This window comes from Kribbella sp. NBC_00889 (assembly GCF_045207705.1).
In the GTDB taxonomy this organism is placed as follows: domain Bacteria; phylum Actinomycetota; class Actinomycetes; order Propionibacteriales; family Kribbellaceae; genus Kribbella.
In genome coordinates this window covers 171,174-224,994 of record NZ_CP108783.1, presented here as the reverse complement: position 1 = coordinate 224,994, position 53,821 = coordinate 171,174, and the positions used below count along the sequence as shown (strand labels likewise).

Sequence of the window (53,821 nt, the reverse complement as noted above, 5' to 3'; positions counted from 1 at the left end):
GATTCTCCGCGACCACCCGGCGAGTGCAGGAGAGCTGGCCGAGGCTCTCCCGATCGCTCGCCCGGGCGTGTCCCGGCATCTCCGCGTGCTGCGGGAAGCCGGGCTGGTCGACGTACGCCAGGACGCGCAGCGCCGGATCTACACACTCCGCCCGGAGGCGCTCGTCGAGGTCGACGAGTGGCTGGGAGAGTACCGCCGGCTCTGGGAGAACCGGCTCGACGCTCTTCATACCGAGATCGCACGAGGAAAGAAGGCACGACGATGACCACGATCGCGACGATGCGAACGCTCGACGAGACCCTCGGAGCAGTCCGGGTCGAGGACCTTTACGACACGGACATCGGCGACCTCTGGCAGGCGTGTACGGCGCCCGAGCGGCTGGCCCGCTGGATCGCCCGGGTCGACGGCGACATGTGGGTCGGCGGCACGATCCAGGCCGTCTTCACGAGCAGCTGGACCGGTCCGGCGCGCGTCGAGGTGTGCGATGCGCCCCACCACCTGCTGCTGACGACGGAGCCGGGTACGGACGACGAGGGGCAGATCGAGGCGTGGCTGACCGAGGAGGGCTCCAAGACCCGGCTGGTGGTCGAGGAGCGCGGCCTGCCGATGATGCATCTCCCGTTCCACGCCTCTGGTTGGCGGGTCCACCTCGAGGATCTCGGTCGGTCGCTGGAGGTCGACGGCCCGGTCCATCCGGAGGGCTGGAGCTCCGATGCCGGAGCGCGCGGCTGGAAGGAACGCTGGGAAGAGCTCACGCCGACATACCAGCAGATGGAGATCCGTTGATGTCGGACCTGATCAGGCTCAGCCTGACGACGGTCAATGCGCCCGACGCAATCGCGCTCGCGCGGTTCTACGCCGAGATCACCGGCGGGGTCGCGAAGGGTGACGAGTACTGGGCGCTCGTAGAAGGGCCGAACGGTGACATCGGGTTCCAGCAGATCGACGACTACCGGCCACCCACCTGGCCGGATAGCGAGGTGGGGATGCAGATGCACCTCGAGTTCTTCGTCGACGACCTGGAGGCGACCGGAGCGCGTGTGCTGGCGGCCGGCGCTACCCGATTCGAGCATCAGCCCAACGCAGACCACTGCTTCGTGTACGCCGACCCGGCCGGGCATCCGTTCTGCCTGTCCATGTGGGGGGCCCCGAGAGTCGGCGACTGACTCAGCTCGTTCGGGCATCAGTTGTTCAGGCGCGACCGCTCGGCGAGTTCTTGGCGCGCTCAAACCCAAGCGACTGGAGCGTCGCGGAGGTGATCGTCGCAGCCGAACAGTGAGTGCAGCAAACACACTCAGCTCGGCACGACCGTGCGGATCGCGGCTGAGCGGACGGGGTCCAGATCCGCCGGAGCGGATCAGTCCGACAAACCACAGGTAGCGATGGACCCGTTCGGTCGCCAGATCGACGAGGCGGTCTAGTTCATCGAGCATGGCAATTTCGTCGTTGCTTGTGAGGTGCTGCCGGAGGTACGCGATCTCCTTGGGCAGTTGCTGCTGCAGCTGGAAACGGTTGAACATGGTGTCGCCAATTGGATCCACCGCGGCGAGCAGAGGTGTGTCGCGGAGGTTGAGGACGCGAGCGCGGGATCTTCCACGGAACGGATCCCTCGGCGATGCGTTCGCCGCGCTCGGGCATCTCCTTGCACACCCAGATGCTGACTGGGATGGGCGGAGTCCGACATCGCGCAAACACCGCTGACCAGCGACGCCAAGCGGATCGCGGCTACTTGTGCTTATGTTTGGTGATCGCTGGGCTCAGTCGAAGACCATACGACCGGCGCTGACCTTGACTGCCTCTCCATCGAAGTACCATCGCGAGAGGGCATCATCCTCACCCAGCCAGATCATCTCTCCGCAGGCTCCACAAAGGGCGCCAGCGCGGTCCACAGGTGCAGGTCATCTCCTACGTTCTCGCCGACAAACTCGACGCCATACAGCTCACCGTCCGGCTCCAACATCGGCTCGAAGCGGAACGCCCGCAGGATGTCGCCCAGGGTCTGTGATGCCTCGATTCTGGCGGGCAGCGTGAAGGCCCAGTGGCGGCGCTTGACGCGTTGCTCGTCGCGAGACCATCCAGTCTTCAGGGCGTCACGACGGTCGAGGTCACGAATCGCCGCCAGTGCGGCGTCCGCACTCGACGCGGGAATGACGACCTCGCCCTTGATGAGGCTGACGGAGTAGCCCATATGCCTATCTTGCCTGGAGACCTACCCCTCGCGGGCACGAGAGTGCACCTCATCGCGGCAGATGCGTACGTTCCCCGGCCGCGACTCCGTGTTGGCAGGGTGGTTCGTGGTCGGTCACCCAAGAGGCGTCCAGGGAAAGCCGCTCTGCATCTCGATCACACCACTGGGAGGAGTCTCACTGGGTGCTCGCTTCGATCGCGCCGGCGATCTCCGGCACCATCTCCTGGTAAGCCACACGTGTCAGGTGCATGCCGTCGGCATCGAACGCTGCGGGGCCCAGCCTGTCGGCCACCCCACGCACGTCCAGTGCGATCCCTCCGCGCGCCAAGACAAGCTCGGCCAGCACCCCGGCGTAGACCCGGATCAGAGCGTTGACCTCGGCGGTGTCGAAGGGCTCCGGAGCACGGGCCAGGCCCGGTGGCACGAGGGCGATCCAGCGGCCACCGCGTTCCAGCTCACGCGACACGTTCTCGCGGAAGAGCGCCGGGGAGCTGGCGAATGCGGGATGGTTGTCGCTGCTGCCGATTGATAGCACGATCGCGTCGTACTCCGACAACGTCCGGTCGCCGATCTGGTCCCGAAGAGATCCGGACCAGGCGCCGCCGACGGCCCGGCACTCGACGGAGGCGCCAAACGCTAGCGGTACGAGATCCGGGAGCCCGTGATAAAGCCGAGCGAGGTTGCTGTCGCCGAGAAGCAGAACCGTCACGCGGTCATCCTGCCCCAGTGCGCCGACAAACACCGGCGGACAGCCTCGGCCATGTCGAATGTGCCAGCCGACGCGCGAGCACAGTCGTCGGCATGACCGCGCCTTCCGTCTGCGGCATGAGCGGTCGTTTCGTTCGGCGCGGGACTGGGACGGCGCTCACGCGTCAGACGGTGGAGCATTCACCCTTCTGTCGTGGTCCCACCACTGCTCTGAGATCACAGCCCCGCTCTCGTCGTAGGTGCGACTCACGCCGTGGCGGAGGTTGGCGCGCCAGGAGTCCTCGGCTCGGAGCCGTCCTGAGGCATCCCAGTCCCGAGCCGGTCCATGCTGTAAACCGTCGACATAAGAGAGTTCGCTACGGGTGCCGTTCTCCATGACGTCGAAGGCGATGCCCGTGAACGGTCGACCCCGATAGTGCATGACCAAGTCTGGCCCGAACTCCAGCTCAGCGTCGGAAACCCGCGCCGTACTGCCTCCCGCTCGAACGCGAGCATGCTCGGGCTGGAGTCGAAACCACGGCTCGCGGAGGTCATCAGATCTCACGCCCGACAGGGTGTCACGCACGCACGCTCATCGGCATGACCGCGCGTCCCTGGCAGCGGCATGTCTGTGCGTTCGTTGCGTCAGGCCCGGCGAAGGTGGGTGGTGTCGTTGAGTTCGACAAGGGTGCGGTTGTGGAAGTAGTCGTCCTCGCGGAGGTGGGTGATGCTGCCCGTCTCGACGCGGAAGCTGGCGTAAGCAAGCGCATCCGAGGGGATCCGGAGCCAGTGCGCGATCACAGGACTGGCTGAACCGCCGTGCGTCACGACGATAAGGTTCAGCATTTGATGGATTCTGGCATGGGCTGGCATCAAGCAACTCGCTCGTCGGCACGACCTCCTTCACTCGCGGCGGCATGAGAGTGCGTTGGCGCCTAGTGTGTCGCCATGGTCGCCCAGATTCCGATCTCAGTCGCTGTACTTGTGCGCGACGGTCTTGTGCTCCTTGTGCATCGCCATCCGTCGCGTCGGTGGTATCCCGACTGCTGGAGCTTCTCCGCCGGCGGGCATGTCGAGGCGGGCGAGTTGCCTCACCAAGCCGTCATTCGAGAATGCCTCGAAGAACTCGGTGTCCACATCCACGACCCCCTGCCCATTCCTATGACGGTCAGCGACCCCACCCTCGACGTGCACGCGTTCCTCGTCACGCGCTGGGAAGGGGAACCTGTCAACGCCGCACCCGAGGAGCACGACGATCTTCGCTGGTTCCAGCCCAGCGATCTCGCAGACCTGAAGATGGCCCACCCGGAGAGCCTGTCGAGCATCCTGAGGGCCGCCCGGGTCGCAACCGATCAGCCGGGCTGAACTGTCCGCTCATCAGCATGAGCGTGCGGATTGCAGCTGAGTGCGCGTTCGCGATGCGCCGACCAGTGTTGTGAGCGAAGTGCGCGTTGTGGGTGCTATCGAGGCGGCTCGACCTCGATCACGACGTTGCCGATCTTTTGCCCCGTCTCGACGTACCGGTAGGCCTCGACGATCTGGTCCAAGTGGTAGCGCCTGTCGATGACCGGTCTGAAGGTTCCCGACTCGATCAGTTCCTTCAGGTGCCTCACGATCGCTTGGCTGTCCCTCGGAATCGGGAACCTGACTTTCTTGCCAGGAAGCAGCGGGGTGACGAGCGCGAGGACCGGGTTCTGGCAGAGCGGACCGAGATCGGAGGACAGATACGACCCGTGTCGTTTCAACAGTCGCCGGCAGCGACCGAAGGTGCTCTTGCCGACCGCGTCGAGCACCACGTCGTACTGCTGGTTGTCCTTGGTGAAGTCCTCCGTCGTGTAGTCGATGACTCGGTCGGCTCCAAGGCCCCTGACCAATTCGAGGTGGGCGGTGTCGCAGACGGCGGTCACCTGGGCTCCAAGCCCTTTGATGATCTGAACCGCCGCCGAGCCGATGGCTCCGGTTGCGCCGTTGACCAGGACGGCCTGGCCGTGGCGGATCTTGGTCTTCCTGATGGCCGCGAGGGCGTAGTGCGCAGCTTCGGTGCCCGGGGCAACCTCGACGAAGGTGAGGTTCGCTGGGATGCTGGCGATCGAACCGTTCACGGGAACGGTCACGAGCTCGGCATGGCAGCCGAATCGACCCTCGCTGTAGCCGAAGACGCGCTTACCGACCTCGAATGCGGTGACACCAGCTCCGACGGCCTCGACCACTCCGGCGAACTCGGTTCCCATGATCGTCACTCGTGGTCTTCTGAGTCCCGTGAAGAACCTGGCGATGAACGGCTTCGCCGCCCGATAGCCGCAGTCGGTTCGGTTCACCGTCGTCGCGTGGACCCTCACAAGCACCTCGTTCGCCTGAGGGACCGGATCGTCCACCTCCTCGATCCGAACGACATCGGGCGGGCCGTACCTGGTGTGAACCGCTGCCCTCATGAATCAAGGCTAACGAGTGGCACCGCCGATGGATCCGGACGCCGACTGGCCGCTCCCAGGCCGCGCGGAAACGGCCGGCCCTGGCTGTGAGATCTCCAATCCCCCAGTGCCCCGGAGCGATCTCGGTCGCGTCAACCACACACACGCTCACCAACTGCGGCATGTGCGGACGCACCTGTTAGGTCTTGTTCCGCGCCCAGCGAGGCTTCGCGAGCGCCTCGGGTCGATAGCGGACCACCTTGTAGCCTTCGCCCGTGCCCAGGAGCCACGCGCCGGCAGACGGATCGGGCGGGAACTGGTTGTCCAGCAAGGCGATAAAGCCATCGGCTACCTCAAGGATCCGTGCGAGCTCCAGGGTTCCGTTGGCGGCCCAGCCTCCGGCGACCGGATCGCCATCAAGAATGATCCACTGCCGCATCTGTTCGGTCGACAGATCTCCGAAGGATTCGGCTTTGGCGCGTGCTGTAACTGCTATCGCGCGCAGGGCGGACCGCTGCTCGTCGGACAGCTCACCCGCGTCGGCACCGAAGTCGGTGACCACCGCCGCGACGCGCCACTGCTGGGCTATCCCGCGCAGTGCGGGGTCGTGCAGGGCCGGCGTACGGTTGGCGATCTCTTCGACGAGATAGCCCATCCACGCGCCAAACGCGTCTGCAGTGGCCCAAAACCCTCGCGCGCCGACCTGGATGGTCGTGGTCATACTCACCAGCGCATGATCACAGACCCGAGCAGGACCGGCTACCTCACTCCGCGGTCCTGCTGGATGACATCCGGGCGGCTCCGCAGTCGCGCGCCCACTGGCCTGGTCGAGCGATCACACGCGTACCACGAGGTGCACATACCTCGGCATGACCGCCCACCCCTGACTGCGGCTTGTCCGGGCGTGGAGCCGTTCTGCTTAAGCTGGACGGGATCCTCGCATGCCGGAAGAAAGCCATGGCCCACGAGGTTGTGCGTGGCATGACTTCACTTGTCGACCGCGCCGTCGCGGCCCTGCGTGCCAACCACGACACCCTCGCCGCACTGGTGCCGACCTTGACCGAGCAAGAGTTGAGGGACCGCAGTGGGGCGGCGGAGTGGACCGTCGCGCAGGCGCTCTCGCACCTCGGCAGCGGTGCCGAGATCTCCCGCAAGCCGATCGCCACCGCCGCAGGCGAGCAGGTCGAGACCGAGGACAACCAGGCGATCTGGGCCAGATGGAACGCCGCGTCTCCAGCCGACCAAGCGGCCGGGTTCGTCAAACACGACGCGGCGTACCTCGACACCGTCGAGGCGCTCAGCGCCGAGCAGCGCGATCGCCAGATCGACCTGGGCATCCTGCCCCAGCCGGTGCCGCTGGTGGTCGCGCTCGGCATGCGGCTCAACGAGGTCGCCAACCACGCCTGGGACGTGCGCGTCGGCGTCGACCCGTCGGCGACCGTGGATCCGGACTCGGCCGAGCTACTCGTCGAGCTCTTCGGCGGGCCGCTGGCCTTCCTTCTGGGCTTTGCCGGCAAGGCCGATCAGGTCGAGCGGGAGGTCCGCCTGGCGATCCCGGGCGGCGGCATCCAGATCACCGACACGGTCATCGTGACCGACGCGGTCGATGACCCCACGGCCACATTCGACGGTCCAGCAGAGGCCGTGGTGCGGCTGGTGAGCGGACGCCTCGGCGCCGAGCACGCCGCCGGCGTGAGCGTGACTGGCAACGTCACGCTGGACGAGCTCCGGAAGGTCTTCCCGGGCTACTAGGCCGCGAGGCTCTTGAAGCCGCGCCAGACCTCGAACTGTTCCGGAGTCCTGCCGTCCGTGGCGGCGTCCTCGGCGATGTCGAGTCACCGGACTGGCGGGTGACGGCGACCACCACCCGGGCCGCTAGGCCCGGGTGATCGCCTCGCCCACTCGCTCTGGAAGGACGCACCTCGGCCGTGCCTTGGCTGGCCCTGGAGGCATGGGTCAGGGCCTCGCCGTACAAGGCGGGGCCGTGGACGGACAGCAGATGCTGCCTCGACGCGATCTCAGTCGATCTCTTGGTCGTACATGAACTTGCGGACGTCTTGCGCACAGCGGCAGGCGGCCGCGTTCTTGGCGGCCCACTTCAGGGCCTCCTCCCGGGTGGGTACGTCGACGATCATCACGCCGCCGATGAGCTCCTTGCTCTCCGGGTACGGGCCGTCAGTGACCACCCCGTCGACGGCCACCACGGCGGCCTCCACGTCGTCGTCCACGTAGTCCAGCCCGCCGGCGAAGACGAACACGCCGGCGTCCTTGGCCTCCTGCTCCACCGCGTTGGAGGCCTTGCCCACCTCGGGCCAGTCCTCCTCGGTGAAGTGGTCCATCGCACCCTTCTCGAACGAGATCAGGTACTTCGCCATCTCATGACTCCTTGTCCCGGCGGCCTTCCTCCGGCCGCCTCTCACCCCTGCTACGAACGCCTCGCCCCGGATCCGACAGGCTACCGGCAGAAACTTCACGATCCATCGATCATGTCGTCGCTGTTCCGACCAGTGGGGCATCGAGGCGAGCGCCGCTTCGCGAACTACTGAACATCGATCTCCTGCAGGTGCGGAACGGTGGCGGAAACACGTTCACATATCTGTCACTCAGAACGAGAATGCGGGACCACGGGTCGGTCGCTTGCGCGGTAGCGCGCATCGCGGGCTGCAGCCGCAGACGCCGGCGGGAGCCGGCAGGAGAAGGGACGGCGGTGAGCCGGGGATGGGTACATCAACTCGTGCCCGGGACGGGATTTGAACCCGTATGCCTGTGAAGGCCGCGAGGTTTGAATTCGACCGGTCCCCATACTGTCTGCGGTGCGTCGGAAAGATGCTGGTTCCTGGGTGGAGCGGTCCTTGCTGCGGGGCCTGCTGGGCTCGCGGTGGTGACCAACGACCTGCTGGTTCTGGCCATCGCAGCGGCTGTGGCTTTCCTCACCGTGGCGTCGAATGGACGCGACGTGCGATTCATCGGCTACTGAGAGCAGGATTTGGCGCGTCTGCCCAGGAGACGAGATCATCGGTCGGCTTCAACTCCGACGAAAGCGAGAGACACGAATGCGCTGGACCCCGGCGACCGCCCTGGTCGTTGCTCTCATGTTTGCGACGGCAGGCTGCGGCGGCGATCAGGAGGGCGCCGAAGATCGCGCTGCCACCGTCTCATCGAAGCCGTCCCCGTCGCCTCGCCCGAAGCCGACCCCCGCGATCAGCACGCGTGGAGCGGAGGACGTGCTGAAGCGGTACATGTCGGCTATCGGCCAGGCGAACACAAAACTGGACCCGGCACGGGCTGCGAAGATAGAGACGGGATCGGCTCTGAAGATCCACAGCGCGCAGTACCGCGTGTACCGGAAGAACGACTTGCGCTACCCGCCGGTCAAGTACGTCGGAGCGCTGGGTGCGGCACCGATGGTCACGGGCTATCCCAAGTGGTTTTTCACGGCCGCGACGGACCGCGGTTCGGAGCCCGCGACACGGGACTTCCTGCTTTTCGTCCAGGACCGTAGCGGTGCGCCGTGGCGCGCGACCTACGCGCCGTTCTCGAGTAAGGCGACCGGTGCGCTCGCGCCCGGAGTGGACGTGGCGGATTTCCCGGCGGTCGTGGCCGCGGGCGACAACCACTTGGCGACCCCGCCGGGCAAGGTCGCCGCCGTCTTGGCCGGCGCCGTGACCCAGGGCAGCGAGAGCCCGTACGCAAAACGGTTCGCGCAGGATGACATCCTCCAGACAGTGCGTAGCAGAATCGTCGATAACCGGAGTGCCTACACGAGCAACGACTGGGCCGGGACCAGCCGGGCCGTTGCCGCCCCGACCCCGGTATTTGCCGTGCGGACGAAATCCGGCGGTGCGCTCGTCTGGTTCGGGCTCGACCTGTTGCACTCCTATCGCAACAAGGGTGACACCAACATGGTGTGGGATACCGAGACCGCGGGCGACATGCAGCAGGGATTCGGGTTGCCATCAGAGGTCACGTCGTCGATCACTCGGCAGGAGCGCTATGAACTGGTCGCCTACATCCCCCCGAAGGGCAAGGGCACGATGCGCCTCCTCGCGAGTCGCTGGTTTCCGCTGTCGGTCCGCGGAAACTGAGGCGTCGCGTCCCGGGCGGGATTCGCTCGGCGATGACTGGTTGCCTCCACAACCGCGGACACTTACGTGTCAAGGTGCGCAGGCAGTCTCTCCGCATCGCGACGAGCCCTCAGGCGAGGAGCCGAAGGTTGCCCCGCTCCCCCGGTCCTACGGTGGCGGCGCGCATTCGGGCCCCTCGAGGGGCTCGTCTTGCATGAGAGTGGCGGTTCATGTCGTTCGCCGCGATACTTGCGCGGTGCAGGAGCCGTCAGTTGACTGGGTGGCCATCGCCCCGCGATTCACGCCCGGCTGGCCGTGGCCCGAGGACTCCTACGGTCTGGGACCGATGTACGGCAACGACGGCTGGTGTCGGGGCTGCGGTACCCCACTGGTGGAGCAATCAGGCCCGCTCTCCATGCAGGGCAGCAAGTTCCCGACAGCCGACGTCTGGATGCCGAACTGGCTCTTCGACGTTGTCTGCGTTTCGGAACAACTGGCTGCAGACATCTCGGAACGCTTCAGCGTGAACCTGGGCGAGGTGCACAAGCCGCGCAAGGGTCCCACCGGGGTGCAGCAGATCCTCCCCGCGCTGACGGTCGATTCATGGCACAGGCAAGAGGAACTGGTGCTGGCTGTGCGGGCCCGGCACAGCGAGTACGGCGATCAGACGGGGTCGTCCTGCGCAACCTGTGGCCGCTGGAAGTGGTTGCCCGTTGGTGAGAACGAGGCGCCGATCGTCGCGAGCGCCCTGATGTCCACTTCCGACGTCCTCGCGTCGCCGGAGGTGTTCGGGGACGGCCTGAAGTCGTACCGACACCTGCTTTTCCGCAGACCACTCGGCGAGACACTCGTGGCCGCGAGCCCCCGCAACTGGCACCTCGTCGAGGCGGAGGTCAACTAGCCGCTGCCGGATCGCCGCCCAGTATCTCGGACAATCCGCTCATCGGCATGTACGTGCATTAGCCGACGTCTCAGGTGGTCTCAAGGCGCTGTGGTCATGATCGCGCGACAAATGCCACCGCTGTTGCAGCCGCGGCGGGCTCGTTTCGAGCTTGGCCAAGAAGACTCGCGCGGCATCTGCATAGCTCAGACCCGCAGGTGCCCGGGACGGGATTTGAACCCGTATGCCTGTGAAGGCCGCGAGGTTTAAGTTCGACATCGTACCGTCCGACCGCGTCCGGCGTGGTCCGTTTCGCGCTCACGGCGGCGGTCACGAGACTGCCCGGACTGGAGTGAACCGCGCCGAACTGCAACCACTTGTGCAACCATTTCCCGTCGTTGCGAACGGAGTAGCGCTAGGCTGGTTCGGCGGATTCTCCAGCGCCGGAGGACCCGGCAGATCTCGTGACGGCGAGCGTGATGTGCGGTGTGGGAGTGGTAGCGGCGGGAGCTTCATGGGTGCGTCAATGAGCGGTCCTGAGTACGTCGGCTCCGGCGATCCGCTCGATGCCGCCGGCCAGATGTCGTTCGCCCGGTTCGGAGCCTGCGGCTCCCGCATCGCAACGCAACCGGACATCAGCCTGCCGCTGCGACTTACTGCATCGCTGCCAACTGCGCCACTGAGAGCGACCGACAATCCCCCGTTCATAAAGATCGACATGTCGGTGCAGAATCTGTCCGGCTCTGCGGTGCAGGTCCTGACTGCCCGGTACGGCGCGCGAATGGCGATCACCAAAGACGGCATCGTTGTCGCAGGCCCCGTCGGGGCGCGCCCCGCCGGCTCGCGCTACACGATCGACCCAGGCGTAGCCCACGAGTACGAGTCGACTGTCAACCTCGTGGGCTGCGACAGTGACTCAGGACTAGCGCCCGGTCACTATCAGTTGCACGCTCTGCAGAGGTTCACCTTCCTCGACAAAGACTGGAATCTAGGACCCGCGATCCTTGTGGCCGGCGGCCCCTGGGACGTCGAAATTGATTAACGCCGAACGGGTTGACAGTTACGTGTCAAGGCACGCGGGCAGTCCTCCCGCATCGCCCCGATAGCTGCCGACCTTAGGTCCGGTGCGGTGCGGGTCAAGGGTCGAAGATCCCGAAGGGACGCGCCGGAGGCGCGCCCTTGACGCGTGCCGGACCGGACCGTCCCTTCCATGATTGCTAGCGGGGCGATGCGGGAGTCCACCGGTAGACGGGAGCATGCGGCAACGGTGGGCGGCGGGCAGCCGGCTGTCTCGGCGAGTGGTGCATCGACAGGGTGTCGATCGTTGATGGCGAGATCTGCTGTCTTCGACCCGGCACCCTGTTGGCACATGCGCGCCAAGCCAAGGGCCGCGCTCGGAGCGAAGCGAAGCGGGAGCGCAGGGCAGGCGGCCCGCCCTCCGGTGGCGGCGCGCCTTTCGGCCCCTGCGGGGCCGTCTTGAAGACGTAGAGAAACTTGTCAGGCTACGAGATCAAGGCGACTTGTCCTCCGTCGACTGATGCGCGACACCCGTCCGGCAGGTGATCTGCGACGGTCGAAAGCACGGATCGCGGCTACTTGCGTTCACTTGGTGAAGTGGCGGGCGGTCTCGGTCCCGGTAGTCATGTCGTAGAGGACACGCCAGCCCGACCATGAGTTGGCGACCACCGCGTCGCCCTCCAGGAAGACAGTGACCCAGGCGTCGCCGTCACCCCCTGGGGGCAGCGCCCGCCATCCGACAGAGCCGTCTCGCCGCCGACAGATGACGGCGGAGATGTAGCCATCGCCGGTGCCTGGCAGTTCGAGTTGGCCCTTGTCGTTGGGCAGGGAGAATCCCGGTGTCATGCTGTCGATGATGCCGCAACACACGAACGGATCGCGGCATGACAGGGTGTTTCGACCCGGGTCTACTGCTTCCAAGTCAAGGGCCCCGACGGCCTGGCGGTCGCGACCAGGACCGTCCCCATCCCGTAGTCGTACACGAACTCGTAGAGCACGTCCGAGTCGGCCACGAGGGCATGGAAGCGAGGGTCGGCATCGCAGGCGGTGCCGATGAGTCCACGCGCTCGCCTCAACGCCGCATCGGCGATACCACCGAGCCGGGCCGATGGTGGGCCGCCAGCCTGGAGCGGATCGACCGGGCAAGGGAACTCGACGTGAAGCCTGCGGCCGACTTGATCCGTGGCCGGGTCGCAGGACAACACGAGGTCGGCAAGTCCGATCCAAGTCTCGCCGGACTCGAGCAAATCCAACGCCACAGCCCAGCGGCTATCAGTCACGGCCTCAACGTGCATCGACGCCCGAGGTCCAACCATGGACGCATCCTCTCAATAGATGCGCTCACGCGCCCACACATCGGCCATGAACGCGTTTCACTCTCGGCGGCATGTCCGGGCGTCTGAGATCTGCCCATCGGGTCAAACCGTAGATGGCCATGGACCTTTCGGTCGCCACGCGAACGAATCGGTCGAGCGCTTCAGTCGTGGTACATGCCGAACCAGTCCGGTTCAGCGGTTGGTATGTACGGCCAGTCAGACTTTCGCGGCAGGGCACGTCGCGCGCGTTCGGCCTGGGCGGGGGTCATGAAGATGCCGAACAGGTCGTTGCCGCCGTTGATGGCGTACAGCGCGAACATGTGTCCTGCCAGTTGCCGGTTCACTATGTCGAACAGGGCAAACGTCGCTAGTCCCCAGGAATGCGAGGCGGGGATCGACGGGCCGAAGATCGAGTAGTTGGTTCCGCCGAATTGCACGGAGTACGTGCCAGCCTCGGCACCAACGTTCTCGCTGACCGCCGCCGGCGTGATTCCGAGCTCACTGAGCTCCGTGGACAACTCCCCATAGGCGTCCGCGACCCCCTGCTCTGCCAGTTCCTCTGCATCCAGCATGAGCGCGGCGTCATAGTCGATCGCACCGGTGCGATCGTTCACGGGATTGGCCATGGCGACAAACCTAGCCTGCCGAGCGGATCGCGACATGAGAGGACGTCGCGCACCTGTGGTCTGCCAGGCTTCGGGTATGCCCGAACCACTCGTTATCCACATGGACGAACTCCGCGCCGCACTCGGTCGAGCCTTGATCGCAGCGGAGAAGCGACTTGGGGCAGAGGTGGCGCTGAAGGACGACCACTACTGGCATCTCCCGTGGACGAAGCGTTCGACATGACCCAGGAACCTGCGTCGCTGACGGTGGGCCAACTGAGTGACGACCTGGAAAACCTTCAGAGGACAGGCGACTTAGGTCCCGAGACCGCCTGGCATGAGCTGTCGCATCTCGTTGGTCTACTCCGTGCATTGGAACGACTTGCAAAGCCGTAACGCCCTCACATCGGCATGACCGCGCATCACTATCCGCGGCATGTCCGGACGCACCTGTTAGGTCTTGTTTCGCGACCAGCGAGGCTTGGCGAGCGCCTCGGGTCGGTAGCGGACCACCTTGTAGCCTTCGCCCGTGCCCAGGAGCCACGCGCCGGCAGAGGGATCGGGCGGGAACTGGTTGTCCAGCAAGGCGATAAAGCCGTCGGCTACCTCAAGGATCCGTGCGAGCTCCAGGGTTCCATTGGCGGCCCAGCCTCCGGCGACCGGATCGTCATCGAGAATGATCCACTGCCGCATCTGTTCGGTCGACAGATCTCCGAAGGACTCGGCTGTGGCCCGTGCTGTAACTGCTATCGCGCGCAGGGCGGACCGCTGCTCGTCGGAGAGCTCACCCGCGTCGGCGCCGAAGTCGGTGACCACCGCCGCGACGCGCCACTGCTGGGCTATCCCGCGCAGTGCGGGGTCGAGCAGGGCCGGCGTACGGTTGGCGATCTCTTCGACGAGATAGCCCATCCACGCGCCAAACGCGTCTGCAGCAACCGACTACTCACCGTCGGCATCGCGGATCGGCAACGTCATCCGTGCGAGCTCACCGAGATGCGTGAGCGTGGCTCCCCGGTCTGCCTCTAAATCGACCGGCAGCCTAGCGTCTGCGTCCGCAACCAACCGCTCGGAGATCCAGTCGCGGACGATCGAACGGCGCGCCGGTTCCAAGTCATCAATCGACAACCAGCCAAGGTTCTCGTCGACAATCTCTCGCAGCGTCGCCTGACCATCCGGATCGAGTCCTGCGTTGTCCGCAACACTGCTGACGACCCACCGAAACAGCCAGGACGCCGCCGTCCACAGCTTCCCATCAACTTTCATTGATCCAGCCATCATCTCACCGTAAACACTTTCGCATCGAGTTGGTCGACGAAATCTTGTACCTTGGCAGCCTGCGAGGGTGAAAACCCCGAGACATCAACCGGAACGAAGTCAGCCTTATCCATGTGATCGAGGATCCGACTCTGCAGCGGCCCAAAACCCTCGCGCGCCGACCTGGATGGTCGTGGTCATGCTCACCAGCGCATGATCACAGACCCGAGTAGGACCGGCTACCTCACCCCGCGGTCCTGCTGGAAGACATCCGGCGGCATTAAGTCGCGCGCAACCTGGCATGGTCGAGCGATCACACGCATATCCGCGAGGTGCACGCACATCGGCAGATCCGTGCGTTGGCCGGTGCCCTGGTGGTCGCCAGGCTTCTAGCCTGTCGCGGATCAGTTGGCGAACATGTGTCGCGGACCTGTTGGCGGATCACAGAGATCAAGGCGACGTCGGGAGGTGAGCTCAACAGGCACCACCGAGCATAGTGATCACCGCGACTGTCGCATCGTCGTAGGCCTTCCCTCGTGGCCAGCGCGTACCTTCTGGGTCGCTCGTTTCGAGTTGCCGTACATCGTCGATGACTGCGTCTGGGCCTTCATGTCGGGCTAGGTGGACGAGATCGGACCATGATGCCTGTCCGAAGCGATCGACCAGACGGCTCGCACCATCGGACAGTAGGACAGCGGCTTCTAGCTCGCTGAGTGGTTGCTCGCCGATGATGGCTTCGTCTGCTGCTGCGGGGTCCACGCTCGCTACCCAAAAGCCACCGGGCCGATTGCGGAAGCTGCGCAGGGTCTCGACGTACTCTCGGTGAGCCTCACGATGTGCCGAACTGCCCGAAGAGAGAGCGTCCATGCGATCGCGGTACTTCTGGCCAACCTGAGCTTCACGATCATCGGTCACGACTGTCAGATCTGTCGGCCCTTCCAACAAAAGCACCGAGTCGGCCAGGACCAAGTACTGGAGACGGTCGGCCACCTCTCGAGCAACGATCACGGTCGCAGACGGAGATCCGGGGTGCTCAAGGTCGCAGGTTCCGCTGTGGAGCTTGGAGACTCTCTCTATCGATTCGGCGAGTGCATCACGCAGAGCCTGGTCGACTTCATCGGTCGCTCGTCTGAGGAGCTCTGAGCCCAGAGTTCGCGCATACCAAGCAACGCCGTGCACGCACCCGGACTCGGAGCCGACAGGAGTGCCGGCGCCATCGAGCAGAACCACGGCGTGGCGGCTGGCGGCAACGAAATCCTCGTTCGCGCGGTCATGCTGTGCCGGTCTGGTAGCTGTTGCTGTACGCATCATCGACTAAAGCTCTGGTGGTGATAGATCGGAGTTGCAAGCTCAACGGCCGTTGGCTCGTGGGTCTCCGGGTCGTATTCAACCTCAAGCAGCGTCGAGAATGTGCCACTACCGGCTTGGCGATACAGGTCGGTCAGATCGTTGATCAGCATCTGCACGACGCCAAGCGTCCCCTGTGGGTGAATGCCAGTGAAAACGATCGCTGTTCCGTTGCCGTCCGGTCGATTGAGGCGCCCCAGGTAGGCCATGTCGGCCATCCGGGGCGGAGTGTCGTCTTGGCCCGAGATGTAGGTCTTGGCGGTGGAACTGTCGGTGAGAGCCCACCCTGTGCTTAGGCGCTCGAAGTTGAGAACAGGGTCGGTAGCGAGCATGCTTCCGACATCCGCGTTGATACGCGGACCACAGATGACGATGAGACCGTCCCGGTTGAGGTCGTACGGCTCACCCTGAGGGACTTGCTCGAAGTCGACCTCAAAGCCGAGCGAACGGACCAGGTCGCCAAGCCGTTGGGACGCGGCGACGTCCTCGACCGCGACGACTGGCCGAGATTTGGCCTCCTCGCGCTTGAGTGGCGTTGCGATCGTGAGCGGGTGCCCGCCAAAGAAGGCGCCCTCCGGTGCTGGTCCCTGATGGCGTACCTGATGAATGCGACCGCGGCTTAGTCCGGCAGCTTCGGCGATCTGGGCGAAGCTCCAGCCCTCCAGATGCAGTTCCTGGATGAGTCCTCGCCGTAGTCTGGCGAGCTCGGTCATCGTGCGCTGTGTACGCGACAGGGCGTCCGTCGCTGCGCGCAGTCGCGCAAGACGGTCCTCAATGTGAGCGATTCGCTCAACTTCTTCCATGCGCATGAAGCGAGTCTAGGGGGCTGGACAGAAAGTTTGTATACCCCCCTTGACAGTAGTCGGCTGGTTACGGCAGGCTTGTCTGTATACCCCCCTAGACAACAGTTCCAAAGAAGCGCTTCGACTGTCTAGGGGGCTATACAGCACGTGCTCCTGAAGCCAATCGGTTCGTGACCGATGCGTGCACGAAGCACACACAGGGTGTGCACCGCATCTAGCTGATGCGTAACCGCCTAGGAAGGGCGATTCCTGATGAAGCTGCAGATCGACACCACGGGCAAGACGTTCACGGTCACGAAGGGTGTGGAGGAGAAGAAGGATCAGAACGGCCGGCAGAAGGCTGACCGGAACACCAACGAGCTGCTCTGGTCGGTTCAGGTGATGGCGCTCGACGAGACGGGCGGCGAGGTGATCAATGTGACTCTGGCGGGCAATGCCATGCCGAAGGTCGCCGTTGGCTCCGTCGTCGTTCCGGTCGAGCTGGAGGCCATGCCGTGGGCCACCAACGGGCGGAACGGTGTCGCGTACAAGGCCAAGTCGCTCAACCCGCAGGGTGCGAGCAAGTAGTTCTCCACTCGTCCCGTGTCCCGTGCACTGCTCAGTGAAGGGGTAGTCATGTCGCAACCGATGGAGCATCGAACCGTCACAGCGAATCAAGCACAGGCCGAGTACGTGGCCAAGTGCAACGAAATCATCGAGATCGAACTGGTGATCGTCTTCTTCGACAAGGCCATCGCCGACAGCCTGAACCGGGCTGAACCTGTCGTTGCGATCAGCAACGATGTCACTGCCGTGTACGCCTCGGAGGCGTTCTGGCAACTGCTCGACCTGTACCGCGAGGCCTGTGATCGTCGCCTCGACCTGTACGCCGCACGCGACTACGCGTACGCGGTCTGGAAGTCGGCTTCGACCGAAGCCACCGCGGCTGACACCTACGTGTCAACACCGCTCAGCAACCTCTAGAACAACCGCTGGAAACCAAGAACGGCCCTCGAAAGGGCCGCTCCCTGGAATCGAGACGCCAAGCCAGTCGAAGGCCTGAGAAACCGTTCTGGCTTGGTGTCTTTCCTGACTCAACCCCCTGATCGGGAGGTCTTGTCATGTCCAAATCTACCCGCACGCGCTCGACACGTCGAGCAGGACGCGGACGCACCGCCACCGGAACTATCGAAACGATCATCCGGCCGTCACAGTCGACGCCGGTCAAGTTTCTGCTTGTGGTTTGGCGCTGGCGCTGGGAGTTGTTCGTCCTGGCCAGCATCGCCTACATCTGCCTCGCCCATGGAACGGCGATCACCGGGTACTTCGAGGCGAACCCGCTGTGGCTCAACGCGTTACTGATCATCGTCTTGTGTGGATGGATCGTCACCGACAACCCGGCACGACGGTTCGTGCTGAACCGGATCTGGTGTGTCATCACCCGGCACCGCCTGCGCGCGTGCCTGGTTGAGATGCGGACCCTGAACTACTCGGGGAACCTGCCGTTCATCTTCGGATGCCTGTCCACCAAAACCGGCCAGATCGTCTGGCTGTGGATGCGCCCCGGCCTGTCGATGGAAGACCTCGACAACAAAGCCGAAACCATCGCGTCGGCCTGCTGGGCACGCTCAGCAGTCATCGCCAGATCCAAGCGCAACGCCGCCGTCGTGCGCATCGAGATCAACCGCCGCGACCCGCTGTCCAAGACCCACATCACCTCACCACTGCTCAACGACACCAGCGACATGCCCGAAGCGGCCGTCGCCGACGACGCTGTCATGGCCTTCCTCACGCCAGACGCCACCGACAGCGCCCCGCACGAGTCCACCACGCAGCACGATCGGCTGGCCAAAACCGGCACCGATGGTGAGACCCGCACTCGCACTTCCAAGACCAAGACCACCGCATCCGTGAACGACGGGCAGGCAGTGATCTTGGGCTCTAACGGAGAAGACGTGTCCGACTATGTCTAGCTTCAACCCGAAATCGGTGTTCCCCCGGCGCGCGCCGGGGGGCACCCCCGCACCCAAGGGTGCACTGTCCATCTACGACCCGGCCTACCTGGGTCTCGACACACGCGGCAAGCCCGTCCGCGTTGGCATGCCGTACCGCAACATCCTCCTCGGCGGCGAGCCCGGCGCGGGCAAGTCCGTAGCCCAAGGCAACATCGTCGCTCACGCGGCTCTGTGCACCGATGTGGATCTCGTCCTGATCGACGGCAAGATCGTTGAACTGCTGCCGTACGCACCGGTGGCGAAAGAGTTCGTCGGCAACGACATGCGCAAGGCCCTTCGCGTCCTGCGGAGCCTGCAAAGCGACTTGGACGAGCGCTATCTGCACCTGGCCCGCACTGGGCGCAAGAAGATCGTTCCTGGCGACGGGTTCCGCGCCAAGCTCCTGTGCATCGATGAGCTGGCCTACTTCACCGTCACCGTAGGCACCAAGGAACAGCAAGAAGAGTTCCGCGTCCTGGTGCGCGACATCGTCGCCCGCGGCCGCGCCGCAGGCATTATCACCATCGCATCCACCCAGCGCCCCAGCGCTGACATCGTCCCCACCTCGCTGCGGGACCTGTTCGGGTACCGGCTCGCATTCCGGTGCGCCACCGACTCCAGTTCGGACATCATCCTCGGCACCGGCTGGGCCTCCCAAGGCCACACCGCCGTGGACATCGAACCCGAAGCCCTAGGCGTCGGACTCCTCCGTGCCGAAGGCGGATTTCCACGCCGCATCAAGACTGCGCTGCTCGAAGACGACCAGATCAACCAGATCGTCCGCCGCGCCGCTCACCTCCGGAGGGCCGCATGACCACTATCAAACCCGTCCCCGCCGCCGCCTTCACGGGCGTCCGCGACACCGACGGAACTCCGGGTTGGCTCCACGACTGCGGAGCCTTCGCCTACTCCCCCACCCAACCTCATCGTTGCGGTGTGTGCTGGTCAGCAGGCCGGACCGCCTGGGCGCACAACGACTCCTGGCAGCGCGCCTACGTCACCAAGCAGGTGGCGTCATGACCACCTACTACGACGCCAACGGCGGCGAACGCCAAGACCGCATCATCGTCGGCTACGACTTCACCGACAACTCCGTGGCCGGCATCAACTTGGCCTGCAACGGCGACACCCCACTGGTCGCCATCGATCTGGGCGGAACCCCGGTCGAGATCGAACTGATCACCAACTCGGTCACCGCGATCAGCCACCTCATCGACGCGCTCTACGAAGCACGCCAACTCCTCGAAGACCACCAGGTCGAGCACCTCACCGAGGACATGGCCCGCAGCCAAGACGAGATCTACATCCCCACCGAGTGGACGGAGGGCCAAGCGTGATCACCACACATGAAGCCGTCCAAGCCCTCCTGCAACAGTCCCGGGAGCCACTTGATAAGGCCATGCAGACGCTCCAAGGCGAACTCGGAGCACTGGCCGGTGCCGTTGAGAACGAAGGATCCGAAGAAGAGAGCTACGTGCTCGGGATCTACAACGAGGCCTTCGAACTGAGGCTCCAGGTCAAAGCCTTCTTCGAGACCTGGCTCGACAAATGAGCCGCGCGGCAACGAAACACCGCGTGACACGTAACTGTCAAGGCCAGCAGGCCATCACGACAGACCTCACCCCAACCACCACACCGGCCACCCCAGTTGGCGAGCCGGTGAAGAAGAAGACCCCATCCAAGAAGACACACCGCTCCGAGCGAGCCGAGGACTGGGCGCACACGACAGTCGGCGACCCCTTGCCCTGCGACATCTGCGGACACAACGCCTTCATGCGTGACCCCTACACCGGTCGCCCCTGTCACCTGATCTGCGCCAAAAACCATGCACACGAAAGAGGAGAGCAATGGTGACTGCGAACCAGATGTACCAAGACTGGATCGTTCGGCACCTCGGACAACCGGTACCCGAAAGGCCGGCCACCCCGGCCCCAGTCGCCGCGAAGCCCGCGACCACCACCAAACTCACCGGACTGACCAACCACAACACTGCGGTCCTCGCCACTATCGGCGGCTGGACGGTCACCAAGACCACCGCCGCCTACAGCGGCACACCACAGGCCGCACTGGACTCGGTCCAACTGCGCATGGACAAGGTCCGCTCCACCGACGGCGGACGAGCTCACGCCTACACCTCGCTGATTGCCGTACGCAACAAACTCAAGGAACTCAGCACCGGCGGCAGCCACCCGGCCGTCTCGGTCACCATCAAACGAGCCAAGAAGACCACCACCGGCTCGAAGACCCGCACCGGGTCACCCAAGGCGCGACTGACACGTAAGCGTCAAACCGAATACACCACCGCGGAACTGGTCTCCGCGCTCGAAGCCGCGTGGGCGGCCATTCGGACCAACCACACCGAGATCCCGGCTGTCGTGATCATCGTCGGCTCCGGCACCGCCACCAAACACGCCAAGTACGGCCACTTCGCACCCGTTCGGTGGCAGCACGGCGAACAACGCCTGGCCGAAGTCCTCATCTCCGGCGAAGGACTCAAACGACCCGTCGAAGAAGTCTTCACCACCCTGCTCCACGAAGCAGCACACGCTCTCGCCGATGTCCGCGAGATCAAAGACACCAGCCGCCAAGGCCGCTGGCACAACCAGAAATTCGCTCAACTCGCAGGAGAGCTCGGACTCGACGCCACCAAAGACCCCAAGATCGGCTGGTCACCCTGCACCCTCCGCAAGCAGACAGCGACCACCTACAGCGGCGTTCTCGCTGACCTGAAGAACGCACTCATCGCCTACCGCCACCCCGAAGCCCTCGGCGGACAGGCCAAGAAGAACAACAACAACGCCGTCGCCTGCGCATGCCAATGCCCACGCCGCATCCGCGTCGCCAAAGCAGTCCTCGAACTCGGGGAGATCACCTGCGGCAACTGCGGCTCCACCTTCGAACCAGACGAATAGCGGTTCGTTGCTGGCTCCCGTCCCCGGCGAGAGATCACCGAGGACGAGGGCGAACACCGAACACCCCCCGACCACAGAACGGAGCACACCAACCATGACCACCATCGACATCAACGCCTACGCCAACCTCGTCGCCCACCGCGCCACCGCCGACACCGAATTCCTCTGCGACTGGGTCGCCGCCGACCACCTCGGCGGCCACGACTGGTGCCCCACCGTCCTCGAACCCGGCGACGACTACACCCTCGTCCTCCTGCTCGACCCCACCGGCAACACCGACAACGACCGAGTAGCCGGCCGCTACTGCATCGGCTGCGGCTACCACCTGTTCGGCACCCCCGAACTCGAACCCGCCCCCACACCCACCGCCTGACACGTAACCGTCAACCACAAGGGGCGGCCCCGGCGCTCCTTGGCTGGACACCGGGGCCTGGACCAACCCCTTCCCGGCCGGGACTCGAAGGGCAGCTCGTGCCCGCACCAGTAGCCCAAGGCAACGGAACCGAAACGTCTCGGAAGGAGGACCGCGCAATGACCACTCACAGCACGCACAACAGGCCACCCAGCGGCCTCCAACAACCCCTCATCACCGTCGAACCCCACCGGCCCACCCTCGACCCCGGCCCGCGCCAGAACCCCGCCTCCGGACTCGAGCACGCCATCCAGCGCGCCGCGACCACCGCGGACTACACCGGCTGGCTCGACCACACACAATCGGCCGGCGGCTGCATCCGACCCATCCAACTCCGCGGCGAATCCCACATCGTGTCCGACCGGACCGGCCGGATCATCTCCACCCGGCACACCGACGACATGCCAGACGGCGTCATCTACAAAGCCTGCGGCAACCGCCGCGCCGCCGTCTGCCCCTCCTGCGCCGAAACCTATAGAGGCGACACCTACCAACTCGTCCTCGCCGGACTCGCAGGCGGCAAAGGCATCCCGGAGTCGGTCGTGCAGCACCCGTCCGCGTTCGTCACCTTCACCGCCCCTACCTTCGGGCCCGTCCACGGCACCCGCACCATCCGAGGCCGCGACGGAGCGCTTCGCAACCGGGCCTGCCGCCCCCGCCGCAATCCCGAGGTCTGCCCGCACGGGATCGACCTGCGCTGCCACACCACTCACCGCGACGGCGAGAAGATCCTCGGCACACCCCTGTGCCTGGACTGCTACGACCACGACCACCAAGTCGTCTGGAACGCCCTCTCAGGCGAGTTGTGGCGACGCACCATGGACCGCGCCAAAGACATCCTCCGCACCGAGGCCAAGAAGCACGGAGCCAGCGTGAAGCTGTCCTACGGCAAGGTCGCCGAAATGCAGGCCAGGGGAGTGGCCCACTTCCACGCCCTCATGCGCCTCGACGGTGTCAACCCGCTCGACCCGACCGTCATCGAGCCACCGGCCTGCGCCGCGACCTTCGGCATGCTCGCCGATGCTGTCCGCCGCGCCGCCACCTCCACCCGGTTCCGGTCCCTGCCCCACCCCGACAACCCGGATGGCTGGCTGATCGAGTGGGGCACTCAACTCGACGTACGCCCTGTGCGGCAAGCCGTCGACGGCGCGATCACCGAAACCGCCGTCGCCGGATACCTCGCCAAGTACGCCACCAAGGGCGCCGAGGCCACCGGCCACTCATCGGCCCGCCTCACCAATGCCACCGTCCGCCGCTACGCCACCGAGCACACACATGCCGGCCGACTGGTCGACGCCTGCTGGCGACTCGGACGCCCCGGCTCCGACCTCGACCAAGCCGAAGCAGCCAAGAACTCCGGACGGCTCTCGTACCGGCGCTTGCAGCGCTGGGCACACATGCTCGGCTTCGGCGGCCACTTCTCCACCAAGTCCCGCCAGTACTCCACCACCCTCAAAACACTCCGCGAAGCCCGCGCCAACTGGCGCCGCGACCACCACCGCACCGCCGACCACACCGACGATGTCGAAACCACCCTCATCGTCGGCAACTTCACCTACGCAGGCGCCGGCTGGAAAACCATCGGCGACGCACTCCTCGCCAACACCGCCGCAGCCAAAGCCCGCGAACATAGACGACTCGTCAAGGAAGTTATTGCCGAGAGCAACAACGAATGACACGTAACCGTCAACGAAGGGAGGTTCAGACGTGACCGAGGTTCAGATCTTCATGACCGTTGAGGAGGCCGCCGCCGCGCTGCGCATCGGCAGGACTCGAATGTTCGACTTGATCGCCAAGGGCGAGGTCAGCTCGGTACTCATCGGGCGCTCGCGCCGTGTGTCAGTCGATGCGTTGCGCGAGTACGCCAAGAAGCTCGAATCAACTGCGGCATAAGGGAGGAGGTGAGCCAGATGGCGCGGAATGCTAACGGTCGGTCCTCGATCTACGAGGATGCTGATGGTGTCTGGCATGGCTGGGTCACTGTCGGTGTCAAGGCGAACGGCGATCCGGATCGGCGTCACCGACGTGGCAAGACGAGGACGGAGGTAACCGACAAGGTCAAGGAGCTTGAGCAGCAGCGTGCGGACGGTGTCGTGGCTGTTGCCGGGAAGATTCCAACCGTTGCGCAGTGGATACGAACGTGGCTGTCCGATATCGCCCCGCGGACTGCAAGTGAGTCCACCATTGAGTCCGTCTACAGGCCACGGCTTGAGAACTGGGTCATTCCGCGAATCGGCCGGCATCGACTTGACCGGTTGAAGCCGGAACACCTCGACGCGCTCTACATCGAGATTGCTGATGCCGGGTTGGCGAGCAAGTCCGTTCTGATGGTCCATCAGCAGATCAGCCGGTGCCTCAAGATGGCAGTTCGCCGGAAGCTTATCGGTGTCAACGTCGCGACGCTCATTGATGCGCCGAAGCACCGTGACGTTGAGATCGAGGCGTTCGCCCAGGAGGAGGCGAAGGCGATCCTTCAGCAGTCTGCCGGAGCACGAAACGGCGCGCGCTGGTCGGTCGCCTTCGCATTGGGGTATCGGCAGTCTGAGGCACTCGGTATGCGCTGGAGGTATCTCGATCTGGAGAAGCGCCGTATCCAGGTCTGGCAACTGAAGCGCAAGAGGTTCTCGCATGGTTGTGGTGATCCAAGGGCCTGTGCGAAGACCCGGCATACGAAGGACTGCAAGGACGGATGCGTCAAGCACGCTCGGTACTGCCCCGAGCGGCAAGGCGGTGAATGGGAGTTCCGGCCGCCCAAGGGCGGGAAGACTCGATGGAGCGCAATTCCTGAGCAGTTGATCCCCCAGTTGCGCGCTCAGAAGGCTGCACAGTCGGCGGAACGCCTTGCGGCCGGAGATCAATGGGAAGACTGGGACTTGGTCTTTGCCGGACCCACCGGGCGACCGATCAATCCCCGCCGCGACTGGGCCGAGTTCAAGACCATGCTCCAGGCGGCCGGCCTCCGCGATGCCCGTCCTCACGATGCTCGGCACACAGCAGCAACCTTGTTGCTGGAGCAAGGTGTAGATATCCGAGTCGTACAGGAGATCCTTGGGCACTCGACGTTCGCCGTAACCAAGCGGTACACCCACGTGACGAGCAAGCTCGCCGAGGATGCTGCGGCCAAGATCGGGAAGGCGCTGTGGGAGTGATCAACAGGCCAACTGCAACCACTGGTGCAACCATGGCGCCTCTGCTAAAGCGGTGGCTTAAATTACTGGTGCAGCATCTACGCAGGTCAGCGCGCGAAGTGCCCGGGACGGGATTTGAACCCGTATGCCTTTCGGCCGCGAGGTTTAAGCTCGCTGCGTCTGCCGTTCCGCCACCCGGGCCAGGGCGTGGGACTGAGGTTACAAGTTACTGGTAGACCTTTCGCGGGTAGACGGCGTGGGCGCCGGAGACTCGGTCGAGGAAGAGCTGGCCGTTGCAGTGGTCGATCTCGTGCTGGAGGGCGCGGGCCTCGAAGGCGTCGGTGGAGATCGTGACGTGGTCCGTCGTACCGGGGAGGACGCCGGTGACGGTCAGCCTGGTGGCACGTTTGACGTCGCCGGTGAAGTCTGGGACCGACATGCAGCCCTCGCGGCCCTTCTCCTGGCGGCTGGACTCGACCACGACCGCGTTGCACAGCACGAAGACACCGTGACACGTCCGCGTCTTGGGATGCCCGGTCACGTCCAGCGCGAACATCTGCGCCGCAATCCCGACCTGCTGAGCCGCCAGCCCGACACAGCCGGGCGAAACCCGCATGGTTGCGACCAGATCGGCAGCAAGAGCGACCATCACGGGGTCGAGCGGGTCCACGGTCGCGCCTTCGGTGGCGAGGACCGGGTGAGGCGCCCGTACCACCTCCAGAGTGTCGCCGGTGATCCCGAGCTGGGCGGGGCTCCAGCTGGCGAGGGTCTGGTTCAGGTGTGCCACGCTCACAGGTCGTCGCTCTCCGCGGGCCGTAGCGTGACGCCGACTCCGAGCTCCTCCGCGGTGATCTCCAGCGCCCGGTCCAGCCAGGCCAGCTCGGCGGTCGGCGGGATCTCGACCTCGGCGGTCAGCACGTACAGCTCCCCGCTGAGCCGCGTCGCCAGGTCCGTGATCGTCCCACCGGCGGACGCGATCATCCGGGTCACCGCCGCGACGATCCCCGGCCGGTCCGCGCCGTGCACGCTCAGCAGGTACGACGGCCCGATCGGTGCGTGCTCGTGTTCGGGTCCCATGATGCGCACCGTGATCACCAGCTCGCCCCGCAGCGGCTCGAGCGCGGTCTTGACCTCGTCGAACGGCCCCGAGCACACGATCATCATGGCGAAGTGGCCGCGCAGCAGCGTCATGGTGGAGTCCTCGAGGTTGACCCCGGTACCGACGAGGGCCTCGGTGACGTCCGCGATGATGCCCGGGCGGTCCGGGCCGATGACGGTGACGGCGAGCTGACTCATGCCCGGCAACCTACCGTCGACCTAAGTAGGCGATCACACCGACTTCGGTATCCGGACAGCCGTCATCGGCCCGGAGAACGCTTACGCACCACTACATTCGTGTCATGACCGAGCCCGCGAACCATCGCCGCAGTACGCGCGACTGGATCGTGGACAGCATCGTCTTCGTCGTTGCGGTCCTGCTCGGCCTGGTCCTGTTCGACCAGAGTCAGAAGGAAGGGGTCAGCTCCACCCTGCTGGCGGTGGACTTCTGCGCGGGGATGGCGCTGTGCCTGACCCTGTGGTTCCGCAGGCGCTGGCCGGTTCAGCTGGCACTGATCGCGGCGGTGGTCTCGATCTTCTCCGACACAGCCAGCGCGGCGACGCTGATCCTGATCCTGTCGGTCGCCGTGTACAAGCCGTGGCGAGCCACGCTGCTGGTGTTCGCGGTGAACTCGATCTCCCTGTTCGCCTACATCCAAGTCAAGAACCAGAACGACGACGCCGCGATCGTCATCGCGGCGACGTCGATCTACGTCGCCGTCGCCGGCTGGGGTCTCTACATCCGGTCCCGCCGCCAGTTGCTCCAAACGCTCCGCGACCGGGCCGATCGTGCCGAGACCGTCGCCAAGCTGCAGGCCGAGCAAGGCCAGATGCGTGCCAGGGAAGAGATCGCCCGCGAGATGCACGACGTACTGGGCCATCGACTCTCGCTGCTGAGTGTTCACGCCGGCGCCCTCGCGTATCGCCCCGACGCGTCCACCGAGGAGGTCGCAGGCGCCGCCGAGATCATCCGGGCCAGCGCTCATCAGGCATTGCAGGACCTCCGCGAGGTGATCGGCGTACTGCGGGCGCCTGTCGGAGAGCTCCCGCAGCCGACGTTCACCGATCTCCCCCAACTGGTCGAGGCGTCCCGTACGGCGGGAGTCCCCATCGACCTCACCCTGGATGCTCCCGGCGCGTTGCCCGACCACGTCGGACGTACGGCGTACCGGATCGTCCAGGAAGGTCTCACCAACGCGATGAAGCACGCGCCAGGTGAGAAGCTGACCATCACCGTGACCGGTGCCCCAGGCAACGGTCTGTCGGTGGAGGTGCGCAACCCCGCGCCGCACCGCAGACGAGGAGATGGGCAGGGCTTGATCGGACTGACCGAACGGGCGGCACTGGTCGACGGACGGCTCGAGCACGGCCGCACCTCCGATGGCGAGTTCCGCCTCTTCGCCTGGTTGCCGTGGCCGGCATGAGTATCCGGGTCCTCATTGTCGACGATGATCCGCTGCTGCGTGCCGGGCTGAAGCTGATGCTCGGCGGCGCTCCCGACATCCGTGTGGTCGGGGAGGCCAGCGACGGCAGCGGCGTACAGGGCCTGATCGATCGGCTGGCTCCGGACGTCGTACTGATGGACATCCGGATGCCAGGCACCGACGGCCTGACCGCGACGGAAGCGGTACGACGCCGCCCGGGCGCGCCCGAGATCGTCATCCTGACCACGTTCGACGCCGACGAGCACGTACTGCGCGCGCTCCGCGCCGGGGCGGCCGGGTTCGTGCTCAAGGACACCCCGCCGGCCGAGATCGTCGATTCGGTACGCCGGGTGGCCGGTGGGCAACCGGTGTTGTCCCCGGCCGTCACGAAGCGACTGATCACCCGGGTGGCCGCGTCCGGCCAGGACCAGCGCAAGGCCAAGGCGATGGACCGCCTCGCCGACCTGAACCACCGCGAACGCGAGATCGCCGTCGCGGTCGGCGAAGGCAAGTCCAACGCCGAGATCAGCGCGACGCTCTATCTCAGCGTGCCGACAGTGAAGACCCACGTCTCGCGGATCCTGACCAAGCTCGATCTGAACAACCGGGTCCAGATCGCGCTCCTGGTCCACGACGCCGGCCTACTGCACGAGTGATCAGGACCGGGTCGCGCGGCGGAACTCCTCGTTGGGCATCTGGAGGCTGCCGAGCGAGATCACCTCGCGGCGGAAGAACAGCGCCAGCGTCCAGTCGAGGACGACGCGGGCCTTCCGGTTGAAGGTGGGGACGCGCGACACGTGGTAGGTCCGGTGCAGGAACCAGGCCGGCCACCCCTTGACCTTGATGCCGTACAGCTGCGCGACGCCCTTGTGCAGGCCGAGGCTCGCGACCGAACCGACGTACTTGTGCTTGTAGTCCTGCGGCGGCTGACCGTCGACCACCCGGAGGATGTTCGCGGCGAGCCGGTTCGCCTGGCGGACCGCGTGCTGCGCGTTCGGTGCGCAGTACGCCCCGGTCTCCGAGGTCAGGTCAGGTACGGCGGCGTTGTCGCCGGCCGACCAGGCGTCGTCCACGCCCTCGATCCGCAGGTTGGCCAGGCACTTGACCCGGCCCTTGTCGTCCAGCGGGAAGTCGGTGCCGGCCAGCGCCGGGTTCGCCTTCACGCCGGCGGTCCAGACGATCGTGTCGGCGTCGAATTCGTCGCCGTCGCTGAGGATCACGTGACCCTTCTCGCAGGACTCCAGCCGGGTCTCCAGCTTGATGTCCATCTTGCGCTTGCGCAGCTGGTCGACCGTGTACTTGCCCAGCTCCGGGCCTACCTCGGGCAGGATCCGGCCGGTCGCCTCGACCAGCACCCAGCGCATGTCCTCGGGCTTGATGTTGTCGTAGTACCGGGTGGCGTAGCGGGCCATGTCCTCCAGCTCCGCGAACGCCTCGACACCGGCGTACCCACCGCCGACGAAGACGAAGGTCAGCGCGGACTTGCGCAGCGCCGGGTCGGGCTGCGACGACGCGACGTCCAGCCGGTCCAGCACCTTGTTGCGCAGCGCGATCGCTTCCTCGACGTTCTTGAACCCGGTCGCCTCCTCGGCCAGTCCGGGGATCGGCAGCGTCCGGGCGATCGAGCCGAGCGCGACCACGACCTGGTCGTAGGCCAGCTCGTACTCCGGTCCCTCCTCGGGCATCACCTTGGCGACCTTGTTCGCGTGGTCGATCCCGGTGACCCGGCCGGTCACCACCCGGCAGCCCTTGAGGGTCTTGCGCAGCGGCACCACCACGTGCCGCGGTTCCACCGAGCCGGCTGCCGCCTCCGGCAGGAACGGCTGGTACGTCATCACCGACCGCGGGTCCACCACCGTGACCCGGATCCGGCCTTTCCTGGCCGCGCGGCGCAGGCCGTACGCGGTGTACATCCCGACGTAACCGCCTCCGACGACGAGGATGTGCGGCACCTGGGCTGTCATGCGGCTCACTCTCCCTGAGTGGTCGTCCGACTTAATGTCTACTTCAGGTTATCGGCTCGTGAAAACTTTCACAAACCCTCTGGAGAGTGATCTCACGCACCGGAACATCCCGCGTCCGAGCGACCTCTCACCCCCTCATGGTGACGCCATCCGGGCCGTACGCCGAGCCCTCACGCCACCCGTCACAGAACCGCAAGAGCTCTGCATCTGTCAGTACCCGGTGGTGCTCGGCCTTGCCGGGGTGCGGGATGCGTCCTAGCTTCGCAGCAGATGAATCGCGGCAGGGTGGGAGCAGGCATGGATCGCGAAGAGATGGTGCGGATCGACGATGCGATCACCGACGCGATCGGGGCCGGTGATCTCGGCGCCTTCGACACCCTGATGGGGCCGACGCTGGCGGCGGACTTCCGGGTGGGCATCGGCGAGATCCGCAGCGCCTTCCCCGACTATGCGGGCATCGTGGTGAGCCGGGTGGTCGAGGGCGACCGGATGGCGAGCCATTTCGTCTATCACGGCACGCACCAGGGCGAGTGGCTCGGCGTACCCGCGACCGGTCGGCGGGTGCGGTTCGTCGGGACCAGTATGAATCGGTTCGCGAACGGCGTGATGGTGGAGGCTGACGTCGTTGTGGACATGCTGGAAGTCCTCAAGCAACTAGGTGGGTTCCCGGACGACGAGCCCGCCTAGAACCAGGGCCGACCCGCAGGGATTCGGGGGCGTTCCCGGGTACTTCGGCGCGCGCTGCTCCGGAAGGGTGGCAGGCATCGGATTGCTGGACTGGGAGGCTGGGGATGAGGCGCGCACTTCGGGCGTTGGTGGCTGTGACGACTGTGTCGGCATTGGTTGCGGTGCCTGCCGCTGCTGTTGCCGCGCCGGCGGAACGGGATCGGGCTGAGCTGCAGAAGCAGCTGGACGACGTTGTGGATGCTGTCGCGGTGGGGGCGGTCGCGGAGGTGCGCGACGGGCAACACGTGTGGCGTGGAAGTAGCGGTGTGGCCGAGCTGGGGGAGACGCGGGAGGTTCCGGTCAACAGCCGGTTCCGGGCCGGGAGCATCACGAAGACGTTCCTGGCGACCGTCGTACTGCAGCTGGTCGATGAGGGGTCACTGCGGCTGGACGACAAGGTCGAGTCGTGGCTGCCTGGCGTCGTACCGGGTGGCGACGGGATCACCGTGCGGCAACTGCTCAACCACACCAGCGGGGTGTTCGACTACCGGCTCACCTTGACGCTGCCGCCGAGTCCGGAGTTCCTGAACTATCGGTGGCGGACCTGGAGCGCGAGCGAGCTGATCCAGCGTGCCGTCGCGCAGCCGTCGCAGGTCGACCCGCCAGGCTCGGCCTTCTCGTACTCGAACACCAACTACACGCTGCTCGGCGAGATCGTCCGCAAGGCGACGGGCCACTCGTATGCCGACGAGGTCGAACGCCGGATCATCAAGCCGCTGCGGCTGAAGGACACCGAAATGCCGGGTACGTCGCCCCGGATCCGCGGGCCGCACCCGCACGGCTATCTTCCGGTGCAGCGGAGCGAGAACGACGTGGAGCTCGTCGACTTCACCGAGATGAACCCGTCACTGTTCGGCGCCGGTGGCGAACTGATCTCGACGACAGCCGACCTCAACCGCTTCTTCACCGCACTCCTCGACGGTCAGCTGCTGCCACGCCACCTCTTCGACGAGATGAAGACCGCAGGCACCGAGACCAGGGACTACGGCCTCGGCTTGTCCTGGCGCGACACCACGTGCGGCATCCGTCTCTACGGCAACGACGGCGACGCCCTGTCCTACCAGTCCTGGTCGTTCTCAAGCCGCGACGGCCGCCACCAGGTGACCATCGCCGTAACCCCCACCTTCAAAACCAACCCCGACGCCGCAGTCGACAACTTCCTGAACAAGGCCGTCTGCGGCTGACTACGCGGTGCCGCCATTGTGCAGGTAGGCGACCTGGCCGTAGGCACCTTCTGGCGTTCCGGCCACCAGCGACATGATGCGTTTGGTGGCCGACACGACGCGGTCGGAACGAGTCCCGGCATCGTGTGCCGCTTTGTCCGTCCAGAGCTGCGTCAACCAGATGGTGTCCGGGTCATCGAGGGCCTCATTGATGCTGCACAACTCAAGGCCGGGAATGCCGCCGTCCAGCATGTCCTTGAATCCCTGGACGAGTGCGTCCCGCTGTCCCGGTTGCGCGGTCATCTTCCCGTAAACACTGAACACGTTCGTCCTCCAAGTAGGTTCAACGGTTGTCGCCGCTGCCGCCCAGCACGGAGCGCTTCTGGCGACTGGCGAGTTTCTCGATGTTCTTCTCGGCGACTTCACTCAGCGGAATGTCGAAGTAATCGGCAAGCACAGCGACGTACCACATCACATCGCCGAGTTCTTTGGTCAGATCCTCGACGTCCACCGTCGACAGGTCGCTGTCGTGGTCACGGATGATCTTCTTGACCTTCTCGGCGATTTCACCAGATTCCCCGACCAAGCCGAGCACGAGATGCAGGAACTCGTTCTTCTTGTCACGGGGAGCAGGCGTACGGAGCGCAGCCTTCTGGTAATCGTCCAAGTCCACGTCGCGAGTGTAGAACCGGTCAGATGTCAGCGATGGTGCGGGCTCGGTTGAGTACGGCGTCGAGCATCGCTTCGGTCAGGCGACCAGTGAAGGTGTTCTGCTGGCTGGGGTGGAAGCAACCCAGGACTGTGACCTCGCCCTGAGGGGTTCGTAGCTGGTGTTCTACGCCGTGGCCGAACTTGGGGCGGGGTTTGGGGATGGTGGCGCCGAGGGCGGCCAGGCCGTTGAGGAGGGCGTCGTACCCGAACTTTCCCAGGCAGACGATGGCCTGGGTGCTCGGGAGGACCAGCTCGAGCTCCCGGCGGTACCAGGGTGCACAGTTGTCGCGTTCTTCCGGCGTTGGTTTGTTGGCGGGTGGCGCGCAGCGGACGGCGGCGATCATGCGGGTGCCGATCAGGTGGAGGCCGTCGCCGGCGTGTTCGCTGGTCGCCTGGTTGGCGAGGCCGACGCGGTGGAGCGCGGCGAACAGCCAGTCGCCGGAGCGGTCGCCGGTGAAGACGCGACCGGTGCGGTTGCCGCCGTTCGCCGCGGGCGCGAGGCCGACGATCAGGATCCGCGGCTCGGCCACACCCCAACCGGGGATCGGCCGGCCCCAGTACGGCTGGCCGGCAAAGGACTTTCGCTTGCCGATAGCAACTTCTTCCCGCCACTCCACGAGTCGCGGGCAGGCCCGGCACATCGAGACCCGAGCCTCCAACTCCCCCAGGTCCCGCGTCTCGGTCAGCGCGATCACCTCGTCCGCATCCCGCGCAACCGGAGTACGACGTACCGCGGGATCCTCCGGCCACCCGGTTCCCGGCGGAACCGGGCTGTCGAACAACTCCCCCGTCAACGGGTGCGGAAGCTTCATCCGCACAGGCTAGCCCCCGTCTGAATCCGCCCACGTGGCATACCTTTCCGGAAAGAAGTCGTCTCCTGGTGACGACTTCTTTCCGGAAACCGAGGACTGCCGAGGCTAACGAACCAGTTCTTCGAGGAGCGGGTCCGGTGCCGCGTGCTGAGCTCGGCGGTGGGTGGGGATGGCCAGGGCCAGGAGGACGGCGGCTGCGGCGAAGGCGGCCAGGAGGAGGAAGGTGTCGGTGAAGCCTGCTTCGGTGGGGAGGCCGGAGGGTTGGGTGTGGCCGGTGATGATGGAGCTGGCCAGGGCCGTTCCGATCGAGCCGCCGATGGTGCGGATGTTGGCGTTCATGCCGGTCGCCGCTCCTGTCTGCTCGCGCGGCACGTTCTGCACGATCAGGCTCGTCATCGACGCATAGGCCATCCCGAGGCCGATGCCGAAGACCGCCGTCCAGAGCGCGACCTGCCAGGGCTCATCGTGGAGCTCGGCGAACGCGAGCGAGGCCACCAGGATCAGCGCCGATCCCCAGACCACCTGGGACTTCACACCGAAGTACGGCGTGATGGGACCACTGAGGGACCCGGTGACGGCCATCGTGACCAGCATCGGCAGCATCAAGAGACCCGCCTGCGTCACGCTCGAGCCGAACCCGAAGCCCGCAGCCTTCGGGATCTGCATGAACTGCGGCACGAACGCGTACACCGCGAACATCGCCGCACCGAACAGCAGCGCCACCAGGTTCGTCGTCCAGACCGCCGGCAGCCGCATCATCCGCATGTCGATCAGCGGGTTCCGCGACCGAAGCTCAACAGTGATCCAGCCGGCCAGCAGTACGACGGCAGCCGCGAACAGCACGATCGTCCGCGCCGAACCCCAGCCCCACGACCGCCCAGCACTCAACGGCAGCAGGAGAGCGATCAGCCAACCGGACAGGAACGCGGCAGCCAGCCAATCGATCCGGCCGGGCACACGAACAGGTGACTCGGGGACATAGCGGCGTACAAGCACCGACGCAAGGGCGATCACGATCAGCGGGACCCAGAACAGCCAGCGCCAACCGAGCGCCTCCACGATCGGGCCGGCCAGCACGATTCCGAGCCCGCCGCCGGCCGCGATGATAGCGGAGACCACGCCGACCACCGACGGCACGCGCTCGCTCGGGAATTCGTCCCGGATGATGCCGAACGACAGCGGGAACACCGCGCCCCCGACGCCCTGGACGACCCGGGCCGCGATCAGTACGCCGATGTTCGGGGCGAGCGCGGCGATCAGACAGCCGACCGCCAGCGCGATCAGCGCGCCGAGCAGAGTGCGCTCTTTGCCGGTCATGTCGCCGATCCGGCCGAGCAGCGGCGTCGCGACGGAGACGGACAGCAGGAGCGCGGTGAAGACCCAGGTGACCGTGCTCGGGGTGGTGTGCAGGTCGTGCTGGATGACGGGCAGTGCCGGGCTCACCAGCGACTGCAGCATCGAGAAAGCGGCCACGACCGACGCCAGCACAGCCAGCGTCACTCGTGGTGAGGACATATTTCCGGGCATGCAGAAGTCCTTCGAAAGGGTGTGAGCGCGCCGCACCCGCGGCGCGGGAATTCCCCGGCCTGGTAAAGTCGAGGTATGCCTCCACTATAGCGGAGGGCTGCCTCCGCTTGCAACGGGTAGGGCACACGATGGATAGGGTGATCGGATGGTGAGTGAGACCAGGCCGGCCCTGCGGGTCGACGTACGACGGCCGCAGCGGGCCGACGCGCGACGGAACTTCGACGCGCTGCTCGCCGCTGCCCGGGACGCGTTCTCCACCAAGGGCACCGAAGCGTCGCTGGAGGACATCGCGCGGCAGGCCGGCGTCGGGATCGGCACGCTGTACCGCAACTTCCCGACCCGCCAGGATCTGCTGCGGGCTGTGTACCTGGGCGAGATCGAGGAGTTGTGCCTCGCCGCCGAGGATGCCGCCGACCTCCCGCCGTGGGAGGCGCTGTTCACCTGGCTGCGCCGGTTCGTCGCGTACGCCGCGACCAAGCGCGCGATCTACGAGTCACTGAATCGGGAGGCTGCCGAGTTCAGCGAGGCGCGGGAGGCGATGTACGCCGCCGGGACGCCGCTGTTCGAGCGCGCCCAAGAGGCTGGCGAAGCGCGCAAAGACGTGTCCTTCGACGACATGCTCCGGATGGTCAGCGGCCTGACCGCCGCCGGGTTCGTCGACGACGAGCAGCGCGAGCGCGTGCTCCGGATCGCCCTCGACGGCGTCCGCGCCCGGGCCGCCGACTAACCGATCGAGAGGGCGACGCCATCGAGGATGTCGTGCTCGGAGACGATCACCTCGCCGACGGCCATCCGGTCGTACAGGCGCTGCAGGATGAGCGCGCCGGCGCCGATAACGTCCACCCGCCCCGGGTGGATCACCGGGACGCTGCTCCGCTCGGCCCGTGTCGACCGCATCAGCCAGTGCGTCGTCTCGCGGAGCAGCGAACCCGGGATCCGCGAGTGATGGATCCGCTCGGCGTCGTACTCGGTCAGCTTGGACGCGACCGCGCCGACGGTGGTGACCGTGCCGGCGGTCCCGATCAGGGCGCGTGCCGCAGTGATCGGGACGGTGGTGGAGGCCAGGAGTGCGTCGATGTCTTGGGTGGCGGCGGCCAGTTCGGCTGCCGTCGCGGGGTCGGAGACGAGGTGCCGCTCGGTCATCCGGACCGAGCCCATGTCGAGCGACTCGGCGGCGATCACGCCGTTCGCGTCGCCCAGGACGAGTTCGGTGGATCCGCCGCCGATGTCCGCGACGAGGTACGGCCCAGGTACGGCGAGAGCACTCAGACCACCGGTCGCTCCGCGGAAGCTGAGCTCGGCCTCCTCGGCACCTGAGATGATCTCCGGCTCGACGCCGAAGCGTTCCGAGATCCCGGCGAAGAACTTGTCCCGGTTGCTCACATCCCGCGCAGCCGAGGTCGCCACGAACCGCGTCCGCGTAGCTCCGGCGGCTCGAATCACGGCGGCGTACTCGTCGGAGGCCTTGAACACCCGCTCCAAGGCCTCCGGCGCGAACGCCCCGGTCGCATCCACACCCTGCCCGAGCCGCACGATCGTCATCCGCCGATCGATCTGCTTCAGCTCACCATCCACCACATCCGCAATCAGCAGACGGAGAGAATTGGTCCCGCAGTCAACCGCGGCGACCCGGTCAAACACAGGGACCTCGGCGGCCCCAGTCGTCCAGGGCGGCGAGGGCCTCGTCGCCGAGGGGGTTCACACCGGGGCCGGCTGCCAGGGAGTGGCCGACGAGAACGTGGAGGCATTTGACGCGCGCCGGCATGCCACCGGCGGTGATACCGGCGATCTCCTCGACATGCTCAATGGACTCGCGATGGGCGAGGTAGGACTCATGCGCCGCCTGATACTTCGCCGCCAGGTCGGCGTCGGTGCCGAGCCGATCGGTCATTTCCTTCATCATGCCCTCGGCCTCGAGCGTGCCGATCGCCGACGCCAGTCGCGGGCAGGTCACGTAGTACGTGGTCGGGAACGGCGTACCGTCCGGCAGCCGTGGCTCTGTCTCGACAACGTCGGGCAGGCCGCAACTGCAGCGGTGCGCGATCGAGCGGATGCCACGGGCGGTCCGGCCCAACTGCTTGCTGACCGCTTCGGTGTCCTCGGGGCTGACGCTCACCGGGTCGCCTTGGGAGAGGGCGTGATGATCGGCTTCGGGGTGGGTTTGGCCGGGGTGGTGGCCGGCGGCGCGGGCGGTTCGCCGGCGCCTTCGACACTCCCCCAGAGCTTCGTGTACCAGGTCGGCTTCTGCGCGTCCGCCGTACCGTCCGCCGGTGTGTTGGGCTCCGGCGGCGCACCGACCGGCTTCCCGTCCGCGCCGATCACCCGGTAGCCGACCTCGCCCGGCATCACCCAGCCGAGCCGCTGCCGCGCCTGCGCCTTCACGTAGGCGTCGTCGTTCCAGCGGGCGATCTCGTCGTTCAGTTCGCCGACCCGCTTCTCCCGGTCCCGGATCTCCTGCTGCAGCGCGGTGATCTGCTGGTGCTGGTCGAACCACACCCGCAGGCTCTGCGCGTACGACACGATCAGCGCACCCAGCACCAGCAGTACGACGGCCGCCCGGCCGGTCAGGTTGCGGGAGCCCCGAGTCCGAGCCGGTCCGGCGGCCGTTCCCGTCGTACGGCGTTTGGGCTGGTCGCCCCGCCGGGCCGGTGGACGCGACTGGGTACGGCTCGACGGACGCGAGCCGGGTCGTGCACCGGATTCCCGACGGGACGGCATGCTGTCTCGAATCCTCCTGGGTCAGCCCTGGTACCGCGGGAAGGCGGAGCGACCGGCGTACGCCGCGGCGTCGTCCAGCTCCTCCTCGATCCGCAGCAGCTGGTTGTACTTCGCGGTGCGGTCGGACCGGGCCGGGGCACCGGACTTGATCTGGCCACAGTTCGTCGCGACCGCAAGGTCGGCGATGGTGGTGTCCTCGGTCTCGCCGGAGCGGTGGCTCATCATGCAGGTGAAGCCGCTGCGGTGGGCCAGGTCGACCGCGTCCAGGGTCTCGGTCAGCGAACCGATCTGGTTCACCTTGACCAGCAGGCTGTTCGCCGCCTTCTCGGTGATACCGCGCTGCAGCCGCTCGACGTTGGTGACGAACAGGTCGTCGCCGACCAGCTGGGTCTTGGTGCCCAGCTCGGTGGTGATGGCCTTCCAGCCGTCCCAGTCCTCCTCGTTCAGCGGGTCCTCGATCGACACGATCGGGTACGACGCGACCAGGTCGGCGTAGTACGCGATCATCTCGTCGGCCGACTTCTTGCCGCCCTCGAACGCGTACACGCCGTCGGTGTGGAACTCGCTCGCGGCCACGTCCATCGCCAGCGCGATATCCTTGCCGAGCTGCAGACCGGTCTTCTCGACCGCGACCGCGATCAGGTCGAGCGCCTCGCGGTTGCTGGCCAGGTTCGGCGCGAAGCCGCCCTCGTCGCCGAGGCCGGTGGACAGGCCGCGCTCCTTCAGCACCGCCTTCAGCGCGTGGTAGACGGTCGCGCCCTGCATCAGCGCCTCGCCATAGGTGGCCGCGCCGATCGGGGCGATCATGAACTCCTGGACGTCGACGTTGCTGTCCGCGTGCGCACCGCCGTTCAGGATGTTCATCATCGGCACCGGCAGGACGTGCGCGTTCGGGCCGCCGACGTAGCGGAACAGCGGCAGGCCGGCGCTGTCCGCGGCCGCCTTGGCCACTGCGAGGCTGACGCCGAGGATGGCGTTCGCGCCCAGCTTGGCCTTGTTCGGGGTGCCGTCGAGGTCCAGCAGCGCGTGGTCGATCAGCCGCTGCTCATGGACGTCGTACCCGACGATCTCCTTGTCGATGTCCTCCAGGATGGCCGTGACGGCCTTCAGGACGCCCTTGCCGCCGTACCGGGCCTTGTCGCCGTCACGCAGTTCGACGGCCTCGAACTGGCCGGTGGACGCGCCCGACGGGACGGCCGCCCGGGCGACTGTGTCGTCGTCGAGCAGAACCTCGACCTCGACAGTGGGGTTGCCGCGCGAGTCGAGGATCTCGCGGGCGCCGACGGCCTCGATGGTGGCCACATTGACTCCCAAGTTCTCGATGACGAATCGGTCCCGAGCCTAGCCGTCAGACCACCGAGCCCGGTGGACCGCGTCGACCCTAACGATCGCATCCGGCGGTACCTCCCGCGTCAGTAACACTCCGTTGGGCGCCCGATAGACCGCCAGATTGCCTGGATCCACGCCCAGCAAGACATCCACGGCCGATCGCCGTCCGACCTGGCTGTCCTTGGACTGCGCGAGATGGACGTGCGTACGTCGCCCCGGCTTGAGACACTCGTGCTGAATCGCGGACAGTGCCTGGCCATTGGTCCCGTGCCAGAGCAGGTGGTCGGGGTGCACCCGTTCCCAACTGTTCTCCAAGGCTTCACGTGTCACCGGCATCCCTGCGCGTGAGTGCCCCTGACAAGCCCGGATTCGGTCTCTGTCGACCTGGAGCCGCTGCTTGTCGTTGTCCCGGACTGCGGCGTCCAGCCGCTCGCGGGTCAAGTGCAGCAGTTCGAGCACGTCGCTGATCGCCGCCCAGCCGTCCGCACTCATCGTGAGTCCACGCTCACCCGCCGTGTGCCTGAGCAGCCGCGAGACCATCCGGCTGTCTCTGCTCACGACAGCATCCGAAACTATAGCTGGTGTGCTGATTACTAGTTCTGCTGAAGTACTGCGGCGGGTGAGCCTTGAGGTATGAGGAGATTGGGGATTGATATCGGACGGGTCATCATCGACGGATCGTCGGGGTCCGGGGACACGTCGTTCTTCTCCGGCGACACCGCGGCGATGCTGCGGACGCCCGCCGTACCGGGTGCGTTCGAGGCGATCGCACGGCTGGTGCCGCTGTTCGACGAGGCCTGGCTGGTCTCGAAGTGCGGGCCGAGGGTGCAGCAGCGGTCGCTGGATTGGTTGCGTCATCACCGCTTCTTCGAGCGGACCGGGATTGCCAACGGCAACGTTCGCTTCTGCCTGCGCCGACCACAGAAGGCGATCCACTGCGCCGACCTCGCCATCACCCACTTCGTCGACGACAAGCCTGACGTGATCGCGGCCATCAAGCCCGTGGTGGCTCACCGCTACCTGTTCGAGAACTGGGTTGCCACCGAGACGGCGATCCGGCGGGACCTAGCCGGCGTCTGAGCTCCTGCGATCGATGGCCAGGTGGCGGAGCTCGGTCGCGTCCTCCATCAGGCAGTCCCGGATCTGTGGCGGCAGGAGATCCACGCCGCCCAGGTCAGCGCGGCGAACCCAGCGGAAACTGTGCGCGAGCTCCACGGTGTCCTGCGCCGCGTCCGGCGAGAGGCCGTCGGCCCAGGCGAACTCGTAGTAGAAGCAGACCTCCTGATGCAGCGTGCCGTTCAGGGTCAGCATGTCCTCGGTGACCAGCCGGAGTTCACCGACGGTCAGCTCGAGCTGCATCTCCTCGCGGAGTTCACGGACCGCAGCGGCCGCCGCAGGCTCGCCGTACGCGACCTTCCCACCGGGCAGGAACCAGCCGTCGAGGTCATCGACTGCGCACAACAGGATCCGGTCGCGATCGCGGACGATCGCCCCGGCCCGCAGCTTGAAGTTGCCGTCCGGACCCACGCAAGCGATGTCCTCCGGCTGCCCTGCCCAGCCAACCTGTTGTTCCACAGTCAGTGCTCCTCGGAGGCGAAGGCGCGGCGGGCGTCGGCGAGGCCCTTGCGGTTCTCGGCTGGGTCGGCGATGCCTGTGCGGACGTCGGTCGCACACCGCCAGGCGAAGTACCCGGCCTGGACCGCCCATCGGAGCCGGAGGAACGCTGTGAGGCCGGTCTCGACCTCGTGGGCAGACTCCGGCCGCTGCTCGAGATACGCGGGTACGACGTGGTCCGGGGTGCCGGCGTACATGACCGCCGACGCCACGTCGTACAGCACCGGCCCATGCATCGCGCCACCCCAGTCGATCAACGCGACCTCACCATCGGGCTGCCGCAGGAACGCCTCAGCCGCCGGATCTCCGTGCAACCCGGCCCAGGACAGGCCGTCGAGCGCCTGCACACCCTCTACCGCGCCCTCAACCGCCGGCCGGATCCACGCTTCCAGATCCAAGTACTCATCGAACTGCGTCAGCAGGTGAAGCCAGTCCGCCAACTCCCCCGGCGGCGTCGCCGACACACCATGCACCCGCCCGAGCAACTCGCCGACCGCACGCTGATCCTCAACCGTCTCCGCCAGCGGCCGCCCGTCAACGAACTCCAGCACCCCAACCAGCCGGTCCCCCACCCGCTCGGCCACCCGGCCCGCCTGACTAGCCACCGGCCGCCCGGTCACAACTCCCGCATCCCCAACCCGCACCGCCAACTCCAGCCCAGGCACGAACGCGCCATCCCCCACGTCCACGGACTTCACCACCACCCGCCAGCCGTCCGCGGCGGCAAGCCACACAGCGGAGTTCATCCCGCCGGTCAGTTCCTCCACCTGTGTGGGCTTGAGATCCCACCGCTCAAGCAACACTCCGGTGACATCCACCGCCCCACCCTGCCAGCCACACACCACCCCCGCATCCGATTTCCCAGCAGCACCACCACGAGGCGGACCTCCCCCACTCACCATCGCCCGTGACCTGCAAGTGGCAGCAGCCCGCTGAGCGTGAGCCGGTCACGCGATGAGTAGTTGGTGAGTGGCACAGGTCCGCGCACTCGCTGGTCCTCGGGATGTGGACGGCCGCGTTCGCGCGGGTGACCGCCGTGGGTCAGGACGCCTCGGCGGCGCGAATCTCCGCGGTCAGCTGCTGGATCGCGGTCCGGAGTGCCTGTTCGGCGTCGACATCGAGGGTGCGAGCCTCGAGGACCAGCGCCAGCAGCTCCCTGCCGATGCGCTCAGCCTCGGTGCCGGGCGCCGCTGGTGTCAGCTCGGCGGGCAGGACCTTGGCGGCGCGGCCGAGGATTTTGTCGGCCAGGGCCAGGGCCGGGAGGGCGAGCGGGATTCCTTCCAGGACGGAGGAGCGCTGCTTCTCTGCGGCTTTGATGGTTTCCCAGTTGGCCTCGACGGCGGCGGCGTCGGCCGCGTCCACGGTGCCGAAGACGTGGGGGTGCCGGCGGACGAGTTTCTCGACGATATCCCCGGAGACGTCGTCGATCGAGAATCCGTCGTCGGAGCTGTCTTCCTCGGCGATGCGGGAGTGGAAGGCTACCTGTAGCAACAGGTCGCCCAGTTCTTCGCGGAGGTGAGGGCGGTTGCCGGTGTCGATGGCTTCGAGGGTTTCGTAGGTTTCCTCGAGGAGGTACTTCGCCAAGGTCTCGTGGGTTTGCTCCTGGTCCCAGGGGCAGTTGCGGCGGAGGCGGTCCATGACGCGGACGAGGTCGATGAGTCGCGCGCCGGGTACGTCGTACGAGCCGTGCAGGATCTCCACGTCGTACGGCGGCCGCGGCTCCCGGCTGATCTGGTCGGCTACCACGCGGAGCAGCCCGGGTTCGCCGTCCTCACCGACGAGCCAGGCGACCTGACGGCCTGAGGCGGCCGCGGCTGACAACCAGGTCCAGGCCTCGGTGAGCCCGCCCTCGACCTGGGTGACGACCAGTCCGGAGCCGACCACTGCCTGGACATCAGAGCGTGACGGACCACCCGAGGCGCCGATCTCGGCGGCGTCGCCCAGCACCTGCCAGGCGGCACGAGTCAGCAGGCCCGGCGCCACCCGAGGGCTGGTGAGGACCACCTTGATCCCACCAGTGGTCATGCGGGAACCTCAGCCCTGGCCCTGCTGCTGTTGCTGCTGCTGTTCCTGGGCCTCGCGCTTGGCCTTGGCCTGGTCGGACTCCTCGGACAGCGAGCCGGAGACCTTGCCGTCGATGGCGCCGTCGGTCCACTGGCCGAACCGTGGCGCGATGCTGACGTCGATGTTCTTCGACGCGTCCTTGACGACCGCCATGCCGTTCTGCTGCTTCTGCTGCGCCTGCGGGTCGTTCACGCCGGAGCCGCCGCCGAGCTTGATGGTCGCGACCGCCGCCTGCGCGACACCGTTCAGGAAGTCGCGCGACACCGGATTCGCCTGGAACTTCTGGAATGCCGCCTCGTCGCCGACCACGAGCTTCGCGGCCTCGGCGGTCTCCGCGTCGCTGACCGAGATCGACTTCTCTTCGCTGACCTTGGACACCAGCACCGAGTTGACCATCTCGCTCAGCGTGACGCCGGCGGTGAAGTCCTGACCGAGAGCATTGGTGACCGCGCGCGAGGTCTCGTCGACGTCGCCGATGCTGATCTCGGTCCCGCCGACCACGGCCGCCGCGCCCGGGTGCGTTCCCGCCGCGCAGCCGCCGGCCAGCAGCACCATGGCCACTGCCACACCGATCGCCCCAAGCCGTCGAGATGTGCTCACCGAATCTCCTCGTGTCTTCCGTCCAGGTTCACGCCGGCACCCTGATCGGTTCGGCGATCACGTCATCGATCAACCGGGCGCACCACTGCAGCAACTCCTGGTCACGGAGCGGCTGACCGGCGACCGGCCGGGTGGCAGGTCTCGGCACCAGGATCGTACGCAGTTGCGGCTTCACCAGACTCTTCGGGTACAGCCTGTTCAGCCGCAGCACCTTCGAATCGGGCAGCTCGACCGGTCCGAACCGGATCAGATTCCCCTGCAGGGTGACGTCGTGCAGCCCCGCCCGGCGGGCATGGTTGCGGAACTTCGCCACCTCGATCAAGTTCAGCACCGGCTGCGGGATGTCGCCGTACCGGTCGTGCAACTCCTCGACCAGCTCGGCGATGCCCTCGTCGTCGCGGACCGCGGCCAGCCGCTGGTACATCTCCAGCCGGAGCCGCTGCGACGGGATGTAGTCGTGCGGCAGATGCGCGTCGATCGGCAGCTCGATCTTGACCTCGGGCTCCTCGACCTGGGTGTCGCCGCGGTACTCCGCGACCGCCTCGCCGACCAGCCGGACGTAGAGATCGAAGCCGACGTCGGCGATGTGCCCGGACTGCTCGCCGCCGAGCAGGTTGCCGGCGCCGCGGATCTCCAGGTCCTTCATCGCGACCGCCATCCCACCGCCCAGATCGGCGTGCTGCGCGATCGTGGCCAGCCGGTCGTGCGCGGTCTCGGTCAGCGGCTTCTCCGGCGGGAAGAAGAAGTACGCGTACGCGCGTTCCCGGCCACGGCCGACCCGGCCGCGGAGCTGGTGCAGCTGGGACAGGCCGAGCAGATCGGACCGCTCGACGATCATCGTGTTCGCGTTCGAGATGTCGATCCCGGACTCGACGATCGTCGTACAGACGATCACGTCGGACTGCTTCTCCCAGAAGCCCTGGATCACGTTCTCGAGCGTGTGCTCGTTCATCTGGCCGTGGGCCACCGAAACCCGGGCCTCCGGGACGAGCTGGCGGATCCGGGCGGCCGCCTTCTCGATCGTGTTGACCCGGTTGTGGACGACGAAGACCTGGCCCTCGCGGAGCAGCTCACGCCGGATCGCGGCGGTCACCTGGCCCTCTTCGTACGCGCCGACGAAGGTCAGCACCGGGTGCCGCTCCTCCGGCGGCGTCGCGATCGTGGACATCTCGCGGATGCCGGTGATCGACATCTCCAGGGTCCGAGGGATCGGCGTCGCGGACATCGTCAGTACGTCGACCGCGGTTCGCAGCCGCTTCAGCTGCTCCTTGTGCTCGACGCCGAACCGCTGCTCCTCGTCGACGACGACGAGCCCGAGGTCCTTGAACTGCACCTCGCCGGACAGCAGCCGGTGCGTGCCGATCACGACGTCGATGGTCCCGTCGGCCAGCCCGTCGATCGCGGCCTTGGCCTCCTTGTCGGTCTGGAACCGCGACAGCGGCGCCACATTGACCGGGAAGGCGGCGTACCGCTCGGCGAAAGTCGCATAGTGCTGCTGCACCAGCAGCGTCGTCGGAACCAATATGGCGACCTGCTTGCCGTCCTGCACCGCCTTGAAGGCAGCACGGACGGCGATCTCGGTCTTGCCGTAACCGACGTCGCCACACACGATCCGGTCCATCGGCGTGATGCGTTCCATGTCGTGCTTCACGTCGTCGATCGTGGCCAGCTGATCCGGCGTCTCCACGAACGGGAACGCGTCCTCGAGCTCGCGCTGCCACGGGGTGTCCTTGGCGAACGCGTGGCCCTTGGTCGCCTGGCGGGCGGCGTACAGCTTGATCAGCTCGCCGGCGATCTGCCGGACCGCCTTGCGCGCACGGCCCTTGCGCTTGGCCCAGTCGCCGCCGCCCATCTTGTCCAGGGACGGCTGCTCGCCGCCGACGTACCGGGTGACCTGGTCGAGCTGGTCGGTCGGCACGTACAGCCGGTCGCCGGGCTGGCCGCGCTTGCTCGGCGCGAACTCGATCACGACGTACTCGCGGGTGGCCCGCTGGGCACCAGTGCCGACGGTCCGCTGCATCATCTCGACGTACCGGCCGACGCCGTGCTGCTCGTGCACGACGTAGTCGCCGGGCTGCAGCTCCAGCGGATCGATCGTCTTCCTCCGGCGCGAGGGCATCCGCTGCTGCGAACGCCGTTCGGCCGCTGACCGCTGACCGGCCAGGTCGTTCTCGGTGAGAACGGCGAGCTTGATGCCCTCGGCAATGAATCCGTGGTCCAGCTGGCCCTGCGAGATCAGGACGACGCCCGGCGCCGGGATCTCGTCGATGCCCTCGACCGCGCGAGCCGGCAGCTCGGCCTCGGAGAAGACCTCGGCCAGGCGCTGCGCGGGGCCGTGGCCCTCGGTGACGCAGACGACGCGCCAGCCGTCGCGCAGCCATCCACGGACGTCCTCGACCGCGGCCGCCGTCTCACCGCGGTACGGGTCGACCTCGTGCGCCGCGATCACCCGGCTCCGGACCGCGCCGGCGTCCGGGTCGATGTCGAACGAGATCCGCTCGCCCATCGAGTCGCGCAGCTCCGGCGCGTCGGTCGGGGCCGCCGCGAACGGCGACAGGCTCCACCAGGCCAGGCCCTTGCCCAGCGCATGCTCCCGGACGTCGCCGAGCGCCATGTACGCCGCCGCGCCCAGGTCGATCGGGGCCTCGCCACCACCGGCAGCGGCCGCCCACGACGCCTCCAGGAACTCCTGGCTGGTCGCGACCAGGTCGTGCGCGCGAGCCCGCACGCGCTCCGGGTCGCTGACCACGACGTGCGTCCCGGCCGGCATCAGGTCGACCAGCAACTCCATGTCGTCGACCAGCACGGGCGCCAGTGACTCCATACCCTCGACGGCATGTCCTTCGGCCAGCTTCTCGAACAGCTCGGCCAGCTCCGGGTGCTCCTTCGCCAGTACGGCGGCCCGGGCGCGGACCTCGTCGGTCAGCAGCAACTCACGGCACGGAGGAGCCCACAGGCCGTGCTCGGCGATCTCCAGCGACCGCTGGTCGGCGACCGCGAAGTACCGGATCTCCTCGATGTCGTCGCCGAAGAAGTCGACCCGCAGCGGGTGTTCCTCGGTCGGCGGGAAGACGTCGATGATGCCGCCGCGGACCGCGAACTCGCCGCGCCGCTCGACCAGGTCAACCCGGTGGTACGCCGCCCCGGCCAGCTGCTCGACGACATCCTCGAGCTCGACCGAGTCGCCGACGTGCAACTGCACCGGCTTCAGGTCGGCCAGCCCGGCCACCTGCGGCTGCAGCACCGACCGCACCGGCGCGACCAGGATCTTGATCGGCCCGGTCGTCTCGTCCGACGGATCCGGGTGCGCCAGCCGGCGCAGTACGGCGAGCCGACGGCCGACCGTGTCCGACCGGGGCGAGAGCCGCTCGTGCGGGAGGGTCTCCCAGGCCGGGTAGTAGGCGACCGTGCCGGGCTCGACCAGGCACTGCAGTGCCTCGGTGAGCTCCTCCGCCTCGCGGAGCGTCGCGGTGACCGCGAGCACCGGGCGATCGGCGCCCTTCTGCTCCGACGCGATCGCGGCCAGCAGGACCGGGCGGATCGGCCCCGGTGCGCTCAGGTCAAGAGTCGTGACGCCGTCCGGCTGGGTGGAACTCCGGGCATCACGAACGGCCTGGGCCACCACCGGATCGGTGATCAGGGTGTCGACCAGACCGCTCAGCTTCACGAGTTGTACTTCCCTTGAGTGACATCGAGGCCGTCGGTGAGCAGCGACTCGACCGCGTCCGCGGTCCGGTCGACCGCGAAGGGGAGGTCCTTGCGTTCGGTCGAGGAGAACTCGTTCAGGACGAAGTCGGCGGGGTTCTGCCGGCCCGGCGGACGACCCACACCGAACCGGACTCGATAGTACTCACCGGTGCCAAGCGATTTCCGGATCGACTTCAGCCCGTTGTGCCCGTTGTCCCCGCCGCCGAACTTGCAGCGCAGTACGCCGAAGTCGATGTCCAGCTCGTCGTGAACCACGACCAGGCTGGCGGGCTCGACCTTGAAGAACTTCAGCAGCCCGGACACCGGCCCACCGGATTCGTTCATGTACGACCGGGGCCTGGCCAGCACGGTCCGGATCCCGCTGATCCGGGTCTCGATCACCTCGGACTTGACCTGCTTGTGCTGCTTCCACTTGCCGCCGGTCCGGGCGGCCAGTTCGTCGGCCACCAGGTGACCGATGTTGTGCCGGGTGCGCGCATAGGAAGGGCCGGGATTCCCCAGTCCGACGACCAACCACACGTCGTCCGCCACGGATCCCGGCCCTCCAGAATGTCGCTGTGTGCTGAGTGCTGACTACTCCGCGGCAGCGGCGACCGGCTCTTCGGCCGGGGCCTCCGGCTCGTCCCGCTCGATGCCGGCCTCGGCCTCGGCGTCGGCCAGCTCGGCGTCGACCTGCTCGGCGGTCTGCGCCTGGGTGATGTTCACGATCAGGGTGTCGGGCTCGATCGCCAGCGTCGTACCGGCCGGCAGCGGCAGGTCGGAGGCGTGGATCTGGGCGCCGACGTCGAGGCCCTCGATGGAGACGGTGACCCCGTCGGGGATGTGGGTCGCCTCGGCCTCGACCAGCACGCTCGGCTGCTCCAGCACGACCAGCGTGTCGCTGACGGCCTCGCCCTCGAGGTGGACGGCGATGTCGACCTGGACCTTCTCACCGCGCCGGACCATGACCAGGTCGACATGCTCGATGAAGCCCTTGATCGGGTCGCGCTGAACCTGCTTCGGCAGCGCCAGGTGGCTCTCGCCACCGCCGACCTCGATCAACAGCAGGGCGTTGGCGGTCTTCAGGGCCAGCATGGTGTCGTGACCGGGCAGCGTGATGTGCACCGGGTCACTGCCGTGGCCGTACAGGACGGCGGGAACCTTGTTGTCCCGGCGGATTCGGCGGGCAGCACCCTTGCCGAACTCCGTGCGCGCTTCGGCTTGGATCTTGACCTCGGCCACGAGATGAACTCCTCAGATGCGTTGCGGTGATCAGTTGACTAGGTGGAACTCGGCTGCGGCCTCAGCGGGCGCTTTGTGACCCCGGAGAAGGCGTCAGGCAACGAACCACCGCGTCGATCACGGAGCCGCGCCCAACAGTTCTCGGGGGGCGTCCCTCGCCGAGGCAACCAAAACAGTCTACCCACCACTCCGCCCAGACGGGAAATCCGTTCCCCCAGGCACTTTGCTCCGGCTCCGCCACCACTCCCCGTGACCCTTTTCCGAAGGCTCAGGTGAGCTTGGTCCAGACCTGACGGAGCGCTCGGGCCGCATCGCCTTCGAGGCCGGCGGCGTCCAGCGTGGCAGCGAGTTCGTCGAACTCGGGTCCCCAGCGCCAAGCGACGCTCCGCAGCTGCTCCGGCAGCCCGGGATCCTTAAGCGATCCCGCGTCCGCGCGGACCTGCTGCGCAGTCAATGCCTCCGTGACACCGTGCTTCTCGGCCAGTTGAAAGGCCAGCACCGCGAGCGCTGCCTTGCCCTTGTTGTAGAGGGCGTACGACGACTTGGCCGCGCTGGCCGCACCCGGCTCCGCGCCGACCACCATCGCGGTGACCGCAGTGCCGGCCCACAACCCAGCCGCTTGATCAGCAGCAGCACCGGACAGCATCAGATGTGTCGGACTCGGCCCACCGGTCGGCGGTGGGCCAACCACACCGGCGTCCACGAACGTCGCCTCCGGTACGGCGGACTGCGCCTCACGCAACGACATCGGGGACAGCGGGTTCGCCTCGATGTACAGGCCGCCGAAGCCCGCGCTGCCGACCTGCTTGGCGATGTCCACCGCGCCCTGAGGAGCGCACGAGCACAGCACCGCGTCGGCCTCACGCACCGCATCGGCGAACGGCGTACCGATCAGGCCGGCTTCCGCCGCGCGCGCAGCGGAAGCCTCACTCCGTCCCTCCGGCACCCAGTGCACCTCGTGCCCGGCGGCGACCAGTTGGGCCGCGAGCTTCGAGCCCATCGCACCGGGATGGAAGACAGCGATTCGCATGGGCCAGTCCTCTGGGAGAGCGGTCAGTGCCCACCAAGATAGGCCAGTACGGCGAGCACCCGGCGGTGCTGTTCGTCGTTGGTGATCAGCCCGAGCTTCGCCATGATGCTGCCGATGTGCGTCTCGACGGTCCGCTCGGTCAGGAACAGGCGGCGACCGATACCGACGTTGGTGCACCCCTCGGCCATCAACGCGAGCACCTCACGCTCCCGCGGGGTCAACGGCGCCAGCCGATCGTCGGCGCGCTGGCGCCCGATCAACCGGGCGACCACCTCCGGGTCGAGCGCCGATCCGCCGGACGCGACCCGATCCAGCGCGTCGAGGAACTGGTCCACCGCGAGCACACGGTCCTTCAGCAGGTAGCCGAAGCGGCCCGTCGCGACGAGCTCGACCGAGTGCCGGGTCTCGACGTGTTGGGACAGCAGGACGATGCCCAGCTCGGGGTTCTGCATCCGGAGCCGGCGAGCGGCGCGGGCGCCGTCGTCGGTGTGGTCCGGCGGCATCCGAATGTCGATCACCGCGAGGTCCGGCGTCGTCTCGGCGACTGTGGTCAGCAGACTGGGCGCGTCCACGGCCAGACCGGCGATCTCGTGCCCGGCGTCGGCCAGCAACCGTGCCAGCCCCTCGCGGAACAACGCCGAGTCCTCCCCGATCACGATCCGCATGGCAGCACCGCTTCAACCGTCGTACCGCTGCCGACCGGACTCCGCAGCTCCAGCGACCCGCCCACGGCCGCGACCCGATCGAGCAGCCCACTCAGGCCCGACCCCGGCCGAGGCGCCGCTCCCCCACACCCGTTGTCCTCGATCCGCACCCGCACCTCACCCGTCGACCGCGCCACCCGGACCGCGATCGACGTCGCGTTCGCGTACTTCGCGGCGTTCGTCACCGCTTCCGCCGCCACGAAGTACGCCGTGGTAGCCAACTCCTCGGGCAGATCGGGCGGGATCTGCAGGCGGACCGGGATCGGCAGCGATTGCGTGATCGCGCTCAACGCCGCGTGCAATCCGTCGTCGAGGCTGCCCGGACGCAGCCCGTGCGCGATCTGCCGCAGCTCGGCGACCGCAGTGGTCAGCTCCGCGACTCCCTGATCGAGTAACCCGTCGACATCGACCGATCCGTCGTCCAGATGCCGCTGCGCCAGCCGCAGCGCCATACCCAGCGACACCAGCCGCTGCTGCGCCCCGTCGTGCAGATCCCGCTCGAGCCGCCGCCGCTCAGCATCCCCCGCCTGCACCAGCCGCGCCCGACTCGCGGCGACCTCACGCAACGCACCGGCCAGCTCGGCACGCAACCGCGTCACCTCGACCAGGCTGGCCGCCCCAGCCGCCACAGCCCTCAGTACGGCGGGACTGGTTGCATCAGACGCCAGTACGCCGATCTGCGCGCCACCCAGCGTCACCGGCACCAACTGTAGTCCGCTGACCGGCGTACCGGCCGCATCGACGAAGCCGGACGCGCCGGGGACGAGCAAACCCACCCGCAGCGCCGGATCGCGCAGTGCGGTGCGCAGTGCGGACTCCAGCTCCTCCGGTTGCGCCTGCTCGGTGTGAATCCGCCGCTGCAGATCCTCGATCGCCAGCAGGGCAGCACGACGCGGCGGGTAGAGCCGCCGGTCCACCGAGCGCTGCAGGCGAGAGCGCAGTGGCGCCAGCACCAACGCACACAGCGCTGTGGCGGCCGCAGCCACGACGGCCGAGTCCCGACCAAGCACGAGCCCAAGCGACACGGCGGCGACGGCATAGGTGCCCAGCAGGACCACCATGACGATCCCGTACGTGACGGTGTCGGCCAGCACCCGGTCGACGTCGTACAGGTCGTGCCGGAGCATTGCCACCGCGACCGACGCCGGGAGGCTGACCAGCGCGATGATGCCGAAGACGGTCGCGACGATGCCGGTGTGTCCGGTGACGACGATCTCGGCTCCGCAGACCACCGGGTAGAGCACAGCGGCCAGTCCGGCGAGTGACAGCCACTTGAGCTGCGCACGCTCCTTGCCGGTCGACCGGCGGGCTCGGATCAGCACCGCGACCGCCGCGGCCAGGCACACGGCCAGGAAGCCGAAGAACACCACGTCGCTGACGATCCGCAGTACTCCGGACAACGGTTCGTACGGCCGGGGCAGGTCCTGAAGAGGTGGCAGGAAGGGTTCTGGGGCGAAGACACCGAAAACCTGTTGTGCCACACCGAGCAGCAGCAGGACCGGCGCGACCGGTCTCCACCGGCGACTCACCATCTGACCGGTCGGGAAGTAGAGCAACAGGCACGCAACCGCGACCAGCAGCCACCAGCCGCTCTCCTCGAGCCAGGCGACGACCCGACTGTCCAACGGCAGCCGACGGGGATCGTGGACCACGGCGTTGTAGTAGACATCGCGTCCCGTCAGGAAGACCGCGATCGCACCCATCCAGCCGAGGATCGCCCCGACCGGGTTGACCGGCTCACGCCGGCTGACGACGAGCCCGAGTACGGCGATCGCGGTCCCGATCGCGGCCAGGCCGACGAAGTTCCGGACCGTGTGCGGACCGGTGCGGTACGCGATCAGCAGCCAGGAGCTCCCCGCGACCATCGCCAGGACGAGCAGGAAGGTACCGAGCGCGACCCATCGCGGCCACCGCATGTCGTCAGAGTAAGGCCGCAACCCGCCGTCCGGACTCCGCGCCAGCACGGAGATGCGCCTCCGTACCCGCTCCGATGTGTCACCGCGCCCGCCCGGCGTTTCCTGAGGTCGTCAGCTCACCTCACGGAGGAACACCATGACGACCCGAACCGCACCACCTCCCACCGTTGCCGATCCCGTACGCCGGCGCCGGGTCGGAATCGTTGCCTTGCTCCTGGCAATCACCGCCGTTGTGGCGGTTCCGGGCGGACTGCTCTGGCCGGAACCGGCCGCGGGCGGCGAGACGTACGCCTACAGCGACATCCAGCCGTTCCGCGACCTGTGGTGGGGCCTGCTGGTGGTTCTCAGCGGTGCACTGGTGATCAACGTGCCCGCTCAGGCGCTGCTGACGACGCTGCTCGTGCGCCGCCGCGGAGCCGCCTGGGCGACCACCGGTGCCGTGGTGATGTGGATCGGCACCGCGCTGTACGCCGTCGGAGGCGCCGGCTGGGCAGCGGCGTACTACTTCGCTACCGCACCCGGTGTCGACGCCAGTGTCATCGAGCGGATCAACGACGACTCCGCCCACCTGTTCGGCGTGCTGGTCCCCGGCGCCCTACTCGTTGCTCTCGGCACCGTCATCCAGGCGGTCGGCCTCTGGCGCTCCCACGCCGTACCCCGCTGGATCCCCGTGCTGTGGCTGACGATCATCGCAACGTTCGTCGTACCCGGCAACGGCATCGGCGGTCTGCTCACCGCGTTGCCGATGACCGCCGCATCACTCGGTACGGCGTACTACGCATGGCGTCAGGCCTGACTGTCTGGAGACGGGACGCTACCCCTCGTCGTCGTTCGGTCCGAGCCGTTGCCCAGGGCTGCGACGAGGTGCAGCGTGGAAGGAACAGCGGATCTCTGGGGAGGGGACTCCAATGAGCGAGAACGCAATGGGGCGCCGCCAGGCGCTGAGGGGTGCAGGCATCGCCGCGGGTGGTGTGGCGATCGCGGGGCTGGCGACTGCCACGCCGGCCATGGCAGACGACAACGGGCTGTCCGGCAGCTGGATGTGCCGCCGGCAGGACGACGGCTCGACCGACAAGGTACGGCTGATCCTGAGCTTCGCCGCGGGTGGTGTGATCGTGTCGCACGACATCAGCCCGGCCGGACCGCCGTTCACCGGCACGTGGTCGAAGCACGGCAAGTGGTTCCAGGCGACCTTCTGGACCGGGTTCCCCGGCGAGCAGGGACCGGAATCGGTCGGTCCGACGATCCGGGTGCAGCTCCGCGGATCGGTGTCCCACGGCAAGCTGTCGGCGACGTACCGCTTCACCGTGTACGCGCCGAACAGCGAGACCCAGGTGGTGGAGACTGGCAAGGGGAAGGTGACCGGTCGCCGGATCAGCGCCTGACAGGGTTGCGGCCTGACCGTCGGGCGTCCGACTGGGTACGACGTCCGACGGTCAGGCGCGGCCCTCGAACAGGCTGGTCACCGAGCCGTCCTCGAAGACCTCGCGGATGGCCCGGCTGATCAGCGGCGCGATCGACAGCTCGGTCAGCTTGTCGAACCGGCGGTCCTCCGCGATCGGCAGCGTGTTGGTGACGATCACCTCGCTGGCCTGGCAGTTCTTCAGCCGGTCGACCGCCGGACCCGACAGGATCGCGTGCGTCGCCGCGATCACCACGCCCGCCGCGCCCTCGGCGTACAGCGCGTCGGCCGCCTTGGTGATGGTGCCGGCGGTGTCGATCATGTCGTCGACCAGGATGCAGACCCGGCCCTTGACCTCACCGACGACCCGGTTCGCGACCGTCTCGTTCGGCCGCTCGATGTCGCGGGTCTTGTGGATGAAGGCCAGCGGCGCGTTGTTCAGCCGGGCCGACCACTGCTCGGCCACCTTGATCCGGCCGGCGTCCGGCGACACCACGGCGAGCTTCTGGTCGCCGTACTTGGTCCGGACGTACTCGCTCAGGATCGGCAGCGCCATCAGGTGGTCCACCGGACCGTCGAAGAAGCCCTGGATCTGCGAGGTGTGCAGGTCGACGCAGATCAGCCGGTCCGCGCCGGCGGTCTTGAACAGGTCGGCCATCAGCCGGGCCGAGATCGGTTCGCGGCCGCGGTGCTTCTTGTCCTGCCGGGCGTACCCGTAGAACGGCAGCACCACGGTGATCCGCTTGGCCGACGCCCGCTTGAGCGCGTCGACCATGATCAGCTGCTCCATGATCCACTCGTTGATCGGCGAGGTGTGGCTCTGGATCACGAACGCGTCGCTGCCCCGGACCGACTCCTCGAACCGGACGTAGATCTCGCCGTTGGCGAAGTCGTACGCCGCGGTCGGGACCAGGCCGGTGCCGAGCTGCTCGACGACCTCCTCGGCCAGACCGGGATGGGCCCGGCCGGAGAACACCATCAGGTTCTTCTCGGTGGTTCGCTTCATCCCGCTCATGGCCCGGCCTCCCGTTACTTCTTCTCGCCAGTGTCGCCCAACGCCGCGTGATCCGCCGGTGCCTGTCCGGCATCGGCC

The 53,821-nt window shown here is 66.9% G+C and carries 65 protein-coding genes and 1 tRNA gene (2 of these 66 only partly in view); 29 read left to right on the top strand and 37 right to left on the bottom strand.

The genetic code is table 11. The features are described 5' to 3' along the window. The 3 genes in view from OG817_RS01160 to OG817_RS01150 are tightly spaced (each overlapping or abutting the next) and all read left to right on the top strand, a layout consistent with a single transcriptional unit that may run on beyond the window. A protein-coding gene (locus OG817_RS01160) for a metalloregulator ArsR/SmtB family transcription factor (RefSeq protein ID WP_346385528.1) crosses the window boundary here: on the top strand, positions 1–265 show its 3' portion. The gene continues 53 nt to the left of window position 1, outside the view; 265 of the gene's 318 nt are visible here — the last part of the coding sequence; its start codon lies beyond the left edge, outside the window; its stop codon occupies positions 263–265. After that, a complete protein-coding gene (locus OG817_RS01155) occupies positions 262–786 on the top strand; it encodes an SRPBCC domain-containing protein (RefSeq protein WP_406051569.1) in 525 nt (174 codons plus the stop codon). Before OG817_RS01160 ends, OG817_RS01155 begins: the two co-directional genes overlap by 4 nt. Beyond that, positions 786–1,166 (top strand): VOC family protein, encoded by a 381-nt coding sequence (locus tag OG817_RS01150; RefSeq protein ID WP_406051568.1) that lies wholly within the window; start codon positions 786–788, stop codon positions 1,164–1,166. The genes OG817_RS01155 and OG817_RS01150 overlap by 1 nt, the downstream gene beginning before the upstream one ends. A gap of 680 nt (positions 1,167–1,846) precedes the next feature. On the opposite strand, the gene OG817_RS01145 is transcribed toward OG817_RS01150, so the two are convergent. From OG817_RS01145 to OG817_RS01135, 3 genes are all read right to left on the bottom strand, one after another. Then, entirely contained in the window at positions 1,847–2,188 is a 342-nt protein-coding gene (locus tag OG817_RS01145; RefSeq protein ID WP_406051567.1) for a hypothetical protein, read from the bottom strand. Between the two features lie 175 nt (positions 2,189–2,363). Next, on the bottom strand, positions 2,364–2,930 hold the full coding sequence (locus OG817_RS01140; RefSeq protein ID WP_406051566.1) for an SGNH/GDSL hydrolase family protein: 567 nt from the start codon (positions 2,928–2,930) through the stop codon (positions 2,364–2,366). Positions 2,931–3,520: 590 nt separating this feature from the next. Next, positions 3,521–3,721, bottom strand: coding sequence for a hypothetical protein (locus OG817_RS01135; protein WP_406051565.1), 201 nt, complete (start codon positions 3,719–3,721; stop codon positions 3,521–3,523). 102 nt (positions 3,722–3,823) lie between these two features. Between OG817_RS01135 and OG817_RS01130 the strand changes: the two genes are divergently transcribed. Then, a complete protein-coding gene (locus OG817_RS01130; RefSeq protein ID WP_406051564.1) occupies positions 3,824–4,240 on the top strand; it encodes an NUDIX domain-containing protein in 417 nt (138 codons plus the stop codon). 95 nt (positions 4,241–4,335) lie between these two features. Here the strand turns inward: OG817_RS01130 and OG817_RS01125 are convergent, their stop codons facing one another. Further along, positions 4,336–5,307 carry an NAD(P)-dependent alcohol dehydrogenase gene (locus OG817_RS01125; protein ID WP_406051562.1) on the bottom strand — a complete coding sequence of 324 codons (972 nt, stop codon included), beginning with the start codon at positions 5,305–5,307 and terminating at the stop codon, positions 4,336–4,338. A 178-nt stretch (positions 5,308–5,485) separates the two neighbouring features. After that, on the bottom strand, positions 5,486–6,007 hold the full coding sequence (locus tag OG817_RS01120; RefSeq protein ID WP_406051560.1) for a hypothetical protein: 522 nt from the start codon (positions 6,005–6,007) through the stop codon (positions 5,486–5,488). 260 nt (positions 6,008–6,267) lie between these two features. Between OG817_RS01120 and OG817_RS01115 the strand changes: the two genes are divergently transcribed. After that, positions 6,268–7,038: a maleylpyruvate isomerase family mycothiol-dependent enzyme gene (locus OG817_RS01115; protein ID WP_406051559.1), complete on the top strand. Its 771-nt coding sequence runs from the start codon at positions 6,268–6,270 to the stop codon at positions 7,036–7,038. 266 nt (positions 7,039–7,304) lie between these two features. Here OG817_RS01115 and OG817_RS01110 read toward each other — a convergent pair whose 3' ends face one another. Then, a complete protein-coding gene (locus OG817_RS01110; protein ID WP_406051558.1) occupies positions 7,305–7,661 on the bottom strand; it encodes a YciI family protein in 357 nt (118 codons plus the stop codon). Between the two features lie 849 nt (positions 7,662–8,510). On the opposite strand from OG817_RS01110, the gene OG817_RS01105 reads away from it, so the two are divergent. From OG817_RS01105 to OG817_RS01095, 3 genes are all read left to right on the top strand, one after another. Then, complete coding sequence (locus OG817_RS01105; protein ID WP_406051557.1) at positions 8,511–9,371, top strand: hypothetical protein; 861 nt, start codon at positions 8,511–8,513, stop codon at positions 9,369–9,371. Between the two features lie 235 nt (positions 9,372–9,606). After that, the gene (locus tag OG817_RS01100; protein WP_406051556.1) at positions 9,607–10,251 is read left to right on the top strand and encodes a hypothetical protein; all 645 of its coding nucleotides are present in this window, start codon (positions 9,607–9,609) and stop codon (positions 10,249–10,251) included. 505 nt (positions 10,252–10,756) lie between these two features. Continuing rightward, positions 10,757–11,272, top strand: coding sequence for a hypothetical protein (locus tag OG817_RS01095; RefSeq protein WP_406051555.1), 516 nt, complete (start codon positions 10,757–10,759; stop codon positions 11,270–11,272). A gap of 560 nt (positions 11,273–11,832) precedes the next feature. On the opposite strand, the gene OG817_RS01090 is transcribed toward OG817_RS01095, so the two are convergent. Together OG817_RS01090 and OG817_RS01085 are read right to left on the bottom strand one after the other, a co-directional pair. Further along, positions 11,833–12,093 carry a hypothetical protein gene (locus OG817_RS01090; protein WP_406051554.1) on the bottom strand — a complete coding sequence of 87 codons (261 nt, stop codon included), beginning with the start codon at positions 12,091–12,093 and terminating at the stop codon, positions 11,833–11,835. Positions 12,094–12,724: 631 nt separating this feature from the next. After that, positions 12,725–13,189 (bottom strand): hypothetical protein, encoded by a 465-nt coding sequence (locus tag OG817_RS01085; RefSeq protein ID WP_406051553.1) that lies wholly within the window; start codon positions 13,187–13,189, stop codon positions 12,725–12,727. A gap of 76 nt (positions 13,190–13,265) precedes the next feature. On the opposite strand from OG817_RS01085, the gene OG817_RS01080 reads away from it, so the two are divergent. Then, positions 13,266–13,412, top strand: coding sequence for a hypothetical protein (locus OG817_RS01080; protein ID WP_406051552.1), 147 nt, complete (start codon positions 13,266–13,268; stop codon positions 13,410–13,412). A 209-nt stretch (positions 13,413–13,621) separates the two neighbouring features. Here the strand turns inward: OG817_RS01080 and OG817_RS01075 are convergent, their stop codons facing one another. The 4 genes from OG817_RS01075 to OG817_RS01060 all read right to left on the bottom strand — a co-directional run bounded on the left by OG817_RS01075 (position 13,622) and on the right by OG817_RS01060 (position 16,578). Next, positions 13,622–14,077, bottom strand: a complete 456-nt coding sequence (locus tag OG817_RS01075; RefSeq protein ID WP_406051551.1) for a hypothetical protein — start codon at positions 14,075–14,077, stop codon at positions 13,622–13,624. Between the two features lie 30 nt (positions 14,078–14,107). Beyond that, positions 14,108–14,443, bottom strand: coding sequence for a hypothetical protein (locus OG817_RS01070; protein WP_406051550.1), 336 nt, complete (start codon positions 14,441–14,443; stop codon positions 14,108–14,110). Between the two features lie 453 nt (positions 14,444–14,896). Then, positions 14,897–15,733, bottom strand: coding sequence for a hypothetical protein (locus OG817_RS01065; RefSeq protein WP_406051549.1), 837 nt, complete (start codon positions 15,731–15,733; stop codon positions 14,897–14,899). Continuing rightward, positions 15,730–16,578 carry a hypothetical protein gene (locus OG817_RS01060; protein ID WP_406051548.1) on the bottom strand — a complete coding sequence of 283 codons (849 nt, stop codon included), beginning with the start codon at positions 16,576–16,578 and terminating at the stop codon, positions 15,730–15,732. Before OG817_RS01060 ends, OG817_RS01065 begins: the two co-directional genes overlap by 4 nt. Positions 16,579–16,824: 246 nt before the next feature. On the opposite strand from OG817_RS01060, the gene OG817_RS01055 reads away from it, so the two are divergent. The 12 genes from OG817_RS01055 (at position 16,825) to OG817_RS01000 (ending at position 25,018) form a co-directional block, all read left to right on the top strand. Beyond that, complete coding sequence (locus OG817_RS01055) at positions 16,825–17,139, top strand: hypothetical protein (protein ID WP_406051547.1); 315 nt, start codon at positions 16,825–16,827, stop codon at positions 17,137–17,139. Positions 17,140–17,187: 48 nt separating this feature from the next. Continuing rightward, entirely contained in the window at positions 17,188–17,535 is a 348-nt protein-coding gene (locus tag OG817_RS01050; RefSeq protein WP_406051546.1) for a hypothetical protein, read from the top strand. A 254-nt stretch (positions 17,536–17,789) separates the two neighbouring features. Continuing rightward, positions 17,790–18,524, top strand: a complete 735-nt coding sequence (locus OG817_RS01045) for a hypothetical protein (protein ID WP_406051544.1) — start codon at positions 17,790–17,792, stop codon at positions 18,522–18,524. After that, complete coding sequence (locus OG817_RS01040; RefSeq protein WP_406051543.1) at positions 18,517–19,359, top strand: FtsK/SpoIIIE domain-containing protein; 843 nt, start codon at positions 18,517–18,519, stop codon at positions 19,357–19,359. The genes OG817_RS01045 and OG817_RS01040 overlap by 8 nt, the downstream gene beginning before the upstream one ends. Further along, positions 19,356–19,565, top strand: coding sequence for a hypothetical protein (locus tag OG817_RS01035; RefSeq protein WP_406051541.1), 210 nt, complete (start codon positions 19,356–19,358; stop codon positions 19,563–19,565). Before OG817_RS01040 ends, OG817_RS01035 begins: the two co-directional genes overlap by 4 nt. Further along, positions 19,562–19,882 (top strand): hypothetical protein, encoded by a 321-nt coding sequence (locus OG817_RS01030; RefSeq protein WP_406051540.1) that lies wholly within the window; start codon positions 19,562–19,564, stop codon positions 19,880–19,882. The genes OG817_RS01035 and OG817_RS01030 overlap by 4 nt, the downstream gene beginning before the upstream one ends. Beyond that, on the top strand, positions 19,879–20,097 hold the full coding sequence (locus OG817_RS01025; protein ID WP_406051539.1) for a hypothetical protein: 219 nt from the start codon (positions 19,879–19,881) through the stop codon (positions 20,095–20,097). Before OG817_RS01030 ends, OG817_RS01025 begins: the two co-directional genes overlap by 4 nt. Before the next feature lie 298 nt (positions 20,098–20,395). Next, complete coding sequence (locus tag OG817_RS01020; RefSeq protein ID WP_406051538.1) at positions 20,396–21,457, top strand: hypothetical protein; 1,062 nt, start codon at positions 20,396–20,398, stop codon at positions 21,455–21,457. Between the two features lie 94 nt (positions 21,458–21,551). Continuing rightward, entirely contained in the window at positions 21,552–21,830 is a 279-nt protein-coding gene (locus OG817_RS01015; RefSeq protein WP_406051537.1) for a hypothetical protein, read from the top strand. 158 nt (positions 21,831–21,988) lie between these two features. Further along, complete coding sequence (locus OG817_RS01010; protein WP_406051536.1) at positions 21,989–23,545, top strand: replication initiator; 1,557 nt, start codon at positions 21,989–21,991, stop codon at positions 23,543–23,545. Positions 23,546–23,576: 31 nt separating this feature from the next. After that, positions 23,577–23,762: a helix-turn-helix domain-containing protein gene (locus OG817_RS01005; RefSeq protein WP_406051535.1), complete on the top strand. Its 186-nt coding sequence runs from the start codon at positions 23,577–23,579 to the stop codon at positions 23,760–23,762. 17 nt (positions 23,763–23,779) lie between these two features. After that, positions 23,780–25,018, top strand: a complete 1,239-nt coding sequence (locus tag OG817_RS01000) for a tyrosine-type recombinase/integrase (protein ID WP_406051534.1) — start codon at positions 23,780–23,782, stop codon at positions 25,016–25,018. A 99-nt stretch (positions 25,019–25,117) separates the two neighbouring features. Here the strand turns inward: OG817_RS01000 and OG817_RS00995 are convergent. From OG817_RS00995 to OG817_RS00985, 3 genes are all read right to left on the bottom strand, one after another. Then, positions 25,118–25,198, bottom strand: a tRNA-Leu gene (locus tag OG817_RS00995). A 25-nt stretch (positions 25,199–25,223) separates the two neighbouring features. After that, the gene (locus OG817_RS00990) at positions 25,224–25,790 is read right to left on the bottom strand and encodes a peptide deformylase (protein WP_396397870.1); all 567 of its coding nucleotides are present in this window, start codon (positions 25,788–25,790) and stop codon (positions 25,224–25,226) included. Then, positions 25,787–26,293, bottom strand: coding sequence for a glycine cleavage system protein R (locus OG817_RS00985; RefSeq protein WP_406051533.1), 507 nt, complete (start codon positions 26,291–26,293; stop codon positions 25,787–25,789). The genes OG817_RS00990 and OG817_RS00985 overlap by 4 nt, the downstream gene beginning before the upstream one ends. Before the next feature lie 104 nt (positions 26,294–26,397). Here OG817_RS00985 and OG817_RS00980 point away from each other — a divergent pair, with 104 nt between their 5' ends. After that, positions 26,398–27,519, top strand: coding sequence for a sensor histidine kinase (locus OG817_RS00980; RefSeq protein WP_406051532.1), 1,122 nt, complete (start codon positions 26,398–26,400; stop codon positions 27,517–27,519). Beyond that, complete coding sequence (locus OG817_RS00975) at positions 27,516–28,175, top strand: response regulator (protein WP_406051531.1); 660 nt, start codon at positions 27,516–27,518, stop codon at positions 28,173–28,175. Before OG817_RS00980 ends, OG817_RS00975 begins: the two co-directional genes overlap by 4 nt. On the opposite strand, the gene OG817_RS00970 is transcribed toward OG817_RS00975, so the two are convergent. Continuing rightward, positions 28,176–29,483, bottom strand: a complete 1,308-nt coding sequence (locus tag OG817_RS00970; protein ID WP_396397874.1) for an NAD(P)/FAD-dependent oxidoreductase — start codon at positions 29,481–29,483, stop codon at positions 28,176–28,178. It lies immediately after the preceding gene. Positions 29,484–29,780: 297 nt separating this feature from the next. On the opposite strand from OG817_RS00970, the gene OG817_RS00965 reads away from it, so the two are divergent. Further along, positions 29,781–30,170, top strand: a complete 390-nt coding sequence (locus OG817_RS00965) for an ester cyclase (RefSeq protein WP_406051530.1) — start codon at positions 29,781–29,783, stop codon at positions 30,168–30,170. 104 nt (positions 30,171–30,274) lie between these two features. Continuing rightward, the gene (locus OG817_RS00960; RefSeq protein ID WP_406051529.1) at positions 30,275–31,393 is read left to right on the top strand and encodes a serine hydrolase domain-containing protein; all 1,119 of its coding nucleotides are present in this window, start codon (positions 30,275–30,277) and stop codon (positions 31,391–31,393) included. Here the strand turns inward: OG817_RS00960 and OG817_RS00955 are convergent, their stop codons facing one another. From OG817_RS00955 to OG817_RS00940, 4 genes are all read right to left on the bottom strand, one after another. Further along, positions 31,394–31,696: a putative quinol monooxygenase gene (locus OG817_RS00955; RefSeq protein WP_406051527.1), complete on the bottom strand. Its 303-nt coding sequence runs from the start codon at positions 31,694–31,696 to the stop codon at positions 31,394–31,396. It lies immediately after the preceding gene. Between the two features lie 19 nt (positions 31,697–31,715). Further along, positions 31,716–32,045 carry a nucleoside triphosphate pyrophosphohydrolase family protein gene (locus OG817_RS00950; protein ID WP_406051525.1) on the bottom strand — a complete coding sequence of 110 codons (330 nt, stop codon included), beginning with the start codon at positions 32,043–32,045 and terminating at the stop codon, positions 31,716–31,718. A gap of 19 nt (positions 32,046–32,064) precedes the next feature. After that, on the bottom strand, positions 32,065–32,895 hold the full coding sequence (locus OG817_RS00945; RefSeq protein WP_406051523.1) for a uracil-DNA glycosylase: 831 nt from the start codon (positions 32,893–32,895) through the stop codon (positions 32,065–32,067). 105 nt (positions 32,896–33,000) lie between these two features. Further along, positions 33,001–34,422: an MFS transporter gene (locus OG817_RS00940; protein ID WP_406051522.1), complete on the bottom strand. Its 1,422-nt coding sequence runs from the start codon at positions 34,420–34,422 to the stop codon at positions 33,001–33,003. A gap of 145 nt (positions 34,423–34,567) precedes the next feature. Between OG817_RS00940 and OG817_RS00935 the strand changes: the two genes are divergently transcribed. Next, positions 34,568–35,149, top strand: coding sequence for a TetR/AcrR family transcriptional regulator (locus tag OG817_RS00935; protein ID WP_406051521.1), 582 nt, complete (start codon positions 34,568–34,570; stop codon positions 35,147–35,149). Here OG817_RS00935 and OG817_RS00930 read toward each other — a convergent pair. Genes OG817_RS00930 through OG817_RS00910 form a run of 5 tightly spaced genes read right to left on the bottom strand, consistent with a single transcriptional unit; the run spans position 35,146 to position 39,027 of the window. Then, positions 35,146–36,063: an exopolyphosphatase gene (locus tag OG817_RS00930; RefSeq protein ID WP_406051520.1), complete on the bottom strand. Its 918-nt coding sequence runs from the start codon at positions 36,061–36,063 to the stop codon at positions 35,146–35,148. The two genes, OG817_RS00935 and OG817_RS00930, sit on opposite strands and share 4 nt — an antisense overlap. Beyond that, on the bottom strand, positions 36,056–36,538 hold the full coding sequence (locus OG817_RS00925) for a DUF501 domain-containing protein (protein ID WP_406051519.1): 483 nt from the start codon (positions 36,536–36,538) through the stop codon (positions 36,056–36,058). The genes OG817_RS00930 and OG817_RS00925 overlap by 8 nt, the downstream gene beginning before the upstream one ends. After that, positions 36,535–37,140 (bottom strand): septum formation initiator family protein, encoded by a 606-nt coding sequence (locus OG817_RS00920; RefSeq protein WP_406051518.1) that lies wholly within the window; start codon positions 37,138–37,140, stop codon positions 36,535–36,537. The genes OG817_RS00925 and OG817_RS00920 overlap by 4 nt, the downstream gene beginning before the upstream one ends. A gap of 21 nt (positions 37,141–37,161) precedes the next feature. Beyond that, positions 37,162–38,442, bottom strand: coding sequence for a phosphopyruvate hydratase (eno, locus tag OG817_RS00915; protein ID WP_406051517.1), 1,281 nt, complete (start codon positions 38,440–38,442; stop codon positions 37,162–37,164). Between the two features lie 39 nt (positions 38,443–38,481). Continuing rightward, positions 38,482–39,027: an RNA 2'-phosphotransferase gene (locus OG817_RS00910; protein WP_406051516.1), complete on the bottom strand. Its 546-nt coding sequence runs from the start codon at positions 39,025–39,027 to the stop codon at positions 38,482–38,484. A gap of 75 nt (positions 39,028–39,102) precedes the next feature. Between OG817_RS00910 and OG817_RS00905 the strand changes: the two genes are divergently transcribed. Next, on the top strand, positions 39,103–39,549 hold the full coding sequence (locus tag OG817_RS00905) for a hypothetical protein (protein WP_406051515.1): 447 nt from the start codon (positions 39,103–39,105) through the stop codon (positions 39,547–39,549). On the opposite strand, the gene OG817_RS00900 is transcribed toward OG817_RS00905, so the two are convergent. The 10 genes from OG817_RS00900 to OG817_RS00855 all read right to left on the bottom strand — a co-directional run bounded on the left by OG817_RS00900 (position 39,535) and on the right by OG817_RS00855 (position 51,326). Beyond that, a complete protein-coding gene (locus OG817_RS00900; protein WP_406051514.1) occupies positions 39,535–40,044 on the bottom strand; it encodes an NUDIX domain-containing protein in 510 nt (169 codons plus the stop codon). The genes OG817_RS00905 and OG817_RS00900 overlap by 15 nt on opposite strands. A 2-nt stretch (positions 40,045–40,046) precedes the next feature. Beyond that, positions 40,047–40,901: a phosphotransferase enzyme family protein gene (locus OG817_RS00895; RefSeq protein WP_406051512.1), complete on the bottom strand. Its 855-nt coding sequence runs from the start codon at positions 40,899–40,901 to the stop codon at positions 40,047–40,049. A 223-nt stretch (positions 40,902–41,124) separates the two neighbouring features. Beyond that, a complete protein-coding gene (locus OG817_RS00890) occupies positions 41,125–42,108 on the bottom strand; it encodes a MazG family protein (RefSeq protein WP_406051511.1) in 984 nt (327 codons plus the stop codon). Between the two features lie 9 nt (positions 42,109–42,117). Then, on the bottom strand, positions 42,118–42,747 hold the full coding sequence (locus tag OG817_RS00885; RefSeq protein WP_406051510.1) for a hypothetical protein: 630 nt from the start codon (positions 42,745–42,747) through the stop codon (positions 42,118–42,120). Positions 42,748–42,775: 28 nt separating this feature from the next. Then, on the bottom strand, positions 42,776–46,414 hold the full coding sequence (gene mfd, locus OG817_RS00880) for a transcription-repair coupling factor (RefSeq protein ID WP_406051509.1): 3,639 nt from the start codon (positions 46,412–46,414) through the stop codon (positions 42,776–42,778). Next, positions 46,411–46,986 (bottom strand): aminoacyl-tRNA hydrolase, encoded by a 576-nt coding sequence (pth, locus tag OG817_RS00875; protein ID WP_396397893.1) that lies wholly within the window; start codon positions 46,984–46,986, stop codon positions 46,411–46,413. Before pth ends, mfd begins: the two co-directional genes overlap by 4 nt. A gap of 42 nt (positions 46,987–47,028) precedes the next feature. Next, on the bottom strand, positions 47,029–47,676 hold the full coding sequence (locus OG817_RS00870) for a 50S ribosomal protein L25/general stress protein Ctc (protein WP_406051507.1): 648 nt from the start codon (positions 47,674–47,676) through the stop codon (positions 47,029–47,031). Between the two features lie 268 nt (positions 47,677–47,944). Then, complete coding sequence (locus OG817_RS00865; RefSeq protein ID WP_406051506.1) at positions 47,945–48,706, bottom strand: NAD(P)-binding domain-containing protein; 762 nt, start codon at positions 48,704–48,706, stop codon at positions 47,945–47,947. Between the two features lie 23 nt (positions 48,707–48,729). Next, entirely contained in the window at positions 48,730–49,371 is a 642-nt protein-coding gene (locus OG817_RS00860) for a response regulator transcription factor (protein WP_131363012.1), read from the bottom strand. After that, complete coding sequence (locus OG817_RS00855; RefSeq protein WP_406051505.1) at positions 49,359–51,326, bottom strand: sensor histidine kinase; 1,968 nt, start codon at positions 51,324–51,326, stop codon at positions 49,359–49,361. Before OG817_RS00855 ends, OG817_RS00860 begins: the two co-directional genes overlap by 13 nt. A 136-nt stretch (positions 51,327–51,462) precedes the next feature. Between OG817_RS00855 and OG817_RS00850 the strand changes: the two genes are divergently transcribed. Further along, positions 51,463–52,122, top strand: a complete 660-nt coding sequence (locus OG817_RS00850) for a hypothetical protein (protein ID WP_406051504.1) — start codon at positions 51,463–51,465, stop codon at positions 52,120–52,122. A gap of 112 nt (positions 52,123–52,234) precedes the next feature. Beyond that, complete coding sequence (locus OG817_RS00845) at positions 52,235–52,711, top strand: hypothetical protein (RefSeq protein WP_406051503.1); 477 nt, start codon at positions 52,235–52,237, stop codon at positions 52,709–52,711. A 51-nt stretch (positions 52,712–52,762) separates the two neighbouring features. Here the strand turns inward: OG817_RS00845 and OG817_RS00840 are convergent, their stop codons facing one another. Next, positions 52,763–53,743: a ribose-phosphate diphosphokinase gene (locus OG817_RS00840; RefSeq protein WP_396397899.1), complete on the bottom strand. Its 981-nt coding sequence runs from the start codon at positions 53,741–53,743 to the stop codon at positions 52,763–52,765. A 14-nt stretch (positions 53,744–53,757) separates the two neighbouring features. After that, on the bottom strand, positions 53,758–53,821 hold the end of the coding sequence (gene glmU, locus OG817_RS00835) for a bifunctional UDP-N-acetylglucosamine diphosphorylase/glucosamine-1-phosphate N-acetyltransferase GlmU (RefSeq protein ID WP_406051501.1). Its footprint extends 1,424 nt past the window's final position; the window shows 64 of its 1,488 coding nt (coding positions 1,425–1,488); the start codon falls outside the window, past its right edge; it ends in the stop codon at positions 53,758–53,760.

Excerpts from the sequence above, each read along its gene's own strand:
- OG817_RS01155 (WP_406051569.1), top strand. The coding sequence starts at position 262 with ATGACCACGATCGCGACGATGCGAACGCTCGACGAGACCCTCGGAGCA.
- OG817_RS01150 (WP_406051568.1), top strand. The coding sequence starts at position 786 with ATGTCGGACCTGATCAGGCTCAGCCTGACGACGGTCAATGCGCCCGAC.
- OG817_RS01145 (WP_406051567.1), bottom strand. The coding sequence starts at position 2,188 with ATGGGCTACTCCGTCAGCCTCATCAAGGGCGAGGTCGTCATTCCCGCG.
- OG817_RS01135 (WP_406051565.1), bottom strand. The coding sequence starts at position 3,721 with ATGCTGAACCTTATCGTCGTGACGCACGGCGGTTCAGCCAGTCCTGTG.
- OG817_RS01130 (WP_406051564.1), top strand. The coding sequence starts at position 3,824 with ATGGTCGCCCAGATTCCGATCTCAGTCGCTGTACTTGTGCGCGACGGT.
- OG817_RS01125 (WP_406051562.1), bottom strand. The coding sequence starts at position 5,307 with ATGAGGGCAGCGGTTCACACCAGGTACGGCCCGCCCGATGTCGTTCGG.
- OG817_RS01120 (WP_406051560.1), bottom strand. The coding sequence starts at position 6,007 with ATGACCACGACCATCCAGGTCGGCGCGCGAGGGTTTTGGGCCACTGCA.
- OG817_RS01115 (WP_406051559.1), top strand. The coding sequence starts at position 6,268 with ATGACTTCACTTGTCGACCGCGCCGTCGCGGCCCTGCGTGCCAACCAC.
- OG817_RS01110 (WP_406051558.1), bottom strand. The coding sequence starts at position 7,661 with ATGGCGAAGTACCTGATCTCGTTCGAGAAGGGTGCGATGGACCACTTC.
- OG817_RS01095 (WP_406051555.1), top strand. The coding sequence starts at position 10,757 with ATGAGCGGTCCTGAGTACGTCGGCTCCGGCGATCCGCTCGATGCCGCC.
- OG817_RS01090 (WP_406051554.1), bottom strand. The coding sequence starts at position 12,093 with ATGACACCGGGATTCTCCCTGCCCAACGACAAGGGCCAACTCGAACTG.
- OG817_RS01085 (WP_406051553.1), bottom strand. The coding sequence starts at position 13,189 with ATGGCCAATCCCGTGAACGATCGCACCGGTGCGATCGACTATGACGCC.
- OG817_RS01080 (WP_406051552.1), top strand. The coding sequence starts at position 13,266 with ATGCCCGAACCACTCGTTATCCACATGGACGAACTCCGCGCCGCACTC.
- OG817_RS01075 (WP_406051551.1), bottom strand. The coding sequence starts at position 14,077 with ATGGGCTATCTCGTCGAAGAGATCGCCAACCGTACGCCGGCCCTGCTC.
- OG817_RS01070 (WP_406051550.1), bottom strand. The coding sequence starts at position 14,443 with ATGGCTGGATCAATGAAAGTTGATGGGAAGCTGTGGACGGCGGCGTCC.
- OG817_RS01065 (WP_406051549.1), bottom strand. The coding sequence starts at position 15,733 with ATGATGCGTACAGCAACAGCTACCAGACCGGCACAGCATGACCGCGCG.
- OG817_RS01060 (WP_406051548.1), bottom strand. The coding sequence starts at position 16,578 with ATGCGCATGGAAGAAGTTGAGCGAATCGCTCACATTGAGGACCGTCTT.
- OG817_RS01055 (WP_406051547.1), top strand. The coding sequence starts at position 16,825 with ATGAAGCTGCAGATCGACACCACGGGCAAGACGTTCACGGTCACGAAG.
- OG817_RS01050 (WP_406051546.1), top strand. The coding sequence starts at position 17,188 with ATGTCGCAACCGATGGAGCATCGAACCGTCACAGCGAATCAAGCACAG.
- OG817_RS01040 (WP_406051543.1), top strand. The coding sequence starts at position 18,517 with ATGTCTAGCTTCAACCCGAAATCGGTGTTCCCCCGGCGCGCGCCGGGG.
- OG817_RS01035 (WP_406051541.1), top strand. The coding sequence starts at position 19,356 with ATGACCACTATCAAACCCGTCCCCGCCGCCGCCTTCACGGGCGTCCGC.
- OG817_RS01030 (WP_406051540.1), top strand. The coding sequence starts at position 19,562 with ATGACCACCTACTACGACGCCAACGGCGGCGAACGCCAAGACCGCATC.
- OG817_RS01015 (WP_406051537.1), top strand. The coding sequence starts at position 21,552 with ATGACCACCATCGACATCAACGCCTACGCCAACCTCGTCGCCCACCGC.
- OG817_RS01010 (WP_406051536.1), top strand. The coding sequence starts at position 21,989 with ATGACCACTCACAGCACGCACAACAGGCCACCCAGCGGCCTCCAACAA.
- OG817_RS01000 (WP_406051534.1), top strand. The coding sequence starts at position 23,780 with ATGGCGCGGAATGCTAACGGTCGGTCCTCGATCTACGAGGATGCTGAT.
- OG817_RS00985 (WP_406051533.1), bottom strand. The coding sequence starts at position 26,293 with ATGAGTCAGCTCGCCGTCACCGTCATCGGCCCGGACCGCCCGGGCATC.
- OG817_RS00980 (WP_406051532.1), top strand. The coding sequence starts at position 26,398 with ATGACCGAGCCCGCGAACCATCGCCGCAGTACGCGCGACTGGATCGTG.
- OG817_RS00975 (WP_406051531.1), top strand. The coding sequence starts at position 27,516 with ATGAGTATCCGGGTCCTCATTGTCGACGATGATCCGCTGCTGCGTGCC.
- OG817_RS00970 (WP_396397874.1), bottom strand. The coding sequence starts at position 29,483 with ATGACAGCCCAGGTGCCGCACATCCTCGTCGTCGGAGGCGGTTACGTC.
- OG817_RS00965 (WP_406051530.1), top strand. The coding sequence starts at position 29,781 with ATGGATCGCGAAGAGATGGTGCGGATCGACGATGCGATCACCGACGCG.
- OG817_RS00960 (WP_406051529.1), top strand. The coding sequence starts at position 30,275 with ATGAGGCGCGCACTTCGGGCGTTGGTGGCTGTGACGACTGTGTCGGCA.
- OG817_RS00945 (WP_406051523.1), bottom strand. The coding sequence starts at position 32,895 with ATGAAGCTTCCGCACCCGTTGACGGGGGAGTTGTTCGACAGCCCGGTT.
- OG817_RS00940 (WP_406051522.1), bottom strand. The coding sequence starts at position 34,422 with ATGCCCGGAAATATGTCCTCACCACGAGTGACGCTGGCTGTGCTGGCG.
- OG817_RS00935 (WP_406051521.1), top strand. The coding sequence starts at position 34,568 with ATGGTGAGTGAGACCAGGCCGGCCCTGCGGGTCGACGTACGACGGCCG.
- OG817_RS00920 (WP_406051518.1), bottom strand. The coding sequence starts at position 37,140 with ATGCCGTCCCGTCGGGAATCCGGTGCACGACCCGGCTCGCGTCCGTCG.
- OG817_RS00905 (WP_406051515.1), top strand. The coding sequence starts at position 39,103 with ATGAGGAGATTGGGGATTGATATCGGACGGGTCATCATCGACGGATCG.
- OG817_RS00890 (WP_406051511.1), bottom strand. The coding sequence starts at position 42,108 with ATGACCACTGGTGGGATCAAGGTGGTCCTCACCAGCCCTCGGGTGGCG.
- OG817_RS00865 (WP_406051506.1), bottom strand. The coding sequence starts at position 48,706 with ATGCGAATCGCTGTCTTCCATCCCGGTGCGATGGGCTCGAAGCTCGCG.
- OG817_RS00860 (WP_131363012.1), bottom strand. The coding sequence starts at position 49,371 with ATGCGGATCGTGATCGGGGAGGACTCGGCGTTGTTCCGCGAGGGGCTG.
- OG817_RS00855 (WP_406051505.1), bottom strand. The coding sequence starts at position 51,326 with ATGCGGTGGCCGCGATGGGTCGCGCTCGGTACCTTCCTGCTCGTCCTG.
- OG817_RS00850 (WP_406051504.1), top strand. The coding sequence starts at position 51,463 with ATGACGACCCGAACCGCACCACCTCCCACCGTTGCCGATCCCGTACGC.
- OG817_RS00845 (WP_406051503.1), top strand. The coding sequence starts at position 52,235 with ATGAGCGAGAACGCAATGGGGCGCCGCCAGGCGCTGAGGGGTGCAGGC.
- OG817_RS00840 (WP_396397899.1), bottom strand. The coding sequence starts at position 53,743 with ATGAGCGGGATGAAGCGAACCACCGAGAAGAACCTGATGGTGTTCTCC.